A 45442-nucleotide genomic window follows, 5' to 3' on the forward strand; every position below is an offset into this window, starting at 1 on the left:
CAGATTTTTCTGTGGATAGCCATACGGTTTTGTGGGAGTTATCAGAAAGTTATCAATTCACGGGCAATTCAACTTTGGCCGCAACAGGCTTTAGCGTCGCGTTCCGAAGATGGGGCTGAGTGTTTACCCTCTCCGGCCAGGAAAAGGGCACACAGGGCTTTACAGGCGGGAACACCCCCGTTGAGGCCTCAGTTGGTCTTTCTTTGTTTCAGCGTATCATTTTTGCGTCCGGCTCTTCTCGCTGGTCCCGTTCCCGTCCTCAGCTGTCTGACCGTGAAGTGGGTGTGGGCTTCCGCCCGCAAAAAAGCGTTTGACTGCCGCTCGCGGCAAGCCAAACGCTCTGCTTGCCCCACCCGTGGGTGGGTAAAAACAGCTTCCCCGACCGTGCAAGTACCGACGGTTCCCCCACCCGTGGGTGGGTAAAAACAGCTTCCCCGACCGTGCAAGTACCGACGGTTCCAGCGCTCTCCGCGCTGCGGGGATAGTACTTTGGGGTTATCATGCTTTTTCTTTCGCCCTCCGCAGAGCCTCAAAACCGGCTCTCTTCCGCTCTCAGGGGTCCAGCAGGGCTGGGACCATCTCTGCTTCCAAAGCGGGCACACAGGCTCCACACGGCCCACAGTCTCCTCAGCGTCCCCCCGGTACTTCCCTCTCCGCCAAAGCCTCACACAACCCCTCACAGGCGGCAAGGATTGGCTGCTGCGCTCGAGGCCCTGGCGCTCGATCCCAGGCGCTTTGCACCCTTCTCCGGGAGCCTGCTATATTCTTTACTGCGGCGCAATTTTTGCTGGTCCTGCCCCTCGAAATCCTGACCCAGAATGTGACCCAGAATATCGAAAGCCGCCGTGGAGCGGGCAGGAACGACCTTCGGGTTTTTGGGGATTTCAGGCCTAAAAAGGTCCGGAAAGCACTAGGGCGCAGCGGTTTGACAACTAGACTGCAGCTCATAACCCGGAGGTCGGAGGTTCAAGTCAGCCCCCATAACCAGAAAGTCACCGCTTTCCAATCGGAAAGCGGTGACTTTCTTTTGTTTTCCGCGGAGCTTCCACGATCTCTCCTTCGATTCGGGCCGCCTGCCGCTCCCCCTTTTCCAGATCGATGTCCGCCCATTTGAGGCCCAGCAACTCGTCTCGCCGGAGCCCAATAGCCAAGTCCAGGTAGTGCAGCTCGAAGACGCCGCTTTCCCGAGCCTTCCATAGGAAGGAAATCAGCTGCTCCAGCGGCAGGGTCCTCATCTCCTTCTTTTTTACCTTGGGTAGGGCACAGCCGGCAGTCGGGTCTTTGACGATCAGCTCCCGCTCCACCGCCAGCTTCATGGATGGCGGTCTTCAGCCTCTCCCAGGCCTCTGCCCGGCTTCTTCCCAAGGCATTACTCTTTTCTTTGCTCCATTTGCTCAAGGATTGTCTATTTACCACTTCTGGCAGCGCAAACAAGGCCGGTATCGAAAGATATCGGCCTTGTTTCATCAAAACTTGTACTCCACGAACAGCTCCCGCACGGCGTTGGGGTCAGCGGGCTGGGGGGATGCGGCCTTCGGCGGCTCTGATTTGGGCGCCTCCGCCTCATGGGGGCCATCCCGCCAGGCAAGGAACTTGGGTGCCACCTGGGGGAACAGGGCCAGAGAGAGGACATCCTCGTCGCTCTTGGCGATCTCTTTGAATTCCTCCCGGTACTTGGGCAGTTCCGGCTCCAGCAGATCCGCCGGCCGGCAGGTGATCACTTCCTCCGGCGCGATGCCTGCCTTGGCCCGGACTTCCTCGTTGACCTTGCCGGGCAGGGCGCCGTACTCGCCCCGCAGCATGGCCTTGGATTCCTTGGGGAAGGTCTTGTATCGCTCCCCAAGGATCACGTTCATCACCGCCTGGGTGCCCACGATCTGGCTGGAGGGCGTCACCAGGGGCGGACAGCCGAAGTCCTCTCGGACCCGGGGGATCTCCGCCAGCACGTCGTAGTACTGGTCCTCCTTCCCGGCTTGCTTGAGCTGGGAGATGAGGTTCGAGAGCATGCCGCCGGGCACCTGGTAGAGCAGGGTATTGGTGTCCACGTTCAGCACCTTGGGGTCCAGGGAGCCTTCGTCCTTGAGCCGCTGGGCCACCTTGCGGAAGTGCACGGCGGCCTCGCTCATCTTGTTCAGGTCCAGCCCCGTATCCCGGACGGTGCCCCGGAGGGTGGCCACCAGGGATTCCGTGGCGGGCTGGGCGGTACCATTGGCCAGGGGGCTCAGAGCCGTGTCCACAATGTCCACCCCGGCGTAGGCCGCCATGAGATACACCATGTCGCCGGTACCGGTGGTGTTGTGGGTGTGCAGGTGGATGGGGACGGACACCGTTTCCTTCAGCCGCTTGACCAGGGAGTAGGCGTCCATGGGCAGCAGGAGGTTGGCCATGTCCTTGATGCAGATCACGTCGGCTCCCATCTGCTCCAGCTCCCTGGCAAGCTTCACGAAGTATTCCTCGCTGTGGATGGGGGAGATGGTGTAGCTGAGGGTGGCCTCCACCATGCCGCCGTACTTCTTGGTGGACTGGATGGCCTGCTCCAGGTTCCGCACGTCGTTGAGGGCGTCGAAGATCCGGATGATGTCGATGCCGTTTTCAATGCTCTTGCGGCAGAAGGCGTCCACCACGTCATCGGCGTAGTGCTTGTAGCCCAGGATGTTCTGGCCCCGGAAGAGCATCTGGAGCTTCGTGTGGGGCAGGGCACGGCGCAGAGCCCGCAGGCGCTCCCAGGGGTCCTCGTTCAAAAAGCGCATACAGGCGTCGAAGGTGGCACCGCCCCAGCACTCCAGGGACCAGTAGCCGATGGAGTCCAGCACCTCGCAGGCGGGCAGCATATCCTCCAGCCGCATCCGGGTGGCCGCCTGGGACTGATGGGCGTCCCGGAGGATGGTGTCGGTGAGATACAGCGGTTTGTTCGATAAAAATTCCATAAAAAGCCTCCGCTTGCACACCGGGACCGGTCGCCGTCGCTGCGGCTGCAGGGATCATACCGACCCGGTGGCGAGATAAAGAATCAGCCGAACAGGGAGATCAGCACACCCGCGGCGATGGCGGAGCCGATGACGCCAGCCACGTTGGGGCCCATGGCGTGCATCAGCAGGAAGTTGCCGGGGTTGGCCTCCTGGCCCACCTTCTGGGACACACGGGCCGCCATGGGCACGGCGGACACGCCGGCGGAGCCGATGAGGGGATTGATCTTCTCCTTGAGGAACAGGTTCATGAACTTGGCCAGCAGCACACCGCCGGCGGTGCCGAAGCTGAAGGCCACGATGCCCATGGCCATGATGGCCAGGGTCTGGGGGCTGAGGAAGGTGTTTCCGGTAGCGGTGGCGCCCACGGAGACCCCCAGGAAGATGGTGACGATGTTGATGAGCTCGTTCTGCACCGTCTTGCTGAGCCGGTCGGTGACGCCGCACTCCCGGAACAGGTTGCCCAGCATCAAACAGGCGATCAGCGGCGCCGCGGAGGGCACCAGCAGGGCAACGAACACGGTCACCACGATGGGGAACACGATCTTTTCCTTCTTGGAGACCTCCCGCAGGGGCTTCATGACGATCTTGCGCTCTTCCTCGGTGGTCAGCAGCTTCATAATGGGCGGCTGGATCACCGGCACCAGGGCCATGTAGGAGTACGCCGACACGGCGATGGGGCCCAGCAGGGCCGGAGCCAGCATGACAGTGACGAAGATAGCGGTGGGGCCGTCGGCGCCGCCGATGATGCCGATGGAACCTGCCTCCGGACCGCTGAATCCGATCAGGCGGCAGCCTACGTAGGTCATGAAGATGCCCAGCTGGGCCGCCGCGCCCAGCAGCAGGCTCTTGGGGTTGGCGATCAGGGGGCCGAAGTCGGTCATGGCGCCCACGCCCATGAAGATCAGGCAGGGATAGATGCCCAGCTTCACGCCCAGGTACAGCACATCGATGAGCCCCACCGAAATGGTCTCACCCACGGTGGCGGTGGCCAGCACCGCTTCGGATACCCCGGCAGAGGCCATCTCCGAGAGAAATTCCGCCGTGATGGGAGCCCCGCCAAACAAATCCCAGTGAATGTGCCCCCCGGCGAAGAGGATCTCATGGTACATCTCCGCGCCCGGCAGATTGGTTACCAGCATGCCGAAGGCGATGGGCACCAGAAGCAGCGGCTCAAATTTCTTCACGATGCCCAGGTACAGCAGCACGCAGGCAATGGCGATCATGATGAGGCACTTCCAGTTGCCTCCCTGGGTGAATTGATAAAAGCCAGTGCTTGTGATAAAATTCAGGATAGCGTCCATAGGCCGTCACCCCGTCACTGGATGGTGAAAAGGGGCGTGCCGGATTCCACCGCAGCGCCCTTGGCGGCCTGGATGGCGGTGACCCAGCCGTCCCGGGGGCACATAATCTCGTTTTCCATCTTCATGGCCTCCAGGATCATCAGCACCTGGCCCCGCTTGACGCTGTCGCCCACGGCCACATTCACCGATAAAATGGTGCCGGGCATGGGGGCGTTTACCTGTTCACCGCCGGCCGGTACCGGGGCAGGAGCCGCAGCAGGAGCCGGGGCAGGTGCAGCCGCGGGTGCGGGAGCCGCGCCAGTCAGTTCTTCCAGTTCCGCCTCGTAGGGGACGCCGTTGACGATCACTCTGTACTTCTTCATGGAAACCTCCTAAAACAGTTCTCTCGCTCCGCAGTCAGAGCGGCTTGACGGATACGATGCGGATGCCGGTGATGTCGGTGCCCAGGTCCTCCGCCATGGCGGCGGATACGGCGGCAATCAGCTCCGGCGTGACAGCTCCGGTGGCCGGTGCCGCCGGCTGGGGAGCCGGGGTAGCGCAGGCCGTCGGCTGCTTCCCCACCGCGCACAGCACCGCGCTCATCACGCTGGTCAGCACGATCAGGCAGATCAGCCCGAAAAACACCGTCCCCATTCCCATCAGGCACACAAATGCATGATTGTAGTCCATATCTAATTTCACCCTCCCAAATACCCAGTCTCCTGTTTTCTCTCATCGTTACAAGCATTCCGGCCCAAGGTCCTAGTCCAGGGCTTTGCCCGCAGGGTCTCACCCCCTTTTGGACACTGTATTCTCAAGACGGGCTCCCCTTCGGCACAGGCGCCGCTTTTCTGCCTGTTCCAAATCCAAAGCCTATCAAGCAGTTTCTATTTGAACGTCTCCAGGAAATAGAGAAAATATCCCACTGCCAGCAGATCAGCACACCCTCCGGGGCTGATTCCCTGCCGGCATAATTTTTTGTCCCAGTCAGCCAGAGCCCTTTCCAGTTCTTCCGGCGAAAGGGTCAATGACGCGCATGCTTGACGGGATAGCTCCCGCAGCGCCTGACGGCCTCCTCTGAAGAGGACATTGGTATCCTCCACCGAAGCCATCAATTCCACCAAAGCCCGCATTCCCCGCTGTTCCAGAGAATCAGACCCCTGCCGCAGATGCGGTAGCACGCAGCGCAGAACAGAGCGGAACCCCGATGCCGCCTCCCCGCGGATGCCCGCTGTCCGGTATTTTTCACAGACTGCGTGGCCATGAGTGTCCAACGGTTTTTTCAGTTCCGGCAGGAATTCCTCCGCCAGTGCTTTTTCCTGCCGGCACAGCGTCTCCGCTGTCAGGGTCTCCTCCGGCCTCTCCAGACTGCGGGCAAACCACTGCCCCGCCGCCGCAGCCAGCAGTCCTAGTGAGAAAATCAAACCCTTGTGAGTATTGACACCTCCGGTGGCGTCATACATGGCCGCTTCCGCATCCAGTCCCAGGCGCTGAACGCTCCGACAGAAAGCCACACCTCCCTCAGGATTGTCATATCCCGCCCGGCACAATTTCCCGAAAAAGGGAGCAATGGCAGCGGCACTGTCCACAAATGAGAAAAAGTCCATGTCCTGGTGGGCCCCGCAGTTGATCCGGTCCACCAGTCCCGGTTTCGGGGTCACCGAAACCTCATAGAGCATGGCTCTCAACGCGGCTTTCTCCACCTGTGCGGCATATCGGGAGCGGAAATACTCCCTCAGGCGCCGCACGGTCTCCCATTGCAGCGCCTCCACGCTGTGCCGTCGGCTCCGGCCGCACTCAGCCGCGGGACGGCCGCACAAAAGGCACTGTCTGGGCGGATACCCCACCTGGCCTCTGTCCCATTTGACGCCTCCCCGCGTCAGGACATCCAGGTCCAGCAGGCGGCCCAGGTCAGAGATCTGCTCGATGTCGCAGGCAATTCTTTTTGCCGCCCCGGCCGGGGCCTCCAAAGCGTAAAAAGCAGTAGGTCCACCGCTATGGCAGTGCTTTCCCCGATCGGTCCAGGGAATCCCCTCCTGATCCAGCCGGCTTTCCAGCAATCGCTGCGCCTCTGAAAACCCTTTGAGCAGAAGTGGAAAGCTCTTGATAGGTCCGGCCACATTGGCGCTCAGCATGATCAGCGTCTGGCAGCTTTCCAACTGCCGCGTCTGCTCCGCCGCCCGCCATTCCCGCTCTGCCAGCATTTCCTCCAGATCCACGAAAGGTCCTGTAATAAGATCAAGCAGATCTATGATCCCACTCCTCTCGAAGAAACCGCGCCGTCTCCTCCGTCACCAACGGTGTGAGCGCCTTCCAGTCTCCCTGATCTAGCAGTTCCCGCACCCGGCTGGCGCTCACTGCCTGACCGTGCACCTCCGCTCTGGGGATCTCCACTACTTCAATCCCCCACGGGGGAAGCAGATCCTGCATGGTCTGGTTATAGGCAACCGTCAGGCCGCAGAAGGGCTCCTGCCCCACAAAACGCCTGGTAATCCCCAGAGGCGCGGCGAAACGGCGGGCAAACACCGTGAGATCCAGCTCCATACTGCATCGGGACGCCAGAGACTGATCTTTCAGAAAATAGGTAGGAAATGTAGCATTGGATATCATGTAGCTGCCCGTGGGACACACCGCCACGTTATCCAGATCCGCCAGGCTACGGGCAGCCATGGTCATCCGGTCCCGGGCGGAAAAACGGCTGCAATCTTCTGACAGGACAAAAAAATACACAAAGCCGCAGGATCTGGCCGCCTGTTCCGCCAAATACCGGTGGCCTCTGGTGAAGGGGTTGCAATTTGCCACGATGGCCCCCACCGGCGCAGCCGACGCCTCAGGCAGCGCAGAGACAAACCGCGCGGCTCCGTCCCGTCTGTTTTCCATCAAAAGCATCTGCTCCGTCTGTGCCACCGGATAAAATCCGGCGGCGCAGAACAGATCCAGATTTTCGGGTTTCGTGCAGAGCATTAGGTGGCTGTATCCCTGGGCAGCCGCATGATTAACCAGACGACTGACCACGGTATTGCACAGGCCCTCCCCCTGAAATGCTTTGGAAACCGCGATGTGCTGTAAAACAGCACCTTTCAGGGAGCCGGTGGCCGTGATCTCCCCATCCTCCCGCAGAACCACCGTATAGTCCGGTGGGATCACCGGCGGCTCCAGGCCCTGCTGCCGCAAAAAGCGGCCCACCTCCTGAAGCTTCCGGCCGGAGAGTTTTCCGAATTCCAGCTCCATGTTCCTTTCACTCCTTAATCCGCCACTTGGTGGATCAGGTCCATGACCGTTCCATCCCGATAGGTTACGATGCCCACCACCTTATCCGTGTAGTGGATGGGCTCAGGCACACCCACGATCTTTTGTGCCAGATGCTGAAGCTCTTCAATGGAGCACAGCGGGATACCGGCATCCATCAGCCGCTGCCGCAGCTTCCAGCGGCGGGGATTTACCGCCACACCGTAATCAGTGACCACCACATCAACTGTCTTGCCCGGCGTCACCTGGGTATTGACCTTGGGGACCACACAGGGGATCCGCCCACGCACCAGGGGGCAGACGATCACCGCCAGCGAGGCGCCCCAGGCCGTATCAGGGTGTCCCCCGATGGCCCCGCGGATCACGCCATCGGACCCGGTGAGCACATTGACATTGAACCCGGTATCCACCTCCAATGCGGAGAGCACCACCGCGTCCAGCAGGTTGACTGCGCAGCCGGGATCGGCGGGACTGGCATAGTAAGAGGCGGAGATCTGCTGATGGAAGCGGTTGTTTTTCAGAGACTCTGCCGCCCGCAGGTCGAAGGACTGCACATCCAGGATCTTTTTGATGAGGCCCTCCTCATGCAGATCCACAATGGAGCCGGTGATACCGCCCAGCGCGTAACTGGCCGTGATCTTCTGCTCCAGCATCCGCTCCCGCAGGAACCGCGCCACCGCCAAAGAGGCCCCGCCGGAGCCCATCTGGATAGAGAAGCCATCCTTGAACACACCGCTGGCGGCAATCACCGCCGCCGCGGATTCCGCGATGGTCAGCTCCTTGGGGTTCTTGGTGAAACGGGTGGCCCCGGACATGATACCCGCGGGATCGCCGATGTTCTCCACCTCAACGATGTAGTCCACGTCCGTGGCGGGGATGCCGAAGGGCGCGTTGGGATAGGGCACGATATGGTTGGTCAGGATGATAGTCTTATCGGCATACTGGGCGTCGCACTTGGCATAGCCCATGGAGCCGCACATAACGCCGCTCTCCATGTCCCGGCTGTAACCGTTGGCGTTTCCGCAGGGGTCGCAGGAAGGTGCCCCCAGGAAGGCCACGTCAATCTTCAGTTTCCCGGCCTCAATGGCGCAGGCACGCCCGCCGTGGCTGCGGAACACCACGGGCACATCCATCAATCCTCCGGAGATGGCGTCCGCCAGCTTTCCCCGCAGGCCGGAGGTCTCGATCCGGCGGATGACACCGTTCTGAATATGGCGGATCAGCGGGGCGTGGCAGTCCGAAAGAGAAGAGGCCGCCAGCACCAGATCGTGGAAGCCCATCTCCGCCAGCTTGTCCACAACCATGTTGACAATATAGTCGCCGTTGCGGAAATGGTGGTGGAAGGAGATCATCATGCCGTCCTTGAGTCCGGAGCGGCGGATCGCCTCTTCCAGAGAGGGAACGATCTTATTGCAGGAATTCTTCCGCTCCTGGATGGTGGTATAGCTCTTGTTCAGCTGCGCATCCTGGAATTCCTCCTGCAGGTCCTGCAGTTCCTCCCGGAAGGGGATCTGATTCAGAAGATCACTCATGCTGTGCTACCTCCTCAAACCGTATGCCCGCGGCTCTGGCCAGATCCAGTGTCCGCTGGGCCCGCAGGACAATGGGACGGTCCACCATCTTCCCGTTCAGGGAGATGACGCCAGACCCCTTGCGATGTGCTTCCTCAATGGCCTCCATCACCGCCAGCGCCTTGTCGATATCCTTTTGGGTGGGTGTATATACTTCATGGACCGTCTTGACCTGTCTGGGATTGATGATGGATTTTCCGTCAAAACCCAACTGGTGGATCAGCTCCACCTCCGCGCGGAAGCCCTCTTCATTGTTGACGTCGCTGTATACGGTATCGATGGCGTCGATCCCCGCAGCTCTGGCCGCCAGCAGGATCATGCTGCGGCCGAACAGCAGCTCGATCCCGCCGGGAGAACGCTTGGTCTTGAGGTCCGTCACATAATCCTCGGCCCCCAGAGCGATGCCGATCAGCCGGGGTGTGGAGAAAGCGATTTCTTTGGCGTTGAGGACACCCGCGGCGCTTTCAATGGCCGCCATCATCCGGGTGGAGCCTTCGGCAATGCCATTTTCCCGCTCGATCCGGGCGATGATCTCCTGGCAGTACAGCACATCCTCCGCGGACTCCGTTTTGGGCAGGCGGATGACCGCCTTCTGGGTCCACACGATGGCCTCCAGATCATCCACACCGCATTTGGTGGCTGGGTCGTTAACCCGGACCACCAGCTCCTTTCCCCGGTAGTCCATGCTGCAAAGAGCCTGATAGACCAGGAAGCGGGCAGCGTCCTTTTCCGTCAGGGAGACGGAGTCCTCCAAGTCGAACATGATGCAGTCCTGGCTGTAAATCCCGGCGTCCTTGATCATGCCCGGATTGTTTCCGGGTACAAACAGCATCGTCCTGCGCAGCTGCTTCATCGTGCGCCACCTCCCCATTGATAGACCTCGCACTGGCAGGCGCGGTAAGCGGAGGCCTTGACCCGCGCCCGGATCACGCAGTCCAGTGCCCCTTTGTCCACCAGGGTCACAGCCGCATTCTGAATGTCCAGCTCCGTCAGTGTCTGGATCACGGCCTCCCGAATGGCCTTCCCGAATTGCTTTTCCACCGTGCTGTTCAGGTCGATCTCGATGCCGTTGGCCTGCGGCGCAATGGTCACCAGCACATCGCTGGACTCCACTGTCCCGGCGGTGGCAGTTTTGACAACCTTCATATGTTCTGCCCCCTCAGTTTTTCTCAGAGTTATAGTAGTTGATCAGGCATCCGGCCAGAATGATCCGGGCCTCATCAGGAGTGAGCCCCTGAAGTGAGAGTCGGATTTCCTCCACGTCACTTCCGTCAGCGGGGATGAGCCATCCGCTCACCTCCGGATCGCACCGTTCCACAGCGGCGGCGATCTGCGGCAGGAAGATCCGGTCCCCGCAGTGCAGCCGCTCCGTCAGACTGCTGTCCCAGGTGAAAGGAACCATGCCCCAGTTCACCAGATTGGAACGATAGCGTTTCGTGGCATACTCCACGCAAATATTGGCAAGGCCTCCCAGCACCCGCTGGCAGGAAGCCGCCTGTTCCCGGGCGGAGCCGTCACCGGGACGGTTGGAGCACACAACACTGCCGATCCCCGTGTCCTTCATGAGCACATCGGGATCGAGGCTGTATCCTGTCTTTTCGCAAACCTCCCGGAAGGTCTCCAGCAGGGCAGCGTCGGGCTCTCCGGACTGCCGGAGGGACTCCTGCCGCTGCACAGCCTTTGCCCGTCCCACATATTCCGGGTCCCGGCGGGAGAGGGTGAAGTCCGACATCTTGATGGGATTGGAGCGGTAGGAGGACGTATCACCGGAGGGAATCAGTTCATCGGTGGTGGTGACCGGATCCGGAATCACAGAGGCCACCTCCAGCAGCATGTTCTTTTGCAGGGGGATCATGCTGGGCCAGTCCGTAATATTGGGTCCCAGACGCAGCTCCACCTCAGGGCGGGGCTTGCCGAAGCCGTTGTACACCGTTTTGCGGTAAAGGTCATCGTCAAAGTGGTAGGCGGGCATCACGTCATCGTAGTCCACTTCCGTGGCAGGGGTCAGATAGCCGCCGTTGATGGCCGTGGTGGCAATGGAACGGGCATCCATCAGCGCCACAGAAGCCATCTGGTTCTCCTTGGGCTTGGATCCCTCCCGGTTGGGGAAGTTCCGGGTGGTGTGCCGGATGGCGATAGTGCCGTTGGCAGGGACGTCGCCTGCGCCGAAGCAGGGACCGCAGAAGGCGGACTTCAAAATGGCGCCGGCAGAGACCAGCTTCTGGATGTAGCCGGTTTTCAAAAGCTCCATCAGCACCGGACCGCTGGCGGGATAGACGCTCATGGAGAAGAACTCGTTGGGAATGGACTTGCCGTCCATGATGCGGGCGGCGCTGACCAGGTTCTCAAAGCTGCCGCCGGAACAGCCGGCAATGTCCGCCTGCTCTACCCGGAACCGGCCGCCATGCAGCTTGCTCTTCAAATCCAGACGCAGATTCGGATTGGCGATCTGCTTCTGGGCCTTCTGCTCCACCTCGTCCAAGATCTCCTCCGGGCGCTCCAGGAACTCCCGGATGCTCCAGACGTTGCTGGGGTGGAAGGGGAAGGCGATCATAGGCTCCACGGCGGACAGGTCCACTACCACCGCGCCGTCATAGCAGGCTCCCTGCTGGGGCTCCAGTCTGCGGTACTCCTCAGGCCGGCCATGGATGCGGAAGTATTCCTGTACCTGATCATCAGTCCTCCACACGGAGGTCAGGCAGGTGGTTTCCGTGGTCATTACATCGATGCCGTTTCGGAAATCCACAGACAGCTTTTCCACGCCTGGGCCGATGAACTCCAGCACTTTGTTCTTTACGAAGCCGTTGGAGAACACAGCCGCCACCAAGGCCAGGGCCACATCCTGGGGACCTACGCCGTGCCGGGGCGCTCCATCCAGCCATACGGCGATCACCTGGGGCGGAACAATGTCATAGGTCCGGCTGAGCAGCTGCTTGACCAGCTCGCCGCCGCCCTCACCCACGCCCAGAGTTCCCAGGGCGCCGTATCGGGTGTGAGAGTCGGAGCCCAGCACCATCCGGCCGCAGCCACTGAGCATCTCCCGGGCATAGGAGTGGATCACGGATTGATTCTCCGGCACAAAAATTCCGCCATACTTCTCACAGGCCGACATGCCGAAGAGGTGGTCGTCACGGTTGATGGTGCCTCCCACCGCACAGAGGCTGTTATGGCAGTTGGTCAGAATGTACGGCAGCGGAAATTCCTTCAGACCGCTGGCCCGGGCCGTCTGAATGATGCCCACATAGGTGATATCATGAGAAATCAGGGAATCGAACTTCAGCTTCAGCTGTCCCGGATCGGTACTGGTGTCGTGAGCGGCCAGAATCCCATAGGCGATCGTCTTTTTGCGTCCGTCGGAAAGGGCCCGGGGCTCCGCGTCCTCGAGTCCCTTTTCTCCCAGGCTCACCGGATGCCGGATCAGTTCAATCACAGTTATTACCTCCTCAAAATTGCAGCTTGTGTGGAAAGCTGCCCGGAATAAAGTCGGCTTTCCCCTGGTTGCAGCGGGGAAAGCCGACACTGTGCCGGCTGGAATCAGGCGGCTGTTTTGTCTTTTTTGAATACCTTCTTCAGCATGGGGCCGACCCAGGGCCACACGATGAATAGAATGGACAGAATCACCAGAACCAGGCTGATGGGCCGCTCCAGGAAGATCGTAGCGGAGCCGGTGTACACCAGGCTGTTGATGAAGTTGGACTCCATCATGCTGCCCAGGATGCTGGCCAGAATGAAGGGGGCCGTGGGCACATTGAACTTATAGAAGATGTAGCCGATGACGCCGAAGGCAATGGCCACGCCAATGTGGAAGGGATTGTTCTTGTAGGCGAAGGAACCCGTCACGCACAGAGCCAGGATCGCCGCCGAAAGCACCTTGGGGTTGAGCTTGAGGATCTGGGCGGCAAGATACTTGCAGTACAGCAACGCCATAGGCAGCATCATCAGGTTGCCCACCAGGAAGGCCACAATGATCAGGTAGGCCATGTCCGGGCTCTCAGAGAACAGGGTGGGGCCTGCCACCAGACCATGGATGGTCAGTGCGCCGATAAACAGCGCGGCAGTGGAGTTGCCAGGGATGCCAAGGCTCAGCAGCGGCACCATGGAGCTGGCCACCACTGCATTGTTGGCAGCCTCGGGAGCAGCAATGCCCTCCCATTCGCCAGTGCCGAACTTTTTCTCGGGATGGACGCGCTTTTCCACGTCATAGGCCGTGAAGATAGCCATAGTCATGCCTGCGCCGGGCATGCAACCCAGCAGGTTGCCGATTGCGGAGGCACGCAGCCAGGTAGGCAGCAGCTGACGGCATCTTGCCCGGGAGGGGAAGGCCACCTTGTCCTTGGTACCAGTATGGACCTCATGCTCCGCCTGGTCTACCATCTGGGCATTCCAGTCGCCGCTGTCCCTGCCAACCTTTTCCGCGATCTTCAGCACGGAGAGGATGCCGAACAGGCCGATCATGCGGGGCACCAGGGGAATACCGTCCATCAGGCTCAGGGAACCGAAGGTGAAGCGGGTCATGCCGGTGGAGGTGCTGATGCCGATGCAGCTGAGCCATAGGCCGAAGCCCATGGACAAGAAGTGCTTCCAGCAATCCTTGCCCGCCATACCGATGACGGTGGCGATACCCAGCATACCCAGCATGAAGTACTCCGGCGGGCCAAACTTCAAAGCGAAGGAGGCCAGCAGCGGAGACAGGAACATCAGCACCAGGGCACTGGTGATACCGCCGAAGGTGGAACTGGTCATACAGACGCTCAGCGCCTCCAGTCCATGTCCCTTTTGCCGCAGCTGGTATCCGTCATATGCCGTAACCACCGCGGAAGCCGTTCCGGGGATCTCCAGAAGGACCGCAGGGATGGAGCCGCCGCAGGCAGAGGATACGTAAATACCCACCAGCAGAGCAAAAGCCAGCCGGGAGTCCATACCGAAGGTAACGGGGATCAGCACGGCGATGGTGATGCTGTCATTCAGGCCGGGCAACGCACCCACCGTCAGGCCCAGCAGAACACCCAGGAAAAGGGTCAGCAGTACAATGGGGTCAGCCAACTGCTGGAATCCAAGTAAAATATTTTCCATGTCGGTACCCCCTCTCTTACAGGAACAGCGTGGGCAGCGGCACGTTCAGCAAGCCATAGAACACGCCAAAAACCGCTGCGGTAATAGCGGCCGAAATGATCGGAAGTAGCTTCCAATTCTTGTAGTCAAGTGCATACATGGTAAAAGAAGTCAAAAGGAACGTATCGATGATAAAGCCGATTTTCTTCAGCAGGAACACATAGATGCACATGGCCGCCACGCATTCAAACAGCTTGAGGAAATTGACGCCTGCAAAAACAGGTTTGTGCTCCTTTTTTCTCCACACGGACACGCAGTCGATAATGGAGATCATGATGATGACATAGGACACCAAATTGGGGAACGTGGCGTCCCGGGATGTCATGGACATGGTCGCCACGCGAATGTAGATGCCAAACAGCAAAAACGCGAGCGGGCATACCAAAGCGGTTAGTTTGGCTTTCGTCATAGTCTCACCTCACTGGATTTCACAGGATAAGGGCCACGGAGGCCCCGTGCTTCCGCGGCCCACTGGGTTCAGCGATCAGTCTTCGCCAGCCATCAGATAATCCTGGAGGCTGGTGATCAGCTCCACCTTGCCGTCGATGAACTCTTGATACTCCTCAGCGGAATTGCAGGCAGGGGTCAGGTTGGCAGCTTCCATGGCGTCGATGAACTCCTGGCTGGAGCAGAGCTTGGCGAACTCGTCCACCAGATAATTGTAAACATCGTCGGGGACGTTGGAAGAGCAGGCAATGGCACGGTCAGCGCCATCCAGGAAGCCCTCATAGCCCATCTCCTTGAAAGTGGGCACGTCAGGCAGACCCTCAAAGCGCTCGTCGGTCAAGATGCCGATGGCCTTCACATTGCCTGCCAAAATGGCGTCGGCGCACTCACCGGCAGTCAGGCAGGTAACATCGGCATGGCCACCCATGAGTTCAGAGATCTGGACGCTGCCGGAATCCACGTGGATGCAGTCATAATTGATGGTCTCGCCGGTGATGGCCTCCAGCTTGGAGGTCCAGTCCAGGGTGCGGATATGACTGGAAGTGGCGAAGCCGGAGTCATTGACCAGCAGGGTGTTGCTCTTGGCATACTCCAGCAGGCCTTCCACATCGTCAAAGGGAGCGTCGGGGCGGGCGATCATCACGGCAGGATCAGAGTTCATGCAAACGATGACCTTCAGATCATCCACAGTAAAGGGGACGTCCTTCAAGAGGGTGTTGGTGATAACAGAGGCGGTATAGGCCAGCAGGGTGTAGCCGTCGGCCTCAGCGGTCTTGGCAACATAGCCCTGACCGATGGCTCCGCCGCCGCCGGGCTGGTTCTCCACAATGATGTTGGCACCGTTGAAGTAGCCTCCTTCCATGGCCACCTTGGCGATCACACGGGCAACGATGTCGTTGCCGCCGCCGGCGTCAAAGGGGACGATAATGGTAATGTCCTTTTCCGGGAAGCTCAGCTCGGTGCTAGTGGCACCGTCGCCGCTTTCGCTTCCGCTGTCACCGGCCTGTTCGGTCTGGCCGCCGCAGGCCGCCAGAGAAGCGATCATTGCCAGAGACAGGATCAACGCTAAAAACTTCTTCATCTTTTTCATGTTTAACCCTCCATTTTTTGTTATCAAAAGAGAATCTCTCTTTTTTATACAGTTACACAGTTGCTACCCTTAGCCCATGTATCCAGCAGACGGAGCATCTCACCCAGGCTGGGAATATCGATACTGTGGACCCCGTAGTGGGCATATTCGATCACGCCATCCGAATCCACGATAAACAGCGCGGGGAGCTGCTGCGCCTCGCCCTCGCCTGTCTGGCGCTGGTAGTTGCAGGCCGCCACCGCCGCCTGCTTGTCCTGAAATCGGCGCAGGTCCTCCGGCTCTGTGGGTGTCCGTGCCTCCTTGCTGGCGGCTGCACGAACATCCAGTGCCTTATAAAAGGCATGGGCCGTATCGCAGACTACATCGAAGGGGACCTGCATCTGCCCTTTCAGGCCGGTGATGGAATTCCTGCTGCTTTGCAGCACCGCGAAAACCTGCGCATCCCTGGCCTCAAAGCTGCCGTAAACCTTCGCCAGCTCGTCCAGATCATACTGGCAAAACCGGCATCCGATAAACCGCATCACCCAAAACAGGGTGTGTTTCTTTTGCGCGACCACTTCCGAAACCCGCAGCGTTTTCCCCGCGTATGTCTCAAACTGCAGATCCGGAAACTTTTCTCCTACTGAAACCACTGGCAACGAACGCCGCCTCCTTTCTCCTTCCGCGCTTCAGGCAAAACGCTTTTGATACTGCTGGAAAATCTGATCCAGCCCCTGCTTGAGCACTGCCGTGGAGCAGCCGATGTTCAGTCGGATGAAATTTTTGCCCTCCTGGCCGAAGCCGTCGCCCCGGCTGACAGCCACCTTGCAGTCCTGAATCAGAAAATTCGCCAGCTCGTCGCCGCTGATCCCCAGCTCCGAGCAGTCCAGCCACATGAGATAGGTCGCCTCCGGCTCCACCAGCTTGATCTTGGGCATCTTCTCTTTCAGGTACGTCCGCAGGAAATCCACATTCTTTTCCAGGTACACCAGAAGCTGCTCCAGATAGTCCTCGCACTGGGTATAAGCCGCTACCAGAGCCGGCACCGCGAAAATGTTCTGCTGGATGCTGCGGTTCATTTTAAACCGCTCGTTCAGCAGCTTTCGCAGCTCCGGGTTGGGTACCACCACGGCAGAGCCCCGCAGTCCCGCGCAGTTGAAGGTTTTGGAGGGGGCGTAGCAGGTGATGACATTGTTGCGCATCTTCTCGTCACCCAGCATACCCATAGGGATGTGCTTGTGACCGTAAAGCATCAGATCGGAGTGGATCTCGTCGCAGATGACGACCACACCGTTGTCTGCGCAGATTCTTGACATCTCTGTTAGCTCTTCCTCCGTCCAGACCCGTCCCACAGGGTTATGGGGGTTGGAGATGATCATCAGCTTTGCCCGGGGGTCCTCGGCTCTGCGCCGCAGGTCCTCAAAGTCGATGGTGTAACAGCCGTTTTCATAGATCAGACTGTTGTCGCTGATGACGCGGCGGTTGTCATCGATGGCAAATCCGAAGGGATGATAGACCGGACGGGAAATGATGATGTGATCTCCCTCCTGGGAAAGCGCCTGGATCATGGTGTTGAACACCGGCACGATGCCGGTGGTAAACACCAGCCATTCCGGGTCCATTTTCCAGCCGTGGTGCTTTTCCACCCAATCCACCGTGGCCTTCTTGAAGTCCGGGGTGACAAAGGGGTATCCATAAACTGGATGGGCAGCCCTCTTCATGACCGCGTCCACCACAGGCTGCGGACAACGGAAATCCGTGTCGGCCACCCACATGGGCAGCGCGTCGGGATTGCCAACCCGCGGCCCCACGTTGTCCCACTTGGAGGACGCGGTGTTGTGGCGGTCAATGATCTCGTCAAAATCGTAAACCATACACATTCTCCTTGTAATTTGTATGAAAGGTTTGTTTTTTCTGAAAATTTTCAAAAAAATATGGCGTATTACAGAGGGGATGAACTTTGTTCTGTCTGATCTCCTGACACTGTATCTACGCCGTTTACATCTGTTTGCTTTACTTTTGATAGTCCTATTATATGAGCCTTCTTTTTTCGATTCAAATACTTATATTTCGCCCCTCCCATAGCTTTTTTGCACAGCCTCCCCAATAACTTCTTGCGCTGTCCTGTTAAAAATGCTATACTGCCTTTAAGTACATTTGCTGTTTTACAAACCGTCAGTCGAGCCTTTCAAGGCAAGGAGGCACTGTGACCGATAAAGAAATTCTCTATATCTCCACCATCGCTCAGTGCAGCAGCGTCACAAAGGCATCGGAAAAGCTTTTTATCTCTCAGCCATCCCTGACCCAGGCGCTCCACCGCATCGAAGCCGAATGGGGGGTGGAGCTGTTTTTGCGGGGTCAGGGTGGCCTGCGCCTAACAGAGGCCGGGCGTATCTATCTTTCTGCCGCCGGCCAAATGGCCGACCTCTACCAGAAGATGCAGCAGGAGGTCGGGGAGACATCCGCCCGGATGCGGGGGCAGATGAGCCTGGGCATCACACCTTTTCAGGGCGGGATCCTTCTGCCCTCTTTTTTGTCCCAGTACCATAAGCGGTTTCCCGAAATGAAGCTGTCTGTGGTGGAAAACACCTCCGCCCAGCTAGAGCAGATGATTCTCAACGGGCAGATCGATCTGGCCGTTCTCCACAGTCCGGTCAGTGATTACCGCCTGGGCTACGATGCGCTGTATCGGGAGGAATTTTATCTGGCCGTCCCGGTTTTCAGCAAAGAACATGTTGCCGCCAGCGGTGAATTCCCCGTCATTACCCCCAAAATCCTGGCCAGGCAGAAGCTGGTCATGCTCTCGACCAGCCAACGGATCCGCCAGGTTGCCGATGGCATCTGTTTGACCGCCGGCATCAAGCCGAAGATCCAATACACCACCTCCAACCTCATGACCGCGCTGGGCATGACGGCCCGGGGGCTGGGCGCAACCTTTATCCCCAGAAGCTTTGCCAGCTTTTTCGCCGGCAGTTATCCTGTGGTGTATTTCCGGTTTCCCGCGGAGTGGAACGCCGGATGGACCCTGATGGTGGCATATCCCAGAAATGCGCTCCTTCCCAAGTCCAGCCTGGAATTGATCCGGGCCATGCGGGAGTGCATTGCGTCAATGCCGGAGGTCTTTTTATGAATACATCTCTGCTTCGCTACGCCGTGACCTATGCCGCGTGCGGTTCCGCCCAGAAGGCGGCGGAGCGTCTGGGCGTCAGCCGGTCCTCCGTCACCCGGAATATCAAGCGGCTGGAGGAGGAATTGGGTGCGCCGCTGTTTATCGCCGCGCCGGACGGCGTGGTCCCCACATACACCGGAGATATCTGCCTGCGATACGCCCGGGAGATTCTGAACGTGGAGGAGGACCTCTCCTTCGATCTTGCGGAGGATGGAGTCTATCAGGGCTCTGTCAGTATCGGAATGGGAGCCAACCGCGCCCAGCGGGTCCTTCCGGATGTGCTTCCGGAATTCCACCGCCGTTATCCCGGCATTTCCGTGCAGCTTTTTGAGCTCAGCACCGCCGACATTTCCATCGGCCTGATGAATCAGCGTCTGGACTTTGCCGTAGTCGGGCAGCCTCACTCGGCATCGGGCATCTCCTTTGAGCCCCTGATGGCGGAGCAGCTGGTACTGGTGGCCCCAAAGGGGGACCCCTTCGCCCAGGCCCACAGTTGCCGGCAGGACGGGAAATGGATCGTACAGCTGGATGCTTTTTCAAAAAAACAGTTCATTCTGGGCTTTCCCAATCAGAAAAGCCGGTCCGTCAGCGAACGGATCTTCAAGACCCTCTCCCTGGATGTCAAAATCGTCTTTCAGACCCTCAACAGTGTCACTGCCGCTCTGTTGGCTTACAACGGTCTGGCCTATGCGCTGGTCCCGGAAAGCTGTACCATCACGGGCGAAAATCGGCTCCTCCACTATCACCTCCCGCCCGAGCTGGACGCGGAGTGGATCATCGGCATCGCCACACTGGACAAGTATCCTCTCTCCCATGCTGCCAGTCAGCTGCGCAGCCTGATGTTGGAAAAATTCAAGGTCTAATCAGCCAAGAATCACATTCCGCCCCGGCAGAGTTTCTCTGCCGGGGCGGTTTTTTCAGGCGGCCAGTATTTTGGTCAGGCTCGGCATAAACGCCATGACGCACAGATACCGCACCAGCTGGAGCACTGCCACCTTGGGGGCGTCGCCTCCCTGTTCCAGCGACACCAGGGCCATATCCGACATGCCCGCCGGGACGGAGGCAAAGAGACTGGTGGGCAGATCCAGCCCGCAGGTCTTGTGGATCAGAAACCCCAGCAGGTAATTCACCATGACACAGTTGACCGCCACTGCCGCGGCCGGTAGCAAAAGCTCCCGGAAAGTCAGCAGCTCCGCCAGGGTGATGGTAACGCCGATGTTGACGCCGGCCAGGCATTGGGCTGTCAGCTTCAGCCGTTTCGGCAGCCAGGCATTTCCCGTGCGCACATTGAACGTCGCTACGGCAAACATGGGAAACACCATGGCACCCGCCGGAAAATGGCTGAGCTTGCCCAAAATGCCGCTCACCGCGGCAATAGCCAGCGTCACAAGGAAATTTTTCCCCGTCCGGGCCGATGCCCGCTTTTCCGGCGGACAGCCAATGGATTCCGGCGCGTATTTTCTGCACAGCTGCACATTTACCTGGGGCAGAATGAGGATGGCGATGAGATAGCGCACCAGCTGGAGCGCCGTGGACCGGGCCGGGTCCGCGCCCACGTCCGGCGCCATCAGCGCCACATCCGTCATGCCGCCCGGCATGGAGGAGAGGATCGCCGTGGCGGTGTCCACCGGCGAGACGCGGCAGATGAAGAGGCCGGTGCCCACACTCATGATCACAATGCCGCCGAAGAGCAGCAGCGCGGGCCGCAGAACTGTGCGCAGTTCCCGCACATCCTCACGGCCGATCCGCTGGCCGATAAAGCCTCCCACCAGGGCCTGGACCCCCGTTTTTACCACCTTGGGAAACCATCCTAGCCCCGTGAGGACCTGAAAGGCTCCCACAAAAACGATGGCGCCCACCATGGCTCCTGCCGGCAATCCCAGCCGGTAGAGCAGTACACTGCCCGCCACGCCGATGGCCACCGTGACGCAAAGCCAGATCAGCGTATCTGTCATGAGGCGGCTACCAGCAGGTCCATGACGGTGCGCAGGTCTCCGGCCTCTTCCAAATGCAAGATTGCCTCCATGGAAGCCTCTACCTGCTCTGGCGGCAGTATACGTCCCGCGCAGGTGCGGTACTTCCTGCACACTTCCTCCAGCGTCAGGGGGGCGTGGAGCGGGTGTCCCTTGGAGTAGCGGACCCACTTTTCCAGCCGGGAACCATCCCGCAGCTCGATCGCCACGTTCTGTTGCGCGGATCCCTCTGCCGGTACATCCACGATCCGCTCCATCATGGCGGCATAGTCGGCGCTGTGCAGGCTCTGGTCTGTATACTGCTCCAGGGTCAGCTCTCCGTCCACAAGCGCCGCCGCGATGCCATAGGAGAGGCTGTATCGGGCCTCCAGATCCGTCTTGGGAATGCGGTAGCGGTAGGTGGGCTTGTCCATCTGGAGATCCACATACACGTGGACCACATCCTCTGGCCGGATACCATGCTCACTTTTCAGCTCCAGCACCGCCTGGAGCACCTTGTGATGTGCCCAGCAGTTGGGATAGGGCTTGATGGTGATGCCCGGGTCCAGCAGCCGCAGCGGTCTGCCCAGATCCTCCGTCAGCTTGGAAATATCGTAGGTCCCCGGACCGCAGAGGGCGTCCATCAGCCCGAACCGCCCTTCCAGAGGCTGTGGGTCTGCCGTAAAGCCCTCCCGGCTCAAAAGAGCGGCGGTGACGCCGTTGCGGCTGGCGTTGCCTGCATGGAGCCCCATGCCCATATTGCCGATGTTCTGGCTCAGACCGCCGCCCAGGGTGGCTGCGATGCCCAGCGCCCTCTGGGATGCCTCCACATCCAGGCCCAGCAGCTTGGACGCCTGGGCCGCCCCGGCTACCGCGCCGAAAAAGCCGGTGGGATGCCAGCCCCGCTTGCGCATCTCCCAGGCCTCCTCCGTCACGGCGTTGAGCCGCTGGAAGATCTCATAGCCCATGACCTGGGCCGTCAGGATCTCCTTGCCGGAAAAGCCGTATTTTTCGCCCAGAGCCAGCAATCCCGGCACCACCGTCACCGACGGATGGGAAGGACCGGAATCGTCAAAGCAGATGGTATGAGCCAAAATGCCGTTGGCAAAGGCGGCATTCTCCACGCTAACCCGGCGTCCATAGCCCAGGACCCGGCAATCCCCCTGGGCGCCGATAGCGTCAAAATACTGCCGCAGGATCTCGCTTCTGGGGTGAGCTGCCTCCACCAGGGCAGAGCCCACACAATCTAGGAAGTGACGCTTGGCCAGCTCCACCGCCTCAGGCGGAAGGTCCTCATAGCGCAGGGACAGAACAAACTCCATCAGTTCTTTGGTGTACTCTTTCATGGCAACGCTCCCTGTTTTCGTTTGATAAAGGGAAAAGCCCACCCTTGCGGGAAAGGCTTTTCCCTTTGTGTTCACTTGGTTCCACTCAGATCCGGCAGGCGCTCCTGCTGCTCCAGATGCATCACAGTGCCCAGAAGTTCCTCCACGCAACTGCTGTCCCACACCTGGGCCAGGGAGCGGAATTTTTCCTCCTCCTGGCGGGCAGTCAGCGGTTTTGCCACACTTCCGGACATGTCGTCCACCTGGCAAACCCAGGTGGTGCCGTCTGTCAGCGTCACAGTGACACAGCTGCCCCACCGGCTGGGATACCGCTGGGAAAACAGCGGTGCCTCCCGTACAATGGTGACCTGGGCAATGCGCTGTACCTGGGGGTCCTCCAGCACCTCAGCGGAAAACTCAGAAAGACCCACATGGCCCCGCACGAAAGCGGCGGCACAGGTGAAGGGAATGCTGAATTTTGCCTCCACAGGGCTGCGGGGATACTCCGGGAAGCCGCACTGCAGCACACCCACCTCATAGGTCTCCACCAGCACGGAGGCGATCTGCTCCGGCAGTACGCCTTCTTCCCGCAGCTGCAAGGCGCCGTCGATGGCGTGGTGAGTGGTCCGGCAGCAGGGATAGGGCTTTTTGTCCACTTTCATGATCTCGTAGCCCTCACCCAGGCCTTCCACCAGTCGGGCCATATCATAGCGGTCGCTGACAGCTTGGTAGAGTCCGCCATCCGCCGCGTCCAGAATGTGCTCCGCTCCTGTCATGCCGCTTTTGACCAACAGGCAGGCGGTAACGCCGTTCAAAGCCGCTCGGGCGGGATGGAGTTTTTTGCAGGTGGTGCCCTCCGCCAGGAAGGCCCACAGTCCGCTGGACTGGGTACCGGCAATGCCGAAGGTGTTCACCGTTTCCTGCTCCGTCAATCCCCACAGCTTTGCAGCGGCGGCCGCTGCTCCGAACGTACCGATGACGCCGGTGGTATGCCAGCCCCGCTTACGGTTGCTGGCCACGTCCATAGCCCGTCCCACCCGGCCCATGACCTCATAGCCTGCAATCACTGCCTCCAGCAGTTCCTTACCTCCCAGGTCCATGGCATCCGCCACGGTCCAGGCGGCAGGCACTACCACCGCACCCACGTGGGACTTGGAGGCAGTGTGAACGTCATCCAGCTCCAGCTCATGGGACAGCATTCCGTTCACCAGCACCGCATTATTGAGGCTGGTCCGGGTGCCCTGGCCCCAGGCGCTGGCCAGGCGATGGTTTTTTCCCACCCCTGACCAGTCCTCCAGCTCCGCGGTGATCGCCCGGATCTCCCGGGAGCGGGTGGCACCCAGGGCCGATCCCAGCGTATCCAGAACACAGAACCGGGCTGCCCGCACCACATCGTCAGGAACGGTTTCCAGCCGCAGCTCCCCTACGAAGCGGGCAAGTGCTCTCAATTCCTCTCCCATATCTCAGATATCCAGAGAGTTGTACTTTTCGATGTAGTTCAGCAGACCGCCCTCGTTGATGATCTTGATCTCCTTTTCGGACAGGGTGAAAGGCATCTCAAAGTCCGGGTCGTTGACCTTTTTGATGACCCGGTTCTTCACATCCACGAACAGCTCATCGCCCTCGTCGATCCGGTCGGTGTCGCACTCGATCAGCAGCATGCCGTTGTTGATGGCGTTGCGGTAGAAGATCCGGCCGAAGGACTTGGACAGCACCGCGCCCACGCCGGCCAGCTTGATGATGATGGGGGCGATCTCGCGGCTGGAGCCGCAGCCGAAATTGCGGTCCGCCACAATGAAGTCATCCTTCTTCACGCCCTGGACAAAGTCGGGGCGGTTGTCCTCCAGCACGTGCTTGGCATACTCGGGTGGATTTGCCCGAAGGGAAATCAGCCGGCCGGGGGCAATGGAATCCGTGCTGACATTGGAGCCAAACTTCCAGGCTCTTCCTTGAATAGAATCTCTGATCATACCTGCATCTCCTTCCAATTTTCAGTCCATGACTTCCCGGGGGTCCGTGATGTATCCCGTCAGTGCCGTGGCCGCCGCCGTGGCGGGGCTGGACAGGTAAATGCTGGCGGTGGGGTTGCCCATGCGGCCCTTGAAGTTGCGGTTCTGAGTGGCCACCACCACCTCATTGTCCGCGGGGATGCCCTGGTGGACGCCCATGCAGGGGCCGCAGTTGGGGGCCTCGATCATGGCGCCGGCCTCCGCCAGGGTCAGCAGGGTGCCGTCCCGCAGGCACTCTTTGAACACGTAGGAGGAGTTGGGGATCACTAGCAGACGGGTTCCCTTGGCCACCTTCTTGCCCCGGAGGATGTCCGCCGCCACATGGAGGTCCTCCACCCGTCCGTTAGTGCAGCTGCCGATGTAGATCATCTCCACATGCTGATCGCGGCAGTTTTTGGCCAGATCCACATTCTCCACATAGTGGGGCTTGGAGACCATGGGCTGCAGCTTGGTGGCGTCAATGTCGATGACCCGCTCGTAGTTGGCATCCTCGTCGCCCTTGATCTCCACATAGTCCTCTTCCCGGCCGAACTTCTTCAGGTACTCCCGGGTGTGCTCATCAGTTTCCATGATGGCGTTCTTGGCGCCTACGTCCACGCCCATGCTAGTGATGGTCAGGCGGCCTTCCATAGAGAGGGAGGAAATGGTGTCTCCCCGGAATTCCAGGGACTTGTAAATCGCCTGGTCGGACTTGATAATGCCTGCCAGGTTCAGCATGATGTCCTTGGCATAGACACCCTTGGGCAGCTGCCCGGTGACATTGATGCGGAAGGTCTCAGGCACCTTGATCCAGGTCTTGCCGAACCGGGTCACCGCCACCATGTCGGTGGAGCCGCAGCCGGTGGCAAAGCAGCCGTAGGCACCGTGGACCGTGGTGTGGGAATCGCCCACGATGCACACCGTGCCGCACTTGAGGAAGTTCTCATAGACATGGGCGTGCACATGGCCCGTACCGCCTTCTTCCCAGTGGCAGCCATGCTCCAGGGCATAGCGGCGGCAAAGGGCGTGTTCGTTGGCCACCTCCTTGGTGGACTCCGGTCCGAACTCATTGGCAAAGAGGACCTTGCTAGGGTCAAAGACAGGGTCCTTGTCATAATGACGCTCCTGCATCAGGCGGACCAGCAGCGGACCGGAGCCGTCATGCAGCGCGGCAAAAGCCACGTTGACCACCACGGTCTCCCCGGCCTTTACATCGTAGCCCATGTTTTTGCTGATGATTTTTTCAACCAGTGTTTGTTCCATATTCCATACCACCCTATCTAAAAATAAATAAGATCACTGTTTACCGATGCAACGCGGCGATCAGCCCTTCCGCACCGGGAAGGACCCGCAACTGCTTCACCTGATCCAAAAGGGTCTGGATCTGCTGGTCACTGTAAAGGGCAGAGAGATTGTCCGTGAACTTTCGGCGCACCGCCTGAACATTCAAAGGATTCTGCTCCGTGCCTATCTCCCAGCGCTGGTCCTTGACCAGGGTCCTGCCATCCTTGAGCTTGACTGTGAGGTAACCGGGGAAATATCCTGGGTTGCGCTTGGTATCGTCCTCCACACAACTGATCCGGTCCATCAGGTCCTGGACCTCCGGGTCCTGGGCATACCGCAGGTCGATCTCTCCCGGGCTCACCCGGCCCTTTTCCGCCGCTATGGCCACCACATAAGGCAGGCTGAAGCGCATGACATAGTCCGTCTCGGGACGGGTCTTAACCTCCCGGGGCGTACAGACGATGGGATAGCAGCGGCTTTCGATCCGGCACTCTGCCGATTCGATATCCTTGGCGGTGAATCCGTTCTCGTCCATCAGGGCCCGCATACAGTCGATGAAAGAGTGGGTCATGTGGCACACGGGATACAGCTTGACGGTGATCTCCTTGGTGTGCCAGACCTGTCCCAGGTCGGAAAATGCCTCTTCCAGGCCATCCGTCCCGCCGCAGTGGGTCATCCACATACCGAATTCTCCTTCAAAGACCTGGGCCGGACCAGTAAAGCCTGCCCGGGCCATAGCCAGAGCGTACACAGCACTGTGGGCACCCCAGCCAGGATGAATCTTCTTGGTCCATGTGCCGTCTTGCAGGAACTCCTGCAAACCCGCCGCCTGGCTGCCGCAGATACCCAACGCGTTGGTCAGCACCGTCTCACTGTCTCCCATCAGCTTTGCCGCCACACAGGCAGCAACGTATGCGGCAACCACACCGGTACCATGGAATCCCCGGTCGTGGAAGCGGCCCTTTGCCGCGATTCCAAGACGGGTGATGACCTCCCACCCGGCAACAATGGCTGCTAGGATCTCCTCACCTGTGGAATGGGTATATTCCCCCACCGTTACGGCCGTGGAGACCACCGCCGCGCTGGGGTGCACGATTCCGGCCACATGGGTATCATCATAATCCGCCCCGTGGATGAGGGATGCATTGTACAGCGCCGCGTCAGGCAGGGACGCCTTCTCATTGGTTCCCCACAAAGTGGCCTGCGGCGCACTTCCCATAGCCTCCACCGCCCGCTTGACTGCGGCGGCGTGCTCCATGTTCTGGCAGCTCATAGCCACGCCGAACGTATCCGTAAGCAGTAGCGTTCCATATTCCACAACTTCCTCCGGCACGTCCGCCAGCTGAAGTGACAGGGCAAACTTCGCAATCCTTTGCGAAAGGGACTCCTGATTCTCCATCATTCTTCACCTCCACTTTTTCTGCTCTGAGGGTACTATAGAAATTTTTTAAAATCCAATACTCTTTTTGCCGACCGGCCATTGCATTTTTGCACACCGTTTTCCTTTTTTATTTCCAAACGGCACGGCATGGGCAAAGCGGTCCTCTTCTGTAGAAGAAGACCGCTTTGCATCATTTTCATAGTAAATTCTTATTTTGCTGGTAAAGAGGCCTATAAGGGCAGATGAACTGCCCAATCTTGTGCGGACAGCACAAAAAGGCCTCAATGTAGTGAAATATGAAGTTTTAAGCGGAGTGGCGCAGTGTGAGCGGCGCCACTCCAGTTTTTATCTGAATGCGCTCATGGTTGTAAAAATCGATGTAGCGATCAATCATCTCATTGGCCTCGCGAAATGAGGCTGGTTTATGGCGGTAAATACAGTCAGTCTTGAGGATGGAAAAGAAATTCTCCGCCATCGCATGGTCATAAGGGTTGCCACATCTTGACATGGACGGTGTAATGCCGTATGTTTGAGTTAGCTCAAAATATGCTTGAGAGGCGTATTGAGCACCCTGGTCGCTGTGGAGCTGCAACTCTGCGGCGACCTTCTTTTCTTCTCGTTTCATGGCCAGACGAATGGTGTCCAGCACCAGATTCACCGTCTGTGCCGTTCCTGTTTTCTAAGCCGCAATGCTGTTATCATAGAGGTCCCGGATCATGGATAGGTACAGCATGCCCTGCCTGGTGTGGATGTAGGAGATGTCCGTTACCCATTTGCTGTTGGGCCTATCCGCATGAAAGCGGCGGTCCAGCAAGTTTTCGTATTGATGTGCCTGCTGCCCCAGATTGCCCCATTTTCTGCGCCGCCGAATCTCTGCAAGCAATCCGTATTTCTCCATGATACGCAGGATGGTCTTGGGATTACGGTGGGTGCCTCGCTTTTTCAGCACCAGCCACATCCTGCGGTAGCCATATGTACGAAAGCTGTGCTCTCGCTGTTCTGCAATGATTTCTGCAAGGGCTGCATCTTTCTCCGGCCTGCCCAGGCGATGGACGAAATCATAGTATCCGCTGCGGGATACCTGAAAGAAGCGACACATAACGGATACCGGATATTCGTTCTTGTGCCGGCAGATCACTGTGTATTTTACCCTTGGCCTCACTTCCTTCCTGTGGAGCGCAGAAAATCCCACAGCAGTTCATTTTCCATTTTTAACTGTTTGTTCTCATACTTATACTCCGCCAACGTTTTTGCAGATTTACGTCCTCGTGTCTTTGGAAGGGCAGCTTCCTTTTGCCAGCACTGAATGGCCCGCCGACTGATCCCATACTCCTGGCACAAAGCACGCTGGCTTTCTCCTGCACGAATTCGTGACACCACTTCTTCCCGTATCCCCAACGAATACTTTTTCATCTTTTTTCCCCGACATACTAAGACCCCCTAATGTAGTTCTATTTTCCTACATTAGGGGGCCTTCTGTCTATTGTCCGGTTTTACTGGACCTGTTCACAGATATATGACAGGCATTTTCCTGCACAGTCAAATCGGGCTATGCACCAGGCATAGTGCCTATGTCATAGAAGCTTTTTCAGAATCGGGCACATCTTTCCCCACTTGCAAATTATCCAGCTCTCTGGCACACCCGGTCTGAACCCCCCGGCGAAGCTCACTATCAGTTTCCCATTTTCTTTGTCGAGGCCTCCAGATCTATCGAGGGCACAAAATCACTAAATATCTTAGTCAGCGCCTTAACGCACTGTCTGCAGGCATCAGAAAAATAGGTGTTCTTCCGGTAGACCACACAGGCCCGCCAGCCCGGATCGTACTCCTCATCGATGTAGTAGTTGGCGCCGCTGGGTGGTTTTGAAAACGACAGATAATGCTCCGGAAAAGTGCGAGTCCCAGACCCACAGCAGAGGTGGTTATGCTGGTTGTAACGTCTTATATCCTCCAGACATAAGAAAAACGAGATATTAAAAAATATCTCTAAAATTGAAAAAGAGAATTGACAAAAGCTACGGCGCAACAGTAGAATATATACTGTCCTGTGCGGCAAGTACATTGCTCCAAAGGATGACAGCATCAATAAAGCATCAAAATTGTGAAGAGCGAACCGCTATGGAGTGGTAAGTGTTTGGGACAGTAAGGGAACATTGTATAGGAAGTCGTTCCCCACAGCCACTCCAAAACCGCGTGCCGAGGGTTCGAATCCTTCTGCCCCTGCCATTGATTATCCTGAAAACCCCGAGAAATCGGGGTTTTTTGTTACTTTTCTGAGGGAATGATTTTCGAAAGACCGCGGGTGATGCTCAAATGATGCCCTGAATGTGGTATCTGGCGTCATCCGTTTTTACTGTTTCCGTCTGCTACAGCATCATTTTAGCATCAAAGTTTTGCGCCCCTGACCAGTTATCTGCTGGCCAGGGGAGTTCTTTTTTACGTGCCTCAGAGATCGAATCCTGCCGTGATTCCTGCCAGGCGGGAGGTATCCTTTTTCACGTAGTAGAGTTCTGTGATCTCCGAGGTGGAGTGGCCGAGGAGGTCGGCCACCTGCTGGGGAGAGAGGGAGCGGATGATTCCATCTGGCTGTTTGACCCCGTTGGCCAGATTGGTGGCGAAGGTGTGGCGGAGGGTATGGAGGAGCCCCCGCTGTTCCAGTCCGGCCGCCTCCAGAATGCGGTAGTATCGTTTCCGGAAGTTTACTGGCCGGGTATAACCTCCGTGTTCATCCGAGATGAGAGGGCTGTCCTCTCCGAAGTACCGCTCCGCTCTCAGATCCAGAATAGCATCCACCGCTACCTGATTGAGGGGTACATCCCGCTTGCTGGAGGCCGTTTTCAGTTTGCCGACCTTTACCTCTCTGCCGCTGGTGGATTTGCTCCCCTCCCGCCGGGAGATCTCCTTCACGCCCCTCTGGAGGTGGAGGACGCGGTTCTCCAGATCAACGTCGCTGTTCGGCAGTCTGAGGGCTTCCCCTGTGCGGAGTCTGGTGTTCAGCATCAGCGTATAGGCGGCCGCCTGCTGATAGATGCGCGTCCCGTTTTCCCAGGCCCTGACAGCCTCCGCCTTGAACTTTGCGATCTCCTCCGGGGTGAAGATGGTCACCGTTTCAGAGGTCGGCAGGTCCTCCTTGCCCTGGCTGGCCATGAAGTCTGACTTCTTAATCATGGGCGCCGCAGCCATCGGGTTCTTCGGGATGTACTCCTGCTGGGTCAGATAGCGGAAGTAGTCGGTAAGGATGTTGTAGACCTTCTTGACTGTGGTGTAGGCGTAGCCCTCATTCATCCAGTGATTCAGCAGGGCTTTGATATCTGCCGAGGTGATGTCACCCACCACCCTACCGCCGATGATCAGGTAGATCTGATGCTTGGCAGTGCACTCCAGCCGGTCGTAGGTGCCACGCTCCACGGAGGGGAATTTGAATACCCGGAGCCACCGCCCCATGCTCTCCTCCAGCCTTGCCCTGGACTCATCTGAGGCTGTTAGCTGGCGGTCGAAGTCAGCGAGGTATTCGGTGATCTTCTCCTTGACCTCCTGCTTCATGGTGCCGCAAAAGGACTTTCGCTTTTTCGCTCCCTGCTCGTCCGAGTACCAGACCACGCCGTTCCAGCGGCCGTCTGATCGTTTGAAGATATTTCCGCTTGCCAATAATTTTCACTGCATATTACGGCCGCCCTTTCTCAGCGACATACAATACCACAACCGCAGATGAATAGCCACCTTGAATTAAGACTATTAGTACAATGCTTCTATTTGGGAAGGGCTCCTATTGTTTTATGCGCCGCAACTCCTGAAGGGGGGATCACATTCTACCGATGACCATACCGCACTGGTTCTGCGCTTCCTCATGATCGTCCGCCTTGTGGTCTAAGGCGATGCGCTTCGCCTGAAGCTTCTGCCGTCGCTTCCGGTCGATGTGCAGGTCGGTGCTGGATCGAGGCAGAGAGTGAGCCTTAAAGAACCGGCTCGTGTGGTATGGCAGGCGGGTGACTGTCAGCATCACGGGTACCAGGCGGAGGGTGTTCTGGTGTTCGATGGAGAACTGTACGTACTGGTTGCACTGGGCAACGGAGCGACTGAACCACATCATCGCCTGGGCCTGGTCACGGGGCACTCTCAGCCCCGTCAGATACAGCATGCCCAGCATATACTGAGCATGCTGATTGCCCGTCTCTGCCGATTGTGTGAACTAATCCACCGCACTCCTCCACTGAGATATTCCTTGCCTAGCCGGTAAGCGGCCAAGCGGCTCCTATTCTCCGTTGCCTGATTCAACCAGTGGATTCCTTCATCCGGATCGCGGACTTCGAGATCGTCAGAGAAAAGCAGTTTTCCCAGAGCGTACTGGGCCTCCGATAATCCCAGCTTTGCTGCCAGGGTAAGCCAGTGCTTTGCCTTCCGGCTATCTAGAATCAGCAGTGTACCACCCCGATAGAGCTGGCCCATCAGATACTGTACGCGGAGATCACCCTGTTCCACCCGCTCGATGAAAGCGGTGATGCTTCGGCTCCGGTCTTCCTGGTATCTCTGCTCCATGATGGCCTTCTTCTCCGGGGAGAGGTAGAAGGCAAATTTCTCTTTTCTGCCCATAAACTGATCCCGTCCGGGGCGTGCCCCCTATTTTCTTCTTGTGGGAGGAGCATTTTGGGGATAATGACCGCAAACGTGATCCCCGCCGACTGTTTTTGACCCCACTTTTGACACACTTGGAACCGCTGTAACTACTTGCATTGCGGGCAGTTGTGACCGGCCGGAGGTGTCACCAGCGACCCCGGCGTTTATCCTGCGTTCCTTTTCGTCCCCCACAAAGCATCTCTAAAAATTGGCTGTTCCGGTAAATCAGTTGACGCTTACACCGCCATTATACGCCAGACTTATCTGTCGTATAATGGCATCAGTTATACAAGGAGAGGTCTTGATCGTGGACGCAAAAGGCACTGATGCTTTGGCCCAGTGGTTCAGAAAAATCTATCATCCATTGGAAATGAAATCTTTTCAAATGCTCCTGGAGTTGCAGCACCGTATATTTGATCCCTAGCTTGCCCATTACAGAGGTCATCATCGTAAGTCAGCGGATGGAATACATCGCATAGATTATTTTCAACTCCCAGTCATTACAGTGGATGGCTTTTGTGATGTGGTCATCGACCTGGACTGCGTAATTGTGAACAGCATTGCGCCAGGAGACTGGTTTAGCTTTCACATATGGCCAGATGGGGGTATACAAATTTGAGGTCTGCGGCGAAGATGGCGATACCGTTTACCATCACCATCCCAATACGGACACCGCACCAGTACAGGCGGCAATTCTCAAAAGTGGAGAAAAAACTTCCGATTCAAGGTTGCTATTGATGGAGATGCTATGTACAAATTTGTAAAGCTACTGCGCCGGAAAGGACTCTTTGTTATCATAATTCCCCACCATCAGATGGAGTCCTTCCTCTCCATCTGGTGGTGAGGAATGCTTTGTCCCCTTTATGGCTATCCCTTTGACAGGGCATTTTCTGCACAAATCGCTCACAGCGTTCCAAAAGTAGTCAGGGGGACGACAGATGCGACTCTCCCCTGCCGGGGGGGGGCACAGCGGTTCACAGGGGAAAACAGGCAGTGTTTTTCTGTGGGGGGATGCATCTGGTAAGTATCACCCTCTTGATCTCCGCTGCTGGGATGAGCCTTTCTTTGGTTCGATGTATAAGCTCCTGATACAGGAGCACCGCCTCTGTCGCTTAGGGAAGTCTTTCTATTGTTTCATTACGGCGTAATTCCTGGGCCGATTCCTGGCCGTTTTGTTCTCTGACATAGCATTGGATTCCGACAGCGGACAGGGACGGTTTCCTTCTCTCTGCCTTTCGGCCTCCGGCCGTAAAGTGGGACTAAACTTTTGCCCGGAAATGTAGCCGGCGGATTGCCGGACGGGATGCTTGCTCTTGTGGGGGTTCTCTTTTCTCACAGTTCTTTTTTATCAGATTTCTGGAAGTGAATCCTCCGGTACTGGAGCGGACTGATGTCGGTGGCCTTTTTGAAGACCTTGGTAAAGTAGGCCTGATTGTTGAATCCGGTTTGTTCCGCCACATTCAGGATGGGGAGGTTGGTGGAGGCCAGCAGACGCTTGGCATTTTCGATGCGGATATGTTCCACATAGTTACCAAAGGTCAGCCCTACTTCCTTTTTAAAGAGCTGGCAGAAGTAAGAGCGATTTATGAAAATATGCTCAACCACGCCGTCCAGGGAGATTTTTTCAGCATAGTGCTCATCCACATAGGCCAGGGCGCTACGGATAGCGGGGGACAAGTCCAGCTTCCGCTGGTTCAGCGTCAGCAAAAACGTCTTCAAAAAGGTGTTGATGCCTCGCTCCAAGCCCTCTTTGGTTTCGGCATGGGTGACATCTACCAGAAGGGGGTGCAGGCCTTCCGGTTGGCTCCCGATCCCTTGTTCCTGACTCTGCCCGTGAAACGAGGTGAACAGATTCATCAGGACCAGCAGATGCGCCCGCAGGATGTCCGGGGACAGGTGGAGCCAGTGTGCCTCGCTGAGGAAGTTCTTCAGGTCAGAGGCCGCCTCCTGAGGATGATTGGCCTCCAAGAAACGCTGAATTTTGCCCTTCCACAGGGTGAAGCCGGGCATGGAATCCGCGCATTCCACATTGGCTCCGTAATATTGATAGCGGTGGCCAGCCTTTCCAACCTCATCTAGACACTTCCGCAGGTCTTCCTCCTGGCGGCAGAACTGATAGAAGTGAAATCGGATGGGAAGGTCCAAATACTTTTGAAAATTATTTTCAATAAGGCTGATGAGCTTGATGGCCTCCATCTGCTGAAACTCCGTGACAGAGTCAGAGCAACCGTAGAACAGCAGACAGTTCTCCGCTCGGTAAGGGATGGCCATACCATGCAGATTCTCAGAAAAGAGGGTCTTGGTGCAGATATCTGCGGCTTCAAAAATAGGAACATCCCCATCAGATTTGTCCTGTAGGTGCAGAAAGAGGAGCGCCGTGGTCGGCGCATCGGCAGGAAGGTTCAGCATTTCCAGCAATGCGTTCTGAGAGAGCTGCCCAGCCAGAAAATCCGTGACGGCCTTCTGTGCCCCGGAGATGGTGCGGAAATCCGGAAAGATTCCCTTGGCCAGGCTGTGCTCTACCTGAAAGTCGTTTTGCACCTTGTCCAGCAGCTGGGACAGGTCCTTGACGGTCATCTCCGCCTTTAGGATATAGTCCAGTGCACCATACTGCAGGGCCACCTTGACAAAGGAGAAATCATCATAGGAGCTGAGCACGGCAGTCCGGATCTCCGGATCCGATTCCTTCAGCTTCTGGATCAGATGTAGACCGTCCATCCGGGGCATCTTGATGTCTGTGATGACCAGTTCCACAGGCATCTTCTGGCATACCTCCAGGGCCTCCAGGCCGTCGCTGGCCTCATAGATCTGAAGCTGGTAGTCCGAGAGGCTGGAGAGCAGCATGGACAGCCAGTTCCGCAGCATGGTGTCGTCCTCAACGATCAGAATCTTCATAGGGCTTGCAATCTTCCTCCTCTTTCAATTTCGGGAGATGGATATGGACCTCCGTGCCGGTGCCCGGAACACTGGTGATATAGGCCCCATAGTGTTTGCCGAAATAGAGCTGGATGCGTTCGTTGACATTGGAAAGTCCGATGCCGGTGGAGATGGGCGAGGTTTTGGGTGCGGTCTGCCCCGGGTCAAACCCAACGCCGTTGTCACGGATGTACAGGTCCACACAATCCTCGCCGCACCGGCCCGTGATTTGAAGCAGGCAGTTTGCGGCCTTTGGCTTTAGTCCATGAAAAATCGCATTTTCCACAATGGGCTGGAGGAGCAGTTTGATGGTGTAGCATCTGCGGACTTCTGCCGTCACGTCGATCTCCACGGCAAAGGGATGTGCAAAGGTGTACTGCTGGATCCGAATATAGTCATCCAGCAACCGCAGCTCCATGTCGATGGTGACGAAACGCTGGGAGTTGGAGAGGGCATTTTTCATCAGGTGGATTAGGGAGACCACGATGTTATCTGCCCGTTCCTTGTCTCCGGAGAAGATCATGAAGCGCAGAGAGGCCAGGGTATTGTAGAGAAAATGGGGGTTAATTTGGCTCTGCAGGGCCTTGATCTCTGCGCTCCGCTTGGCTTCACTCTCCTCCACCAGCCGCTGCATCAAAAGATTGATGCTGTCCTGCATCAGATTAAAGTGAGCAGTCAACTGTCCGATCTCATTGTTGGCCGTGATAGGCAGATGGGAGTCCAAATTTCCCTTCTGCACCTCATCCATCTGCTCCCGAAGAGTTTTGATGGGAGAGATATAATGCCGGACCACCAGCGTCGTCAGGATCACGCTGACCACCAGACACACCGCCATCAGCACCAAGTATTGGAAATGTCTGCTTTCAAAGGGATGGAGAATGCTGGCGGTGTCATGGCAGTACACCAGCTTCCACTGGGGGGAGCCGATGGTATAGTAGGTGATGAGTCCTACCTGCTCCAGCCCAGCTGGGCAGAACGACCCGGAGTAGGACAGCAGCTGAGGCTGAACATCCTCCGGGAAGGAGCGGACCTGCAGATTGTCGATACTGGAGACGATCTGCATATCCCGTCCTAGAATAAACAAGCTCTGCTGATTACTGACATAGTTGCTATAGATCCGTTCGATCTCTAGCTCGGAGATCATGAGGATCAATGTCCCTGCATCGGACCAGTCTTGCCGGTCATGGAGCTTGCGGACCAGATAGATGTTGGGATATCCGTTGGTGGAGAACAGCGAATCCAAATAGGAGTCCTTTACCCACAGCTGACGGGTCTGTGTCGTGGCGAACAGCGTGCTGTACCAGTCTCGCTGGGAAAGGTTCAAATGAAAATTTTGGGAGCCGAACAGCGCATTGCCGAAGGAGGTGCCGTCCTCAGCCACTACAAGTACGGAGAAGGAACGGCCGGACATACCGGTGTTGTAGTGGTTTGAGATGTCATAGATTAGGGGTCGGACCTGGGTGGCGGTGATCCGGCCGTCCCGATAATCCAGAAGCGCGGCGTTCAGCGAATCATCCAGATAGAAAAGGTTGGAGATGGCGGCATAGCTTTTCAGCTCGGAATTGATCTGATTGGCAATCTGGACCGTGGAGTCAAAGCTGCCGTCGACCAGCTCTTCCCGGGTCATGGCGCTTTGCTGCCGCAGCGTGAAGAGTGTAAAGACCAGCGTAGGGAAGGAGATCAGGAGAATGATAACAGTCAGTTGCGACGCCAGGCTGGAGGTGAACCGCGGTAGATATTGAAAAATTGCTGGGAATTTTTTCCGCACATTCATTTTCAACTCTCCTTTCGAAGCAAAATGGCTCTGACGTCTATTATAAAAAAGCAACGTTTTACGGTAAATAGAGAAAGAGAAAATCCAGAGCGAAAAGCTACGATTTTCATAAAAAGCTAAAAATTTAACAAAATCAAACAACAAATTGTGAAGAAAAAAACGAAAAAAATGACGAAAAAAAGAAAGATAGACGTATAAACAGTTGTGCAATATTAGTAAAATAATATTGCCGGAACGATACAAGGAAAAGAAGATGATGAAAAAGGAGGAACTCACATGAAAAAAATGCTATCTATGCTTCTGGCACTGATACTGGTATTCTCCCTGGTGGGATGCAGCGGCTCTTCCGGTGACAGCGGCACCGCAGACACGGGTGGTGACAGCAGCGCGGCCGAGGAGAGCGACGTGATCAAGATCGGCCTGTACACCCCGCTGACGGGTACCTCCGCTTTGGTGGGCACCCAGGAGCAGATGGGCGTGGACCTGGCGGTCAAGCAGCTGAACGAGGCCGGCGGCGTCAACGGCAAGCAGTTCAGCGTCATTGCTTATGATGACCAATTCAACGCTGAAACCGCAGTAAAGGTGGTTACCCGCCTGACCCAGACCGACAATGTGGACGCCATCATAGGCTCTATGAGCAGCGCCAACATTCTGGCCACGGCGGATATCGTGGAGCAGGCCCAAGTCTTGGAGATTGGCTGCGGCACCAGTCCCACTTGGACCAACGCTGGCTATGAGTATGTCTTCCGCGGCACCCAGAACGCCGCCTCTTTCAACACGGGCATTGTGGAGCTGATGACCAGGATGGGCGTCACCCGCCTTGGAACCATGGTCAGCTCTACAGAGTACGCCACCACCGGATGGGCAGAAGTCAAAGAGCAACTGGCGGATACAGATATTGAAATCGTTCTGGAGACCGACTATATGGCCGGCGATACCGACTTTACCGGTCAGATCACACGCCTTTTAAACGCGGACCTGGACGGCATCCTGCTGTACGGCGCCACAGAGGATTACGGTATTGAGTGCAAGCAGCTCCGGCAGCTGGGTTATGAGGGCTACATCTACGGCTCCGAGACCTTTGCCGCCACCGATGTGCGGGAAGTGGCCAGCGATGCCGCCAATGGCGTGCTGTTTGCCTGCGGCTATGTGATCCCCGATGCCATCGAGGACGCAGCCACCGAGGAGGAGAAGGCCTTCCTGGAGGCGTTCGTGGAGGAGTACGGCGAGATGCCTGTCTCCGATACCGCCTACCGCGGCTATGACTCCATGATGCTGCTGGCTAAGGTTTTTGAGACGGCTGAGTCCATGGAGGGACCTGATCTGCGAGAAGCTCTGCTGAATGTGGACTATACCGGCATTGGCGGAAAGTTTGATTACTCCGACGGCAGCGGCGACGGCTTGGAGGGCTGTAACCTGTACGCCATTGTGGACGGCAAAAACGTGCCCTTTGAGACATTCCTAGCAGATCTTAACAATCAATAAGAAGTGAACAGGGTGCGCCCGCCGCCGTATGGGAAGCGTGTACGCGGCGGGCGCTCTTTTCCGCAATCACGGAAAAAGGAGGACTCACGATACATGATTGTGAACTTGATTATCGGCTCTCTGATGATCGGCAGCGTCTATGGAATGCTGGCTCTGGGCTACAGCCTGATTTATTCCGCATCCGGCCTGATGACCTTTACACAGGGACAACTCCTGATGTTGGGGGCGTTTCTGGGCCTACAATTTTATAAGAATATGGGGATGCCCTTCATAGTGGCATTTTTGCTGACCGTGGTGATCATGTTCCTCCTGGGGCTGGCTCTGGAGAAATTCCTGATCCGGCTCCTGTTGAACAAGGGTGCTACGTCCATTTACATCGTGCTCTCCACCATCGGCGTCTCCATTATCCTGCCCAATCTGGCTCAGGCGATCTGGGGCAGCCAGACCCAGCAGATGCCGTCCATCTTCTCTACCACCACTGTGGAGATCTTCGGCGCCCATGTGCAGCCGGAGTCCATTCTGGTGATGGTGGTGGGCTTTGCAGCCATGATCCTGCTACACTTGTTTATGACTAAGTCCCGCTTCGGCATCTCCATGCGGGCGGCCGCCATGGATCCCCTGGCCGCCAGCTCACTAGGCATCAACGTCAGCAGGACGACGGGACTCACCTGGGCCATTGCCGCGGCGCTGGCCGGCGGCATCGGGGCGCTGATGGGGCCGGTCTACGGCGTCAGCACCACTATGGGCGACATCATCGGCAACAAGGGCTTTGCTGGCGCGGTCATCGGCGGCTACGGCAATATGTACGGCGCCATCGTGGGCTCGCTGCTGCTAGGATTCATCGAGACCTTTGTGGCAGGCTATCTCACAACGACCTACAAGGACTTTGTCTCCTTCTTCCTGCTGATCATTGTCATGATCTTCCTGCCGAGGGGACTCTTCAAGGCAAAGGTCTATGACTCTGACTGATCCGGCGGGGCGACTTTTGAGAAGAGGAGGATGCACTTCTATGCAGCAAACCCAAAAGAAAAAAATCCTGACGGCCGTGGTCTGCCTGGTCCTGCTAGCCGCGGCGCTGATGGCCCTGAGAAACCAGCAGTACATACTGACCCTACTGAATTTCGTGTGTATGTATATGATCTCCGTGTCCGGCCTGGATGTCCTATTCGGTTACTCTGGACAGATCTCTCTGGGACACGCGGCGTTCTATGCCGCAGGGGCTTACACGACGGCGCTGATGACCACCAAGCTGGGGCTCTCTGTCTGGCTGACCATCCCGGCGGCCTGTGTGGTCTCTTTGATCCTGGGCATCGTTGTGGCGTTGCCGGCTTCTAAGCTGATTCACCACTTTCTGGCACTGCTGACCATCTCTGTGGGTCAGTTAGTCTACATCGTGCTGTCCCGGGCGGAGTTTACTAACGCCATGGCTGGTGTCAGCCGGATCCCGGATATCAGCATTTTCGGCTTTGAACTGGACAACAACTTCCGGTTTCTTATCTTCATGATCGTGATGGTGGCGCTGTTCCTGGTCATCAAGCAGCGGATCATAAACTCCCGGGTGGGGCGTGCGTTCCTGGCTATCCGGGAGAATCCGGTGGCGGCGGGTGGCATCGGCATCAATGTTCAGAAGTACAAGGTAATGGCTTTTGCCATCAGCGCTGTGTTTACGGGGTTTGCCGGCGCCATGTACGCGCATTTCGTGGGCTTTATCAGCCCGGAGACCTTCAATACCTCCCAGTCAGTCATGTTCATGACCATGCTGCTCTTCGGCGGGATGGGCAATTTCGCCGGGCCCCTGATCGGTGCGGCGGTGATCTCCGTCCTCAACGAAAGCCTGCAGGTGCTGGGCAGCTACCGGATGCTGGTGTACGGTGCCTTCATTCTGGTGGTACTATTGTTCCTGCCCCGGGGCATCTCCGGCATCATCGACATTATCCGGGAACTGCTACACCGAAGAAAGGGGGGGAACCATGCTGACGCTGCATGAGGCGACCATCCGCTTCGGCGGACTGACGGCTGTGGACCACGTGGGCTTTACGGTGGAAAAGGGGCAGATCTTTGGCGTCATCGGCCCCAACGGCGCGGGAAAAACGACGCTATTCAATCTAGTCAGCGGCGTACATAAGCTGAGTTCTGGCTCGATCACTTTCAACGGCAGGGAGCTAGGAAAGATGGAGCCGTATCAGATCGCCCAGGCGGGGATCGCTCGGACCTATCAGAATATCAACCTGTTCAGCAACCTGACAGTTCTGGAGAATGTCAAAAGCGGCCGCCATATCAAATCCAAAAGCGGCCTGACGGCGGCAATCTTCCGCACGCCCGCCCAGAAGAAAGAGGAGGCGGCCATCCATGAAAAATGTATGGAGCTGCTGACGTTCATGGGCTTGGAGAAAAAAGCGGACCTGCTGGCCAAGAATCTCTCCTACGGAGAGCAGAGGCGCCTGGAGATCGCCCGGGCGATGGCCAGTGAACCGCAGCTTCTACTGCTGGACGAGCCGGCCGCCGGTATGAATTCCACCGAGAAGGTGGAACTGACGGAAATGATCCGGAAGATCCGGGACGCGGGGATCACCATCCTGCTGGTGGAGCATGATATGAAGCTGGTGATGCGGGTCACGGACCGGATTGCGGTGCTGAACTTCGGCAAGATGATCGCCTTGGATGAACCGGAGGCAATACAGAATAACCCCGAAGTCATCGCGGCTTATCTGGGAGGTGGAATTAATGCCTGAAAAAATGCTGGAACTGGTGGACTACCACTTTTATTACGGACAGATCCACGCCATTAAGGGCATTTCCCTGCACGTGGACAAGGGGGAGATCGTCTCCCTCATCGGCGGCAACGGCGCTGGAAAAACTACGACCCTCCGCTCCATCTCTGGACTGCTGGGCAAGGGCGGTTCCGGTGAGATCCGCTTCATGGGGCAGAACATCGAGAAGATGAAGAGCCATCAGATCTCCAAGCAGGGGATTGCCCAGTGCCTGGAGGGGCGTCACGTGTTTGCACAGCTGAGCGTGGCGGAGAATCTGATGATGGGAGCGTTCTTGCGGCCCGCCGCAAAAGAGAGCCAGCGGGATCTGGAATACGTATACAGCCTGTTCCCACGGCTGAAAGAGCGGGAAAGGCAACTGGCGGGCACGCTGTCCGGCGGCGAGCAGCAGATGCTGGCCGTGGGACGGGCGCTGATGCAGCATCCGCAGCTTCTGATGATGGACGAGCCCTCTCTGGGTCTAGCCCCGCGGGTGATCAGCGATATCTTCCAGACGATCCAAAAGATCAACCAGGATGGTATGACCATCTTGCTGGTGGAACAGAACTCCAACGCCGCCCTCCAGATCGCCCACCGGGGCTATGTCATGGAGACCGGCAGCATCGTGCTGGAGGGCTCCGCAGAGGAACTGCGTAGCAATGGTGAGATCCAGAAGAGCTATTTGGGACAAGAGTGAGGAGGACTTGCAGTGGACAGGTTGAAATATGCCATCAGCATTACAGATGAACCCGTGGGCGTGAATACGCCCGTCATGCTCCATGGCACCTTCGGCAAGTGCTTCCGGGCGGCGGCGGACTGCGGCTATGACGGCGTGGAGCTGCAGATCAAGGACCCGGCCACCCGGAATGTGAAAGCACTTCTGGAACTGATGAAGACATATCACTTGGCAATCCCTGCCATTACCACCGGCATGGAGTATTTTGGAAATGGATTGAGCATGATCTCCGATGATCCCGACATTCAGAGAAAAGCGGTGGACCGGCTGATCGAGTACGTGCATCTGGCGGCAGAAGTGGGCGGCATGGTGCTCTTTGGCTCCATGCGGGGCGCTATTGATGACTTTTCCCGCTATGATGAGCTGGAGGCGCGTCTAATCAAAAACTTGCAGAAGGTCCAGGTGGAGGCAGAGCACCGGGGCGTGGATGTGGTGTTTGAACCCATCAATCTCTACGTCATCAATTACATCAACAGTCTGGACGAGGGCGCGGCCTTTGTGCGGAAGATGGACTCCAGCCGGTTTTGGCTGATGATCGACACCCACCATATGCGCATCCACGACGGAGATATGTATGAGGCGATTTTGCGGAACAAGGACCTGATCCGCTATGTCCATTACTCGGATGGCAATCGCTTTTATCCCGGCGGCGGAAACATCGATTTCCTTTCCTGCACAAAAGCACTGCTGAAAACGGGATATGACGGATGGGTGACCATGGAGTGTTTGGCGTTGGATGACGGTGTCCGCTGTGCTAAACGGGCGCTGGAATACAGCCAGGGCTTAGAGGCAGCATGTCGGGCGGTCTTGTGACCATTGTTTGTTCCTCAGCATGGATTTTTTAAGAAGCGCCTGGAAATAGGCAAAAAACAGAAGGATCATAAACCGGGAGGACCGTCCACTTTCCAAGAAGCGGACGGCCCTCCCGGCACATAATCGAATCAGGACGTTCCCGCCGGCTCCCCAGCGTGCGGCAGCCGCCGCGGCGGGTGAGGCGGTAGACGGGATACAGCACCGCCGACAATTCGGCGAGCACGGCGGCAGGCGGCCGTGCCAGCAAACTCGCCAGAGGTAAAAGACGGTTTAACAGATTTCACGAACTCACGCAAGCCGGGACGATCGCACGGATATGGGGCAGAGGGTACCGCCGGCCTCTGACTCGCGACCACTCAGCCAGACGGCACCCCAGGCCCCAGCCAACAAACGCATTGTTACTGGCGGCTGTGCACGGGATTTGGATATTCCAGAGATATCCTGTGGGGGACCATTTAGAAGGGCCGTGCGGGCAAAAAGCTGGACCGGAAAGGGGTAAGAATGTGCACATGCGAGGAGAATGACGAGGCGGGTTCAGTCGCGGCCGAACTTCTTGAACTCGTGGCGGCGCTGGATGATGAAATAAATTGTGGAAAGACCTTTTATTTTCAGATTCCGTATGGTATTACTCAACACAAGAGATGTACAAGGACAGTGATGGTATGGCACGGTTTGCGCTTCATGTTTGGAATGGGGATCTTGTGAAGGTACCGGTCATGATGTCCAGGGTTGCCAGACAGGACCTGGAGACCACGGTGAAGTCCCAATGACAGACCGATTGGACAAGCGAGTATATCGTGACAAGCTAGCTTACGGTGTATGCGCACAAGACTGGGGAGGGCGAACTAGTGGCCCTGGGCGCTTATGAGGTCTAGGAGGACGTCTTGGCAGTCCATATCATCTATATGGAGGGGCAGACGAGAGCAGTCCGACCTGCACCGCTGTCCCCAGGTATCGCGGCATCGGGTGGGCAATGGTGGCCTACGGCATCAAGCTGTCCGTGGAGGCCCGGTTTAACGGAGATGTGACACTGGATGCCAAGACTTCAGAGTTTGCACGGCACTACGAGCGGGAACTGGCAAAGCAGGAACTCCGGGCACAGCTAATCCGGGGCTTTTTTGACAGCAAGGTTTCCCCCTGAACTGTGCGGCAGAAGTGGCGTACAACATCAAAAGCAGAAGGATTCGAACCCGCGGCACGTGGTTTTGGAGTGGCTGTGGAAGTCTGCACGCTTAAAGCTTCCTTACTGTCCCAGACACTAGCCAACTCGCAATAGTTCGTCCTTTACATTTCTGATGCTTTATTGATGCTGTCATCCTTTCGAGCAATGCACCTGCCGCGCAGAACGATAGAGATGTCTATACTCTGCACCATAGCTTTTGTCAATCCTCTTTTTCTGCTTTTGAAGTATTTTTTTGTCCTGATTTTACCCGCACCCAGTAAATATCGACTTCGCAACCCCCGGCTTCCTATGAATGGAGGCCGGGGGTTCCCTTTCCGGCTTCTCTCGTCATCCATCCGGTTAGAGAATAACAACTCTTTTGCAACGAAAACCAGATCAAAATTTGCAGGGCAATTAAACAATAGAGGGGCCTTCCCAAACAGGGGGTATTGGAATCAAATTTTGGCATGCTAAATTAAAGAACTGAGAAAACTTTTTTGTGTAATTTCCGCTTATTTTTAGCCTTATCCTCTCGATTCCATCTCCTTTCAAGCCATCTTTGACTGCGTGATTTCCAAGTGCTCCAGCGCCGTCTGTGGCTGGTTATGTTGTCAACAAGCGGGGCTGTTGGTGAATCCAACGGCCTCGTCACTATTTTATGGCTTGCAGGGATTGTAAAGGATATTTCCATCACAGAACCACTGCAAGGTGTGCTATGCCATAAACAAGGATAGGGGTTCCTAATCAAACCTTATTTCTTTGAAAGAGCAAATCGGGAACCCGCTCCACGTTCATCCGATTTTCTACGTATTAGATCAAATTTTCCTCTCGACTTTCCGACCATCTTCCGGTATGGTTTGCTTGCCGGTCACAACGAGCAGAAGGGGATCAAAGATGCTGTAAAAATCGATTCAAAGTCAAATCATTAACCCGTGCATTATTTCCCTCTGCCGATGGGCAACCTATCCATACGGCAAGGGGAACAGGATCGTAAAAGCCCACAGCGGGATCTGCCGCTGTGGGCTTTGCTGCACCTGTAAAATAGCCATATAGAAGCATTGAGGAGGGGCTGCTATGAACAAGTATAGGCCAATATCAGAACATATCCAGGCGTATGCAAACAACCTCCGCTTGGAGGAAAAAAGCGCGGCGACCATTGAAAAATATCTCCGGGACATTCGTGGCTTCGCCCGCTGGCTGGGCGGGCGGGAGATCACCAAGGAGCAAACAGCGGCGTGGAAAGCCTATCTGGTGGAGCAGGGCTACGCCCCCGCCAGCGTCAACGCCATGCTCTCCGCCCTGAACGGCCTGCTGGACTTTCTGGGATTTGCGGACTGCCGGGTGAAATTTCTCAAGCTCCAGCGGAGAATGTTCCGGGATGACAGCCGGGACCTGACACGAAGCGACTACGACGCCCTCACCGCCGCAGCAAAATCTCAGGGCAAGGAGCGTCTGGCCCTGCTGATGGAGACCATCTGTGCCACCGGCATCCGCGTATCCGAGGTGCGGTATATCACGGTGGAAGCCGCCAAAGCGGGGCGGACGGAGATCGCCCTGAAAGGCAAGATCCGCACCATCCTTCTCCCTAATAAGCTGTGTCGCAAGCTGCTGAAGTACGCCAAACAGCAGAAGACCGCCTCCGGCGAGATCTTTCTCACCAGAAACGGGGCGCCCCTCAGCCGCCGGCAGATCTGGGCGGAGATGAAGGGGGTGTGCAAATATGTAGGGGTGGAGCCGTCCAAGGTCTTTCCCCACAACCTGCGGCATCTGTTCGCCACAGCCTTTTACCGGGCCAGCCGGGACATCGTGAAGTTGGCGGATGTGCTGGGACACAGCAGCATCGAGACTACCCGCATCTACCTCCTGACCTCCGGGGCGGAGCACCAGCGACAGTTGGACCGGCTGGGACTGGTTTCGTAATCACAGAATTCGTATTCTGACATAGTAATACGGGCGCTCAAATCATAAAACTACATACTATATGGTCATTTTACCATAACATTTCCAAAAGCACAAGCAAACCGACCGTATTTTGGCATGAAAATATAAGCCACAAAAAGGAATGCTTTTGTGGCCTGCTTTACTGCGGCTTTCTACCTGCCCTTCGGGCAATAGGAAGCCGTTTTTTCCCGCTTGGAACCTATCTGTCTACTGTGGATAAGCAAACAGAAAATGGAATACGAATTCTGTGATGAAGGGGGGATGGGCCTTGCGAATATCTCTCTATGACTACTGCGCGGAGCGAAACGAACTGGCCCTGCTGACCCAATGGCACCCGGTCAAAAACGGGCCGTTGACGCCAAGGCAGGTATCCTACGGTAGCAGACAGAAAATCTGGTGGCTGTGCCCCAAGGGGCATGAATGGCAGGCGGCGGTCTATACCCGTACCAAGGGCA

General features: G+C 57.1%; 40 protein-coding genes and 1 pseudogene. 11 read left to right on the forward strand and 30 right to left on the reverse strand.

The window, feature by feature from the left end; all coding sequences use genetic code 11:
• Positions 1-992 precede the first annotated feature (992 nt).
• From HMPREF1546_RS12665 to HMPREF1546_RS12740, 16 genes and pseudogenes are all read right to left on the reverse strand, one after another.
• Positions 993-1316: a hypothetical protein gene (locus HMPREF1546_RS12665; RefSeq protein ID WP_021750066.1), complete on the reverse strand. Its 324-nt coding sequence runs from the start codon at positions 1314-1316 to the stop codon at positions 993-995.
• Positions 1317-1466: 150 nt separating this feature from the next.
• Positions 1467-2927, reverse strand: a complete 1461-nt coding sequence (locus tag HMPREF1546_RS12670) for a pyruvate carboxylase subunit B (protein ID WP_021750065.1) — start codon at positions 2925-2927, stop codon at positions 1467-1469.
• Positions 2928-3010: 83 nt separating this feature from the next.
• On the reverse strand, positions 3011-4270 hold the full coding sequence (locus HMPREF1546_RS12675) for a sodium ion-translocating decarboxylase subunit beta (RefSeq protein WP_021750064.1): 1260 nt from the start codon (positions 4268-4270) through the stop codon (positions 3011-3013).
• 14 nt (positions 4271-4284) lie between these two features.
• Positions 4285-4632 carry a biotin/lipoyl-containing protein gene (locus HMPREF1546_RS12680; protein WP_021750063.1) on the reverse strand — a complete coding sequence of 116 codons (348 nt, stop codon included), beginning with the start codon at positions 4630-4632 and terminating at the stop codon, positions 4285-4287.
• 34 nt (positions 4633-4666) lie between these two features.
• Positions 4667-4939, reverse strand: a complete 273-nt coding sequence (locus HMPREF1546_RS12685; RefSeq protein WP_021750062.1) for an OadG family protein — start codon at positions 4937-4939, stop codon at positions 4667-4669.
• Between the two features lie 197 nt (positions 4940-5136).
• A complete protein-coding gene (citX, locus tag HMPREF1546_RS12690; protein ID WP_021752009.1) occupies positions 5137-6468 on the reverse strand; it encodes a citrate lyase holo-[acyl-carrier protein] synthase in 1332 nt (443 codons plus the stop codon).
• A gap of 19 nt (positions 6469-6487) precedes the next feature.
• Positions 6488-7480: a [citrate (pro-3S)-lyase] ligase gene (gene citC / locus HMPREF1546_RS12695; protein ID WP_021750060.1), complete on the reverse strand. Its 993-nt coding sequence runs from the start codon at positions 7478-7480 to the stop codon at positions 6488-6490.
• Positions 7481-7494: 14 nt separating this feature from the next.
• Entirely contained in the window at positions 7495-9030 is a 1536-nt protein-coding gene (gene citF, locus HMPREF1546_RS12700) for a citrate lyase subunit alpha (protein ID WP_021750059.1), read from the reverse strand.
• A complete protein-coding gene (gene citE, locus HMPREF1546_RS12705) occupies positions 9023-9922 on the reverse strand; it encodes a citrate (pro-3S)-lyase subunit beta (RefSeq protein ID WP_021750058.1) in 900 nt (299 codons plus the stop codon). The genes citF and citE overlap by 8 nt, the downstream gene beginning before the upstream one ends.
• Positions 9919-10215 carry a citrate lyase acyl carrier protein gene (citD, locus tag HMPREF1546_RS12710; protein WP_021750057.1) on the reverse strand — a complete coding sequence of 99 codons (297 nt, stop codon included), beginning with the start codon at positions 10213-10215 and terminating at the stop codon, positions 9919-9921. The genes citE and citD overlap by 4 nt, the downstream gene beginning before the upstream one ends.
• A 13-nt stretch (positions 10216-10228) precedes the next feature.
• Complete coding sequence (locus tag HMPREF1546_RS12715; protein ID WP_021750056.1) at positions 10229-12499, reverse strand: hydratase; 2271 nt, start codon at positions 12497-12499, stop codon at positions 10229-10231.
• Between the two features lie 104 nt (positions 12500-12603).
• Positions 12604-14142, reverse strand: coding sequence for a tripartite tricarboxylate transporter permease (locus tag HMPREF1546_RS12720; protein ID WP_021750055.1), 1539 nt, complete (start codon positions 14140-14142; stop codon positions 12604-12606).
• A gap of 16 nt (positions 14143-14158) precedes the next feature.
• Entirely contained in the window at positions 14159-14590 is a 432-nt protein-coding gene (locus HMPREF1546_RS12725; protein ID WP_021750054.1) for a tripartite tricarboxylate transporter TctB family protein, read from the reverse strand.
• Positions 14591-14665: 75 nt separating this feature from the next.
• On the reverse strand, positions 14666-15718 hold the full coding sequence (locus HMPREF1546_RS12730; protein WP_021750053.1) for a tripartite tricarboxylate transporter substrate binding protein: 1053 nt from the start codon (positions 15716-15718) through the stop codon (positions 14666-14668).
• 44 nt (positions 15719-15762) lie between these two features.
• A pseudogene (locus tag HMPREF1546_RS12735) lies at positions 15763-16359 on the reverse strand (redoxin domain-containing protein); the annotation flags it as partial.
• Positions 16360-16386: 27 nt separating this feature from the next.
• A complete protein-coding gene (locus tag HMPREF1546_RS12740; protein WP_021750051.1) occupies positions 16387-17571 on the reverse strand; it encodes a MalY/PatB family protein in 1185 nt (394 codons plus the stop codon).
• A 332-nt stretch (positions 17572-17903) separates the two neighbouring features.
• Here HMPREF1546_RS12740 and HMPREF1546_RS12745 point away from each other — a divergent pair, with 332 nt between their 5' ends.
• Positions 17904-18827 carry a LysR family transcriptional regulator gene (locus HMPREF1546_RS12745; RefSeq protein WP_021750049.1) on the forward strand — a complete coding sequence of 308 codons (924 nt, stop codon included), beginning with the start codon at positions 17904-17906 and terminating at the stop codon, positions 18825-18827.
• Positions 18824-19729: a LysR family transcriptional regulator gene (locus HMPREF1546_RS12750; RefSeq protein ID WP_021750048.1), complete on the forward strand. Its 906-nt coding sequence runs from the start codon at positions 18824-18826 to the stop codon at positions 19727-19729. The genes HMPREF1546_RS12745 and HMPREF1546_RS12750 overlap by 4 nt, the downstream gene beginning before the upstream one ends.
• A gap of 54 nt (positions 19730-19783) precedes the next feature.
• On the opposite strand, the gene HMPREF1546_RS12755 is transcribed toward HMPREF1546_RS12750, so the two are convergent.
• The 14 genes from HMPREF1546_RS12755 to HMPREF1546_RS12815 form a co-directional block, all read right to left on the reverse strand.
• A complete protein-coding gene (locus HMPREF1546_RS12755) occupies positions 19784-20821 on the reverse strand; it encodes an AbrB family transcriptional regulator (protein WP_021750047.1) in 1038 nt (345 codons plus the stop codon).
• A complete protein-coding gene (locus HMPREF1546_RS12760; protein WP_036630731.1) occupies positions 20818-22164 on the reverse strand; it encodes an MmgE/PrpD family protein in 1347 nt (448 codons plus the stop codon). Before HMPREF1546_RS12760 ends, HMPREF1546_RS12755 begins: the two co-directional genes overlap by 4 nt.
• A 71-nt stretch (positions 22165-22235) precedes the next feature.
• A complete protein-coding gene (locus tag HMPREF1546_RS12765) occupies positions 22236-23603 on the reverse strand; it encodes an MmgE/PrpD family protein (RefSeq protein ID WP_021750045.1) in 1368 nt (455 codons plus the stop codon).
• 3 nt (positions 23604-23606) lie between these two features.
• Positions 23607-24113, reverse strand: coding sequence for a 3-isopropylmalate dehydratase small subunit (locus HMPREF1546_RS12770; RefSeq protein WP_021750044.1), 507 nt, complete (start codon positions 24111-24113; stop codon positions 23607-23609).
• A 21-nt stretch (positions 24114-24134) separates the two neighbouring features.
• On the reverse strand, positions 24135-25394 hold the full coding sequence (locus HMPREF1546_RS12775; RefSeq protein ID WP_021750043.1) for an aconitase/3-isopropylmalate dehydratase large subunit family protein: 1260 nt from the start codon (positions 25392-25394) through the stop codon (positions 24135-24137).
• A 40-nt stretch (positions 25395-25434) separates the two neighbouring features.
• Complete coding sequence (locus tag HMPREF1546_RS12780) at positions 25435-26817, reverse strand: MmgE/PrpD family protein (protein WP_021750042.1); 1383 nt, start codon at positions 26815-26817, stop codon at positions 25435-25437.
• 283 nt (positions 26818-27100) lie between these two features.
• On the reverse strand, positions 27101-27454 hold the full coding sequence (locus HMPREF1546_RS18920; RefSeq protein WP_021750040.1) for an integrase core domain-containing protein: 354 nt from the start codon (positions 27452-27454) through the stop codon (positions 27101-27103).
• Positions 27455-27475: 21 nt separating this feature from the next.
• A complete protein-coding gene (locus HMPREF1546_RS18925; protein WP_021750039.1) occupies positions 27476-27895 on the reverse strand; it encodes an IS3 family transposase in 420 nt (139 codons plus the stop codon).
• Between the two features lie 59 nt (positions 27896-27954).
• On the reverse strand, positions 27955-28209 hold the full coding sequence (locus HMPREF1546_RS12790; RefSeq protein ID WP_021750038.1) for a helix-turn-helix domain-containing protein: 255 nt from the start codon (positions 28207-28209) through the stop codon (positions 27955-27957).
• A 1032-nt stretch (positions 28210-29241) separates the two neighbouring features.
• On the reverse strand, positions 29242-30444 hold the full coding sequence (locus HMPREF1546_RS12795; RefSeq protein ID WP_036630727.1) for a site-specific integrase: 1203 nt from the start codon (positions 30442-30444) through the stop codon (positions 29242-29244).
• 154 nt (positions 30445-30598) lie between these two features.
• Positions 30599-30943 carry an SEL1-like repeat protein gene (locus HMPREF1546_RS12800; protein ID WP_021750035.1) on the reverse strand — a complete coding sequence of 115 codons (345 nt, stop codon included), beginning with the start codon at positions 30941-30943 and terminating at the stop codon, positions 30599-30601.
• Positions 30922-31386 (reverse strand): tetratricopeptide repeat protein, encoded by a 465-nt coding sequence (locus HMPREF1546_RS12805; RefSeq protein ID WP_021750034.1) that lies wholly within the window; start codon positions 31384-31386, stop codon positions 30922-30924. The genes HMPREF1546_RS12800 and HMPREF1546_RS12805 overlap by 22 nt, the downstream gene beginning before the upstream one ends.
• A 1356-nt stretch (positions 31387-32742) precedes the next feature.
• Complete coding sequence (locus HMPREF1546_RS12810) at positions 32743-34305, reverse strand: response regulator (protein WP_021750030.1); 1563 nt, start codon at positions 34303-34305, stop codon at positions 32743-32745.
• Entirely contained in the window at positions 34286-36100 is a 1815-nt protein-coding gene (locus tag HMPREF1546_RS12815; RefSeq protein ID WP_036630725.1) for a sensor histidine kinase, read from the reverse strand. The genes HMPREF1546_RS12810 and HMPREF1546_RS12815 overlap by 20 nt, the downstream gene beginning before the upstream one ends.
• 276 nt (positions 36101-36376) lie before the next feature.
• On the opposite strand from HMPREF1546_RS12815, the gene HMPREF1546_RS12820 reads away from it, so the two are divergent.
• The 9 genes from HMPREF1546_RS12820 to HMPREF1546_RS18430 form a co-directional block, all read left to right on the forward strand.
• Positions 36377-37585, forward strand: a complete 1209-nt coding sequence (locus HMPREF1546_RS12820; RefSeq protein WP_021750028.1) for an ABC transporter substrate-binding protein — start codon at positions 36377-36379, stop codon at positions 37583-37585.
• Between the two features lie 93 nt (positions 37586-37678).
• On the forward strand, positions 37679-38554 hold the full coding sequence (locus HMPREF1546_RS12825) for a branched-chain amino acid ABC transporter permease (RefSeq protein WP_021750027.1): 876 nt from the start codon (positions 37679-37681) through the stop codon (positions 38552-38554).
• A gap of 40 nt (positions 38555-38594) precedes the next feature.
• Entirely contained in the window at positions 38595-39572 is a 978-nt protein-coding gene (locus tag HMPREF1546_RS12830; RefSeq protein ID WP_021750026.1) for a branched-chain amino acid ABC transporter permease, read from the forward strand.
• Positions 39556-40317 (forward strand): ABC transporter ATP-binding protein, encoded by a 762-nt coding sequence (locus HMPREF1546_RS12835; protein ID WP_021750025.1) that lies wholly within the window; start codon positions 39556-39558, stop codon positions 40315-40317. Before HMPREF1546_RS12830 ends, HMPREF1546_RS12835 begins: the two co-directional genes overlap by 17 nt.
• Positions 40310-41032, forward strand: a complete 723-nt coding sequence (locus HMPREF1546_RS12840) for an ABC transporter ATP-binding protein (RefSeq protein WP_021750024.1) — start codon at positions 40310-40312, stop codon at positions 41030-41032. Before HMPREF1546_RS12835 ends, HMPREF1546_RS12840 begins: the two co-directional genes overlap by 8 nt.
• A gap of 12 nt (positions 41033-41044) precedes the next feature.
• The gene (locus tag HMPREF1546_RS12845; RefSeq protein ID WP_021750023.1) at positions 41045-41884 is read left to right on the forward strand and encodes a sugar phosphate isomerase/epimerase; all 840 of its coding nucleotides are present in this window, start codon (positions 41045-41047) and stop codon (positions 41882-41884) included.
• A 976-nt stretch (positions 41885-42860) separates the two neighbouring features.
• Positions 42861-43025: a hypothetical protein gene (locus tag HMPREF1546_RS18930; protein ID WP_156909660.1), complete on the forward strand. Its 165-nt coding sequence runs from the start codon at positions 42861-42863 to the stop codon at positions 43023-43025.
• A 1095-nt stretch (positions 43026-44120) separates the two neighbouring features.
• Entirely contained in the window at positions 44121-44966 is an 846-nt protein-coding gene (locus HMPREF1546_RS12855; RefSeq protein ID WP_021750014.1) for a tyrosine-type recombinase/integrase, read from the forward strand.
• 289 nt (positions 44967-45255) lie between these two features.
• On the forward strand, positions 45256-45442 hold a 187-nt coding region (locus HMPREF1546_RS18430; protein ID WP_198016076.1), incomplete at its 3' end, for a zinc-ribbon domain-containing protein.

The sequence above is a fragment of the Oscillibacter sp. KLE 1745 genome (assembly GCF_000469445.2).
Lineage (GTDB): Bacteria > Bacillota > Clostridia > Oscillospirales > Oscillospiraceae > Oscillibacter > Oscillibacter welbionis.

Coding starts and splice junctions, on each gene's coding strand:
- HMPREF1546_RS12840 (WP_021750024.1), top strand. CDS start 40,310: ATGCCTGAAAAAATGCTGGAACTGGTGGACTACCACTTTTATTACGGA.
- HMPREF1546_RS12675 (WP_021750064.1), bottom strand. CDS start 4,270: ATGGACGCTATCCTGAATTTTATCACAAGCACTGGCTTTTATCAATTC.
- HMPREF1546_RS12725 (WP_021750054.1), bottom strand. CDS start 14,590: ATGACGAAAGCCAAACTAACCGCTTTGGTATGCCCGCTCGCGTTTTTG.
- citC (WP_021750060.1), bottom strand. CDS start 7,480: ATGGAGCTGGAATTCGGAAAACTCTCCGGCCGGAAGCTTCAGGAGGTG.
- HMPREF1546_RS12750 (WP_021750048.1), top strand. CDS start 18,824: ATGAATACATCTCTGCTTCGCTACGCCGTGACCTATGCCGCGTGCGGT.
- HMPREF1546_RS12775 (WP_021750043.1), bottom strand. CDS start 25,394: ATGGAACAAACACTGGTTGAAAAAATCATCAGCAAAAACATGGGCTAC.
- HMPREF1546_RS12805 (WP_021750034.1), bottom strand. CDS start 31,386: ATGGGCAGAAAAGAGAAATTTGCCTTCTACCTCTCCCCGGAGAAGAAG.
- HMPREF1546_RS12810 (WP_021750030.1), bottom strand. CDS start 34,305: ATGAAGATTCTGATCGTTGAGGACGACACCATGCTGCGGAACTGGCTG.
- HMPREF1546_RS12730 (WP_021750053.1), bottom strand. CDS start 15,718: ATGAAAAAGATGAAGAAGTTTTTAGCGTTGATCCTGTCTCTGGCAATG.
- HMPREF1546_RS12740 (WP_021750051.1), bottom strand. CDS start 17,571: ATGGTTTACGATTTTGACGAGATCATTGACCGCCACAACACCGCGTCC.
- HMPREF1546_RS18925 (WP_021750039.1), bottom strand. CDS start 27,895: ATGTGTCGCTTCTTTCAGGTATCCCGCAGCGGATACTATGATTTCGTC.
- HMPREF1546_RS12670 (WP_021750065.1), bottom strand. CDS start 2,927: ATGGAATTTTTATCGAACAAACCGCTGTATCTCACCGACACCATCCTC.
- HMPREF1546_RS12760 (WP_036630731.1), bottom strand. CDS start 22,164: ATGAAAGAGTACACCAAAGAACTGATGGAGTTTGTTCTGTCCCTGCGC.
- HMPREF1546_RS12755 (WP_021750047.1), bottom strand. CDS start 20,821: ATGACAGATACGCTGATCTGGCTTTGCGTCACGGTGGCCATCGGCGTG.
- citD (WP_021750057.1), bottom strand. CDS start 10,215: ATGAAGGTTGTCAAAACTGCCACCGCCGGGACAGTGGAGTCCAGCGAT.
- HMPREF1546_RS12835 (WP_021750025.1), top strand. CDS start 39,556: ATGCTGACGCTGCATGAGGCGACCATCCGCTTCGGCGGACTGACGGCT.
- HMPREF1546_RS12830 (WP_021750026.1), top strand. CDS start 38,595: ATGCAGCAAACCCAAAAGAAAAAAATCCTGACGGCCGTGGTCTGCCTG.
- HMPREF1546_RS12820 (WP_021750028.1), top strand. CDS start 36,377: ATGAAAAAAATGCTATCTATGCTTCTGGCACTGATACTGGTATTCTCC.
- HMPREF1546_RS12680 (WP_021750063.1), bottom strand. CDS start 4,632: ATGAAGAAGTACAGAGTGATCGTCAACGGCGTCCCCTACGAGGCGGAA.
- HMPREF1546_RS12790 (WP_021750038.1), bottom strand. CDS start 28,209: ATGAAAAAGTATTCGTTGGGGATACGGGAAGAAGTGGTGTCACGAATT.
- HMPREF1546_RS12815 (WP_036630725.1), bottom strand. CDS start 36,100: ATGAATGTGCGGAAAAAATTCCCAGCAATTTTTCAATATCTACCGCGG.
- HMPREF1546_RS12720 (WP_021750055.1), bottom strand. CDS start 14,142: ATGGAAAATATTTTACTTGGATTCCAGCAGTTGGCTGACCCCATTGTA.
- HMPREF1546_RS12800 (WP_021750035.1), bottom strand. CDS start 30,943: ATGCTGGGCATGCTGTATCTGACGGGGCTGAGAGTGCCCCGTGACCAG.
- citE (WP_021750058.1), bottom strand. CDS start 9,922: ATGAAGCAGCTGCGCAGGACGATGCTGTTTGTACCCGGAAACAATCCG.
- HMPREF1546_RS12665 (WP_021750066.1), bottom strand. CDS start 1,316: ATGAAGCTGGCGGTGGAGCGGGAGCTGATCGTCAAAGACCCGACTGCC.
- HMPREF1546_RS12685 (WP_021750062.1), bottom strand. CDS start 4,939: ATGGACTACAATCATGCATTTGTGTGCCTGATGGGAATGGGGACGGTG.
- HMPREF1546_RS12780 (WP_021750042.1), bottom strand. CDS start 26,817: ATGATGGAGAATCAGGAGTCCCTTTCGCAAAGGATTGCGAAGTTTGCC.
- HMPREF1546_RS12825 (WP_021750027.1), top strand. CDS start 37,679: ATGATTGTGAACTTGATTATCGGCTCTCTGATGATCGGCAGCGTCTAT.
- HMPREF1546_RS12765 (WP_021750045.1), bottom strand. CDS start 23,603: ATGGGAGAGGAATTGAGAGCACTTGCCCGCTTCGTAGGGGAGCTGCGG.
- HMPREF1546_RS12855 (WP_021750014.1), top strand. CDS start 44,121: ATGAACAAGTATAGGCCAATATCAGAACATATCCAGGCGTATGCAAAC.
- HMPREF1546_RS12770 (WP_021750044.1), bottom strand. CDS start 24,113: ATGATCAGAGATTCTATTCAAGGAAGAGCCTGGAAGTTTGGCTCCAAT.
- citF (WP_021750059.1), bottom strand. CDS start 9,030: ATGAGTGATCTTCTGAATCAGATCCCCTTCCGGGAGGAACTGCAGGAC.